Source organism: Erythrobacter longus, assembly GCF_000715015.1.
Taxonomy (GTDB): domain Bacteria; phylum Pseudomonadota; class Alphaproteobacteria; order Sphingomonadales; family Sphingomonadaceae; genus Erythrobacter; species Erythrobacter longus.
The window spans coordinates 345653-403323 of sequence record NZ_JMIW01000003.1; the positions used below are offsets into that span (position 1 = coordinate 345653).

At 56.7% G+C, this 57671-nt stretch carries 45 protein-coding genes (2 of these 45 running past the window's edge); 26 read left to right on the top strand and 19 right to left on the bottom strand.

Going from position 1 to position 57671, the window contains the following annotated elements; translation table 11 throughout:
* On the bottom strand, positions 1-238 hold the start of the coding sequence (locus EH31_RS08825) for an FkbM family methyltransferase (RefSeq protein ID WP_081853317.1). The gene continues 560 nt to the left of window position 1, outside the view; 238 of the gene's 798 nt are visible here — the first part of the coding sequence; its start codon is at positions 236-238; the stop codon falls past the left edge of the window.
* A 176-nt stretch (positions 239-414) separates the two neighbouring features.
* On the opposite strand from EH31_RS08825, the gene EH31_RS08830 reads away from it, so the two are divergent.
* The 3 genes from EH31_RS08830 to EH31_RS08840 are packed head-to-tail and all read left to right on the top strand — an operon-like array spanning position 415 to position 3173.
* Positions 415-669 carry a hypothetical protein gene (locus EH31_RS08830; RefSeq protein ID WP_034959784.1) on the top strand — a complete coding sequence of 85 codons (255 nt, stop codon included), beginning with the start codon at positions 415-417 and terminating at the stop codon, positions 667-669.
* Positions 662-2161: an Asp-tRNA(Asn)/Glu-tRNA(Gln) amidotransferase subunit GatB gene (gatB, locus tag EH31_RS08835; RefSeq protein WP_034959785.1), complete on the top strand. Its 1500-nt coding sequence runs from the start codon at positions 662-664 to the stop codon at positions 2159-2161. The genes EH31_RS08830 and gatB overlap by 8 nt, the downstream gene beginning before the upstream one ends.
* A 16-nt stretch (positions 2162-2177) precedes the next feature.
* Positions 2178-3173, top strand: a complete 996-nt coding sequence (locus tag EH31_RS08840) for an esterase-like activity of phytase family protein (RefSeq protein WP_081853318.1) — start codon at positions 2178-2180, stop codon at positions 3171-3173.
* Positions 3174-3196: 23 nt separating this feature from the next.
* Here EH31_RS08840 and EH31_RS08845 read toward each other — a convergent pair whose 3' ends face one another.
* The 4 genes from EH31_RS08845 to EH31_RS08865 form a co-directional block, all read right to left on the bottom strand.
* The gene (locus EH31_RS08845) at positions 3197-4723 is read right to left on the bottom strand and encodes a methyl-accepting chemotaxis protein (protein ID WP_081853319.1); all 1527 of its coding nucleotides are present in this window, start codon (positions 4721-4723) and stop codon (positions 3197-3199) included.
* 560 nt (positions 4724-5283) lie between these two features.
* Positions 5284-5583, bottom strand: a complete 300-nt coding sequence (locus tag EH31_RS08855; RefSeq protein WP_034959788.1) for a hypothetical protein — start codon at positions 5581-5583, stop codon at positions 5284-5286.
* A gap of 296 nt (positions 5584-5879) precedes the next feature.
* On the bottom strand, positions 5880-8747 hold the full coding sequence (locus tag EH31_RS08860) for a M16 family metallopeptidase (protein WP_034959789.1): 2868 nt from the start codon (positions 8745-8747) through the stop codon (positions 5880-5882).
* A gap of 93 nt (positions 8748-8840) precedes the next feature.
* Positions 8841-11120 (bottom strand): acylase, encoded by a 2280-nt coding sequence (locus EH31_RS08865; RefSeq protein ID WP_051699094.1) that lies wholly within the window; start codon positions 11118-11120, stop codon positions 8841-8843.
* 228 nt (positions 11121-11348) lie between these two features.
* Here EH31_RS08865 and clpB point away from each other — a divergent pair, with 228 nt between their 5' ends.
* Complete coding sequence (clpB, locus tag EH31_RS08870) at positions 11349-13928, top strand: ATP-dependent chaperone ClpB (RefSeq protein ID WP_034959791.1); 2580 nt, start codon at positions 11349-11351, stop codon at positions 13926-13928.
* A 158-nt stretch (positions 13929-14086) separates the two neighbouring features.
* Here the strand turns inward: clpB and EH31_RS08875 are convergent, their stop codons facing one another.
* The gene (locus EH31_RS08875; protein WP_034959792.1) at positions 14087-17131 is read right to left on the bottom strand and encodes a TonB-dependent receptor domain-containing protein; all 3045 of its coding nucleotides are present in this window, start codon (positions 17129-17131) and stop codon (positions 14087-14089) included.
* Positions 17132-17538: 407 nt separating this feature from the next.
* Positions 17539-20568: a TonB-dependent receptor domain-containing protein gene (locus EH31_RS08880; protein ID WP_034959793.1), complete on the bottom strand. Its 3030-nt coding sequence runs from the start codon at positions 20566-20568 to the stop codon at positions 17539-17541.
* A 577-nt stretch (positions 20569-21145) separates the two neighbouring features.
* Between EH31_RS08880 and EH31_RS08885 the strand changes: the two genes are divergently transcribed.
* The 6 genes from EH31_RS08885 to EH31_RS08910 all read left to right on the top strand — a co-directional run bounded on the left by EH31_RS08885 (position 21146) and on the right by EH31_RS08910 (position 28158).
* Positions 21146-22318, top strand: a complete 1173-nt coding sequence (locus EH31_RS08885; protein WP_034959794.1) for an acetyl-CoA C-acetyltransferase — start codon at positions 21146-21148, stop codon at positions 22316-22318.
* Positions 22319-22357: 39 nt separating this feature from the next.
* Positions 22358-23158: an SDR family NAD(P)-dependent oxidoreductase gene (locus tag EH31_RS08890; RefSeq protein WP_034959795.1), complete on the top strand. Its 801-nt coding sequence runs from the start codon at positions 22358-22360 to the stop codon at positions 23156-23158.
* A 76-nt stretch (positions 23159-23234) separates the two neighbouring features.
* Positions 23235-24104, top strand: a complete 870-nt coding sequence (locus tag EH31_RS16895; protein WP_051699095.1) for an energy transducer TonB — start codon at positions 23235-23237, stop codon at positions 24102-24104.
* A gap of 143 nt (positions 24105-24247) precedes the next feature.
* Entirely contained in the window at positions 24248-26512 is a 2265-nt protein-coding gene (locus EH31_RS08900; protein ID WP_034959797.1) for a M3 family metallopeptidase, read from the top strand.
* A 227-nt stretch (positions 26513-26739) separates the two neighbouring features.
* Positions 26740-27612, top strand: a complete 873-nt coding sequence (locus EH31_RS08905) for a crotonase/enoyl-CoA hydratase family protein (protein ID WP_034959799.1) — start codon at positions 26740-26742, stop codon at positions 27610-27612.
* 54 nt (positions 27613-27666) lie between these two features.
* Entirely contained in the window at positions 27667-28158 is a 492-nt protein-coding gene (locus EH31_RS08910) for a MarR family winged helix-turn-helix transcriptional regulator (RefSeq protein WP_034959800.1), read from the top strand.
* Between the two features lie 98 nt (positions 28159-28256).
* Here EH31_RS08910 and EH31_RS08915 read toward each other — a convergent pair whose 3' ends face one another.
* From EH31_RS08915 to EH31_RS08945, 7 genes are all read right to left on the bottom strand, one after another.
* On the bottom strand, positions 28257-29276 hold the full coding sequence (locus tag EH31_RS08915) for a type II secretion system F family protein (protein ID WP_034959801.1): 1020 nt from the start codon (positions 29274-29276) through the stop codon (positions 28257-28259).
* A gap of 18 nt (positions 29277-29294) precedes the next feature.
* Positions 29295-30266: a type II secretion system F family protein gene (locus tag EH31_RS08920; RefSeq protein WP_034959802.1), complete on the bottom strand. Its 972-nt coding sequence runs from the start codon at positions 30264-30266 to the stop codon at positions 29295-29297.
* Between the two features lie 152 nt (positions 30267-30418).
* On the bottom strand, positions 30419-31705 hold the full coding sequence (locus EH31_RS08925; RefSeq protein ID WP_034959803.1) for a pilus assembly protein CpaE: 1287 nt from the start codon (positions 31703-31705) through the stop codon (positions 30419-30421).
* Positions 31706-31708: 3 nt separating this feature from the next.
* On the bottom strand, positions 31709-32371 hold the full coding sequence (locus EH31_RS08930) for a CpaD family pilus assembly protein (RefSeq protein WP_034959804.1): 663 nt from the start codon (positions 32369-32371) through the stop codon (positions 31709-31711).
* Between the two features lie 24 nt (positions 32372-32395).
* Entirely contained in the window at positions 32396-34045 is a 1650-nt protein-coding gene (locus EH31_RS08935; RefSeq protein WP_034959805.1) for a type II and III secretion system protein family protein, read from the bottom strand.
* 97 nt (positions 34046-34142) lie between these two features.
* Positions 34143-35258, bottom strand: a complete 1116-nt coding sequence (gene cpaB, locus EH31_RS08940) for a Flp pilus assembly protein CpaB (protein ID WP_034959806.1) — start codon at positions 35256-35258, stop codon at positions 34143-34145.
* Between the two features lie 109 nt (positions 35259-35367).
* Positions 35368-35847 (bottom strand): A24 family peptidase, encoded by a 480-nt coding sequence (locus tag EH31_RS08945; RefSeq protein WP_034959807.1) that lies wholly within the window; start codon positions 35845-35847, stop codon positions 35368-35370.
* 135 nt (positions 35848-35982) lie between these two features.
* Here EH31_RS08945 and EH31_RS08950 point away from each other — a divergent pair, with 135 nt between their 5' ends.
* From EH31_RS08950 to EH31_RS17230, 3 genes are all read left to right on the top strand, one after another.
* On the top strand, positions 35983-36999 hold the full coding sequence (locus EH31_RS08950; protein ID WP_241765877.1) for an alpha/beta fold hydrolase: 1017 nt from the start codon (positions 35983-35985) through the stop codon (positions 36997-36999).
* Entirely contained in the window at positions 36996-38120 is a 1125-nt protein-coding gene (locus tag EH31_RS08955; RefSeq protein ID WP_034959809.1) for an NAD(P)/FAD-dependent oxidoreductase, read from the top strand. The genes EH31_RS08950 and EH31_RS08955 overlap by 4 nt, the downstream gene beginning before the upstream one ends.
* Before the next feature lie 65 nt (positions 38121-38185).
* A complete protein-coding gene (locus EH31_RS17230) occupies positions 38186-38362 on the top strand; it encodes a YegP family protein (protein WP_081853320.1) in 177 nt (58 codons plus the stop codon).
* 74 nt (positions 38363-38436) lie between these two features.
* On the opposite strand, the gene rnhA is transcribed toward EH31_RS17230, so the two are convergent.
* From rnhA to ispH, 3 genes are read right to left on the bottom strand one after another with little or no spacing between them, the layout of a single operon-like run.
* Positions 38437-38910, bottom strand: a complete 474-nt coding sequence (gene rnhA / locus EH31_RS08960) for a ribonuclease HI (protein ID WP_241765878.1) — start codon at positions 38908-38910, stop codon at positions 38437-38439.
* A gap of 18 nt (positions 38911-38928) precedes the next feature.
* Positions 38929-39897, bottom strand: coding sequence for a homoserine kinase (locus tag EH31_RS08965; RefSeq protein WP_034959811.1), 969 nt, complete (start codon positions 39895-39897; stop codon positions 38929-38931).
* 19 nt (positions 39898-39916) lie between these two features.
* Positions 39917-40903 carry a 4-hydroxy-3-methylbut-2-enyl diphosphate reductase gene (ispH, locus tag EH31_RS08970; RefSeq protein WP_034959812.1) on the bottom strand — a complete coding sequence of 329 codons (987 nt, stop codon included), beginning with the start codon at positions 40901-40903 and terminating at the stop codon, positions 39917-39919.
* A gap of 109 nt (positions 40904-41012) precedes the next feature.
* Between ispH and EH31_RS08975 the strand changes: the two genes are divergently transcribed.
* The 9 genes from EH31_RS08975 (at position 41013) to tatC (ending at position 48787) form a co-directional block, all read left to right on the top strand.
* Positions 41013-41663, top strand: a complete 651-nt coding sequence (locus EH31_RS08975; RefSeq protein ID WP_034960137.1) for a hypothetical protein — start codon at positions 41013-41015, stop codon at positions 41661-41663.
* A 192-nt stretch (positions 41664-41855) separates the two neighbouring features.
* The gene (gene argS, locus EH31_RS08980; RefSeq protein WP_034959813.1) at positions 41856-43607 is read left to right on the top strand and encodes an arginine--tRNA ligase; all 1752 of its coding nucleotides are present in this window, start codon (positions 41856-41858) and stop codon (positions 43605-43607) included.
* Between the two features lie 43 nt (positions 43608-43650).
* Positions 43651-44403: an SPOR domain-containing protein gene (locus tag EH31_RS08985; protein ID WP_241765879.1), complete on the top strand. Its 753-nt coding sequence runs from the start codon at positions 43651-43653 to the stop codon at positions 44401-44403.
* Positions 44404-44539: 136 nt separating this feature from the next.
* Positions 44540-45562 carry a beta-N-acetylhexosaminidase gene (gene nagZ, locus EH31_RS08990; RefSeq protein ID WP_034960139.1) on the top strand — a complete coding sequence of 341 codons (1023 nt, stop codon included), beginning with the start codon at positions 44540-44542 and terminating at the stop codon, positions 45560-45562.
* An 80-nt stretch (positions 45563-45642) separates the two neighbouring features.
* Complete coding sequence (locus tag EH31_RS08995; RefSeq protein WP_051699158.1) at positions 45643-46428, top strand: segregation and condensation protein A; 786 nt, start codon at positions 45643-45645, stop codon at positions 46426-46428.
* Entirely contained in the window at positions 46428-47090 is a 663-nt protein-coding gene (gene scpB, locus EH31_RS09000; protein ID WP_034959814.1) for an SMC-Scp complex subunit ScpB, read from the top strand. Before EH31_RS08995 ends, scpB begins: the two co-directional genes overlap by 1 nt.
* A gap of 115 nt (positions 47091-47205) precedes the next feature.
* A complete protein-coding gene (gene tatA, locus EH31_RS09005) occupies positions 47206-47442 on the top strand; it encodes a twin-arginine translocase TatA/TatE family subunit (RefSeq protein ID WP_034959815.1) in 237 nt (78 codons plus the stop codon).
* Positions 47443-47502: 60 nt separating this feature from the next.
* Positions 47503-47922 (top strand): Sec-independent protein translocase protein TatB, encoded by a 420-nt coding sequence (gene tatB / locus EH31_RS09010; RefSeq protein ID WP_034959816.1) that lies wholly within the window; start codon positions 47503-47505, stop codon positions 47920-47922.
* Between the two features lie 10 nt (positions 47923-47932).
* A complete protein-coding gene (gene tatC, locus EH31_RS09015; RefSeq protein WP_034959818.1) occupies positions 47933-48787 on the top strand; it encodes a twin-arginine translocase subunit TatC in 855 nt (284 codons plus the stop codon).
* Between the two features lie 6 nt (positions 48788-48793).
* Here tatC and EH31_RS09020 read toward each other — a convergent pair whose 3' ends face one another.
* A complete protein-coding gene (locus tag EH31_RS09020; protein WP_034959819.1) occupies positions 48794-50461 on the bottom strand; it encodes an amidohydrolase in 1668 nt (555 codons plus the stop codon).
* Between the two features lie 14 nt (positions 50462-50475).
* Positions 50476-51375 carry an NAD(P)-dependent oxidoreductase gene (locus EH31_RS09025; RefSeq protein ID WP_034959820.1) on the bottom strand — a complete coding sequence of 300 codons (900 nt, stop codon included), beginning with the start codon at positions 51373-51375 and terminating at the stop codon, positions 50476-50478.
* 116 nt (positions 51376-51491) lie between these two features.
* On the opposite strand from EH31_RS09025, the gene EH31_RS09030 reads away from it, so the two are divergent.
* The 4 genes from EH31_RS09030 to EH31_RS09045 all read left to right on the top strand — a co-directional run.
* On the top strand, positions 51492-52745 hold the full coding sequence (locus EH31_RS09030; protein WP_034959821.1) for a threonine ammonia-lyase: 1254 nt from the start codon (positions 51492-51494) through the stop codon (positions 52743-52745).
* 265 nt (positions 52746-53010) lie between these two features.
* On the top strand, positions 53011-53856 hold the full coding sequence (locus tag EH31_RS09035) for an arginyltransferase (RefSeq protein ID WP_034959823.1): 846 nt from the start codon (positions 53011-53013) through the stop codon (positions 53854-53856).
* Positions 53857-53872: 16 nt separating this feature from the next.
* Entirely contained in the window at positions 53873-56080 is a 2208-nt protein-coding gene (locus EH31_RS09040) for an autotransporter assembly complex protein TamA (RefSeq protein ID WP_241765880.1), read from the top strand.
* A protein-coding gene (locus tag EH31_RS09045) for a translocation/assembly module TamB domain-containing protein (protein ID WP_081853321.1) crosses the window boundary here: on the top strand, positions 56080-57671 show its 5' portion. 2695 nt of this gene lie beyond the right edge of the window; the window shows 1592 of its 4287 coding nt (coding positions 1-1592); it begins with the start codon at positions 56080-56082; its stop codon lies beyond the right edge, outside the window. Before EH31_RS09040 ends, EH31_RS09045 begins: the two co-directional genes overlap by 1 nt.

A 57671-nucleotide genomic window follows, 5' to 3' on the forward strand; every position in this document is an offset into this window, starting at 1 on the left:
GGCTGAAATAGCCGATATTGGTGCCGAGGTCGTAGAACTTGGTTTGTGGCGTGATCCGCGAGGCTAAGAACTCAGATAAATTGGGTTCCCAATAACCGAATGTGAAAATGTACCGACTGACCATATCGCGTGTGTTTCCGCCAATCGGAAACCCATAATGCGTTCCAAAACGCAAAGTTGGAAAGACCCTGCCCAGCGCGGAGGCCGCATAGAACCTGAAGGTACGATAAGGGGTCATGCTGGGTTGCTTCTGAGTTGTTGGCGAGTTTGTTAGTTCGGACAGTTGTGGCGTTTGCAAGTTTTGGTGTCCAGTCCTTTGTAGGCCTTGCCAGAGCGCCCTTACAATGTGTCGATGGGGCTTGAGAATTGCACTGGCGTCACCGGGCTTTGGCGTTATATCGGCGAGGCAAACACATGGCGTTATTCGGACGGCACATTATGGTTGATACACCGCTGATCTTGGCAGGCATTGGCATTATGCTGGCTGTGCCGCTCACTTTTGTGTTTGCCAACTGGGTGCGCAAAAATGTGGACCACGGCGAGGCGCGCTTTGGTCCGGATGGGAAAATGATCTCGGGTGAGACCCAAACCACCGTAGACCGGAGCCACGCGCGCCCTGCACAACGCATCGAACAAGACGAACCAGATAAGGCAAGTGGCAATGAGTGACTACCGCATCCAAGGCGCAACCGGCGAATGGGAGGTCGTGATCGGCCTTGAAGTCCACGCGCAGGTGACTTCCAAGTCCAAGCTGTTTTCGGGCGCAAACACCGAATTTGGCGCCGAGCCCAATTCCCAGGTGTCTCTGGTCGATGCGGCCATGCCCGGAATGCTGCCCGTACCCAACCGCGAATGCGTCCGTCAGGCGGTGCGTACCGGTATGGCCATCGAGGCGCAGATCAACGCCTGGAGCCGGTTTGACCGCAAGAATTACTTCTACGCCGATTTGCCGCAAGGCTATCAGATCAGCCAGCTTTATCACCCGATTGTGGGCGAGGGGCAGCTCTTGATCGAAGCGGACGAGAAACACGGCATTCCCGAAGACAAAGTGATCGGGATCGAGCGTATTCACATCGAACAGGACGCGGGCAAGCTGATGCACGATCAGCATCCGACCATGTCCTATGTCGACCTTAACCGTTCGGGCGTTGCCTTGATGGAGATCGTCTCACGCCCCGATATGCAATCGCCGGCAGAAGCGGGCGCTTATGTGCGCAAGCTGCGCTCTATCCTGCGCTATGTGGGATCATGCGATGGCAATATGGAAGAAGGCTCCATGCGCGCCGACGTCAATGTGTCGGTGCGCAAAGTCGGCGCGACCGAGCTTGGCACGCGGACCGAGACGAAGAATGTGAACTCTGTGCGCTTCGTCATGCAAGTGATTGAATATGAGGCGAACCGTCAGGTTGACGTGCTTGAAAGCGGCGGCACTGTGGATCAGGAAACGCGCCTGTTCGACGTCGCGACCGGCACCACGCGGACCATGCGTTCTAAAGAAGACGCGCATGACTACCGCTACTTCCCCGATCCCGATTTGCTTCCCCTGGTGCTAGAGGATGACTTCCTCGAAGAATGCCGCGCGTCGCTCCCGGAACTGCCCGATGCAAAGCGGGTGCGGTACGAAACCGAGCTGGGCCTGACGCCGTATAATGCGCGCGAACTCACCCATGAGGTTGAGACCTTTGCGCGGTTTGAAACGCTGCTCACCGCCGCTGCGAGCGCTCTCGGAAAGCCCGAAGCAAAAGTCGCGACACAAGTTGCCAACTGGGCGCTGTCAGTGGCGCCCGGCGTGATCAAGTCGCTGGGTGAGGAGGCCGATGCCTCCCACGCGACTGCTGAACGTCAGGCTGCGATCCTTGCGATGCAGGACAAGGGCGAAATCTCCGGCTCACAAGCCAAGGAAATCTTCGAAATCGTCCTTCGGCAGGGCCGCGAGCCCGATGAAATCGCCGATACCGAGGGGCTCAAACAAGTCTCCGACACCGGCGCGATCGAGGCGGCGATTGATGACATCCTTGCGAACAACCAAGACAAGGTCGAACAATACAAAGGCGGCAAAGACAAGCTCTTTGGCTTCTTCGTCGGCCAGACCATGAAAGCGATGCAGGGCAAGGCGAACCCGGCGGTTGTGAACCAGATCCTGAAGGACAAGCTCGCCTAGCCATGTTGATGCGGCCATGCTCTTAAGGGTCGCTCTATGGGGTCCGCTCCTCTTGGCGGGCCTGCTGGCGGGCGGGTACATCTACCTCCATGATCCCTTCGCGCGCGATGGGACTGAGCTGTTGCAGGTGCCGCTTTCTGAGGTGGACCCTTCGCTCACCCAAGTCGGCGACCTCAAATATCTCGGCGGCCTCGACATCCCGCGCATGGGGCAGAATATTGGCGGGCTCTCCGGGCTTCGCTGGGATGCGGAGAGCGGGCGCTTGCTCGCAATCACCGACGATGCGCGCTGGGTGTGGATTACGCCTGAGGAGGCCGAGGGACGGCTCACCGGGATCACCGATATCAAGAGCGGGCCGCTCCTTGGGGAAGGCGGCGAGCCTCTTTCGGGCAAGGCAAAAGGTGACAGTGAAAGCCTGACATCGGTTATCGATCAGGGCTGGGCGGTTGGGTTTGAACGGGATCATCGAATTCTGGTCTATAAAAAGCTGGATCAGGAGCCTCAGCGGCTCAATGTGGATGTGGTCGATTTGTTGGGACCGCTCGAAGAGAACATGGGACTTGAGGCATTGGCGATCAGCGTCTCGACACAGATTTCGTGCGCTGAAAGACAGACATTGCCGGGTCGTCCCAATTGCATGGCCAGCTTCGATGGCGGTGAGCTTCAGCCTCTGTATGCAAATCCGCCTGAAACCGTCCGTAAACTCGGCGCAATACCAACCGATGCCGATACGCTCAGCGATGGGACGGCTCTCATCCTTTTCCGTTCTTACGACCCTGCCAATGGCAATTCTGGAGCGATTGTGTCGTTTGGCCCCGACAATGCCCGGCGCGAACTTCTCGTGCTTGCGCCGCCGCTGACTGTCGACAATTTCGAAGGGCTTGCCGTGCGCGAGGAAGGCGTCGGGGAAGACCGACGAACCTTCCTCTACATTGTCAGCGATGACAATTTCTCCGGTTCCCAGCGCACATTGCTTATGAAGTTTGAATTACTCGCCAAACCTGCGAACTGACGCTGCCCGGTTCGCGGCCCTGCTTACGCGGCGGAACGCAAATGTTCGTGGCCATTGCTGGATTGATCAGAGACGAAGCGTGAGACGATCTCTTTGAGCGCATCAGCTTGCGAGTTGAGTTGGTGCATGGCCGCATTGCTCTCTTCAACCATCGCGGCGTTTTGCTGCATGCTTTCGTTGAGATTGCCAATCGACGCGCTCACCTTGCCAAATTGGCCGGCTGTATCTGACGTGCGCTGAGATATCTCAGAGACGTTGGTGTCAACCGCGTCAAACTCTTCGAGGATTGTGCTCAAAATCGAGCTCATATTCTCAACCAGAAGCGTTCCTTCATCCACGTCATGGACCGATTTTTCGACCAGTTCCTTGATCGAAGTTGCCGATTCTGTTGCGCGCTGAGCCAAGACGCGAACCTCATGCGCAACCACGGAGAACCCTTTACCGCTTTCGCCTGCACGGGCCGCTTCGACACCGGCATTCAGAGCGAGCAAGTTTGTCTGGAACGCAATGCCGTCGATCAGGTCGATGATATCGCGGATCTCGCTTGCTGAGTTCTTGATCCGGCTCATCGCATCTGATGCGGTGACGATCATCTCCTTGCCATCGTCCGCTTTCCCTTTGACAGCGATGGTCACTTCGTTCGTCTGCTCACATAGCGATGCGGTGCTGCCAAGGTCCTGTGCCAGTTTGTTGGAAAGGCTGGATACCTCGTCAAGCATGTCTGAATCGCGCGCGGTTCGATTGCCAAGGTCGTCGGATGCAGCCCGCATTTCACCAGCGCCTTCGACAACGCAGTCTGCCGTTTCGTTCACGTGGCCAAAAATGCTTTGCAACTGTTCGCAGGTTTCATTGACAGCAAAGCGCAAGGATTCATATTTCGACGGGAATTTTTCTTCGATCCGAGAGTGCATATCGCCCGAAGACAAGGAGGAGAGGCGCGCATTGAGGTGATGCAACACAAGTTGTTGCTCTTCACTGATCCGCTTTTTCTCTGCCTCGGCGGCCGCTTCCAGTCTCTCGCGTTCAGCGCGTTCTTCGCTTTGGCCTTTGATCATGCTTTCAAGCTGGGAGCACAGGAACATCAAAGCGACGCTTTCGCCAAGTAGCACCACCGCATGAAAGATAACGCGGGCGAAATCTGATCCGTCAGGAAAGACGTAAAGGGGCGCCACAAAGTTCAGCAAAAGGTGATGGACCGCTGTGACCGATGTGGCGGCCAGGATGGGACGCCAATCTGCCAGAACCGCGAGCATCGCCAAAAGGGCAAAGAAAGTCAGGTGCATATCGATCACCCAACCCGTGTCCCGGGCGAGCGCAACGAATATCGCAGCATAGACCGGTGTCGTAATACCAAGGATGAGGCGCGCGGTCTTATCGCTGCGTTTGAGGACGGCAAGAGTGATCGGTGTCAGCGTTAACAATCCGCCGGCGATACCGAATATGATTTGTCCCGACATCAATGACCAGCCGACAATGATACAGCCCAGCAAGCCGCACAGGACGGCCAAAGACTGCATTCCTCGCAGGCGAATGGATTGAAGTTCTTTCATGATACGATCTTCTCAACGTTAGGGTTGGGGCGACATAGATCAGGTTGTGCGGACACCGGCAGAAACCCGGCTTTGACAGCGTCAAATGCACTAATCTGGCCGTCCAATTGGACGATGGGAGATGCCCCGTTTTGGGCAAAACTGATCAGCGGCAAATCGTGCCTGGCCGACCATGCGAGCGCTCTATTGGGAGATGAGTGGTTCAAGTCGAACAACACCGCAGCGCTTCCCTCAGGTGGATAAAACGCGGCGAGTGTCAGGCTTGCTGCGGTAAGCAAGCCTTGAGCAGATAAAATAAGGGCGGTCCCAATTCGCATGGTCCGTTCAATAAGGTCACACTGTGAAGCGGTGCTCAATCGAAGGATAGGGCCGACTGCCTAGATTACGGTTCTGAATGTGATCAGGTTTGGGGTTCTGGCTCGGGGCAAAGCTCGGGGCAAAGCTCGGGGCAAAGGGCGACCGCACTGCAAAGGCGGTTGCCCAACTTTGGCAAGGCAAACAAAAAGCCCGCCCGGGCATCAAAGCTCGGGCGGGCTTTTGTCTAGCGTAAGCTTGCGGTTTTAGACGCGCGTGCCTGTGAGCGGCATTGCGCCAAATGCGCCAGCGTTGACGTTGCCAGTGATGGTGTCGCCATCAACGGTTGCTTCGCAGTCGAGTGTCATCGGCATTGGAACCGTCATGTTCATTTTCCAGCTCAGCGTGCTGCCAGCAATGTCGCCGCTTTCGATGTCCATCGAACCCATACCGCCAGCCATGCTGCCTTTGAATGTGCCATCGCCATTGTCGACGATGGTAAGCGTACCGGTTTGGTCGCCCATCGGGCTTTTCACAGTGGTGTTATAAGTACCTGCAACTGACATCTCGTATCTCCTTTAGGTACGCCCGCACCGGGGCGCTTGTGGTGTCTTGAAGCGCGATGACCGCTTTGGGTCCATTGGCTTGGCGCAAAGTTGTACACGTCGCACAGGCGCATTCAATCCCTTACGCTGCGTCAACTGGCGCGAAAAAAGAAGTGGGCCCCAAAAAAGCGGACCCAAAAAAAGCGGGCCCAAAAAGGCGGGCCCAAAAGAAACGGGCAGGGCCATGATTGACCCTGCCCGCTGTTTTTACTCTTTGTGCCTTTCAATCGCTGCCGCGCTGAAAGGCAGGAGGGCGATTAGCCGCCTTGTTGTTCAGCGCCTTCCATTTCGCGCACTTCAACTGGAAGGCCCAGCTGTTCGAGCTGCGGCGCTACTTTTTCTGCATCGCCAACGACAACCCAAAGGAAGTCATCAATGTCGAGTGCAGAACGCGCTGCTGCATCCAGGCTATCAGTGGTTTGCGCTTCATATTTGCCGACCAGCTCTTCGTAATAGCTGTCCGGACGTCCGAAGAGCGCGAGCTCCTGCATCGCGCCCAGAACCGCGCTCGATGTTTCGAACCGGCCGGGCAGAAGACCAACCGAGTTTGCAACATTGCGGGTGAGCTCTTCTTCGGTCACGCCGTTTACGCTGAGGAATTCGCCCGTCTCGCGGATCATCTCTGCGATGGAATCGCCTGTGCGGTCCGCCTGAACGCCGCCGCCAATGGCATAGACCACTGCGTTTTCGCGCGCCTGTGGCCCACCACGAACGCCGTAGCTCCAACCCTTGGTCTCCCGCAGGTTCATGTTGAGACGTGCCAGGAAGTTTCCGCCAAGCGAATTGTTGGCGTTTTCAAAGTCGACATAGGCCGGATCGCTTGCATCAAGCGGGGTGATTTGCCCGCCAAAGATAAAGCTTTGCGGTGAGTTTGGACGGTTGATCAGGACAATGCGACCGCCTTCTGCCTCGGTTGGCATGGTGGAGAAGTCTTTTTCACCCTTAGGCACAGAAGGCGCTTCCCAATCGCCGAACGCTTCGTTGAGCTGAGCCAAAACGGTGTCCAAGGGCAGGCTTGAGATCACAAAAACCTCGCCATTGTCCGGACGGATCCATGTGTCCTTGAACGCCACCAGATCATCGCGGGTGATACCTTCGACGCTTTCGATCGTTTCTACACCGCCATAGGGGCTGTCTGCACCGAAAAGCTCCACGCCGATGGCGCGGCCGGCAATGCCTTGGGGCGAGCGCATTTGCTGGCGAATGCCGGTGATGGTCTGTGCTTTTACCCGGGCAAGGTCATTTTCGTTGAACGCCGGATTACGAATGATGTCACCAAGCAGGCTAAGCGATGGTGCAAGGTTGGAGGACAAAGCCGAGAGCGTGAAGCTCGAACGGTCATCGCCGCCGCCTGTATTGATGGTGACACCCAGCTTTTCACGCTCTTCGGCGATTTGCTGGCTGCTCAATGTGGCAGTGCCTTCGTCAAACAGGCCAAGGGCAAGCCCTTCAAGGCCGCGCTTGTCTGCGGTGTCGGAAGCGGTCCCAGCGTTAAATGACATCGTCACATAGGTCGCAGGAACAGCATCACGCTTTGCATAGGTGACCTGCATCCCGTTCGCGAGGGTTGTCCGCTCAAAGTCAGGGAAATCAAGCGACGGAACCGAGGCGATTTCTGGCGCCGGGCGTTCCAGCGATACGGTGATTGCATCTTTGTCGCTGTCGCGGTCGCGCTCGGTTGCTGGCCCACCAGCGGTAACACTGGATGCTTCCTCATAGGACGCATCGCGCTCTCCGGGTTCAAGAACCAGAGTGAAGGCAGGCTTGGTCATCCATTCCTGCATCGCCGACTTGATCGTCTCTGGCGTGATAGAGGCAAGCAGTTCAAGCTGGTTCACAGCAAAGCTTGGGTCGCCTGCCAGCACTTCGCCGCGGGCAAGAGCCACGGCCTTACCGCCAAAGCCGCCGACCTGTTCAAGCCCACGAATGGTGCCGGCAAGGTTGCTGGTCGCCGCGCGCTCTACTTCTTCAGCGGTTGGGCCGGTTTCAACATACCAGTCGACAAGCTGTTTCAGGCGCGCTTCGAGAACGCGTTGGTCAACGCCGTCCTTAAGAGTGGCGCTTACGTTGATAAGGCCGACGCGTTGGAAGTCGAAGTTTCCAGCCGATACGCTCACCGCAAGCTGTTCATCGCGCACAAGGATTTGGTCCAGACGGCTTGAAAGAAGCCCGCCAAGGATTTGCGTCCCCATGTTGAGCGCGGCCAGATCTTCTGACGTGATACCTGGCGCAGGCCAATACATGCTGATCGAAGTTGCAGCGACCTGGTCACGCATGACCTTGCGCACGGGCTCTTCAAGGGTTGGGATTTCAGCGGCCGCCGGGGTGTTCACCGCGCCGCGCGGGATCGGGCCAAACCACTTTTCAACCAGCGGGCGCGCTTCTTCAGCCGAAACATCGCCAGCAAGCACAATCGTTGCGTTGTTAGGGCCGTATTTGTCGCGGAACCACTCTTTCACATCGTCAAGCGTTGCCGCCTCAATGTCAGCCATCGAACCGATGACGGAGTGTTGGTACGGGTGACCATCAGGGAAGATGGTTTCGAGGATTTCGTAGAATACAAGACCGCCAGGACGGTTGTCGCCTTGACGCTTTTCGTTCTGGACAACGCCGATCTGGTTGTCGAGTTTCCCTTGTGTGACCGCGCCAAGCAGATAGCCCATCCGGTCGCTTTCCAGCCACAAAGCGCGTTCGAGCGCAGGGCGAGGGACCGTTTGGAAGTAGTTGGTGCGGTCAAAGTTCGTGGTACCGTTGTAATCGGTCGCGCCCATTTCTTGCAAGTATTGGAAATAGTCGTTTGGCGCGTTTTCCGAACCGTTGAACATCAGGTGCTCAAACAGGTGAGCAAAGCCCGTGAGGCCCTTTGGCTCATCCTTGGAGCCCACATTGTACCATACAGCAACGCCAACGATTGGCGCTTTGCGGTCTTCGTGCACGATCACGGTCAGGCCATTTTCAAGCTCGAATTTTTCATACGGAACCTGAACCTGCGCGACCAGTTCCTGCAGGTCGTTAGCAGGCTCAGCCGCAGCTGAGGCGTGGTCATCGGCAAAAGCGGGGGTTAGCGGTGTTGCAATGGCAACGCTAAGCGCAGCGAGGCTCGCTGCGGCGTGACGAAATTTCATGTTTTTAGTCCCTTCGTATTCTCAATGCCTGGCGCAAAGCTTTGGGGGGAGTCGCCCGAACCAAGGCGAAATCAAGCCGGTCAAATCGCCGGACTATTTCGCATTGGTGACTACCTTGGTGCTTCCTGCATTAGCTCGTACGTCCTCTTCAAAGAAGTGTACAGGCTTCAATCTGTGATCGACATAGAGCTGCATTTGATCGGTGAAATGCTTCGAATCCGGCCTTGTCGTGGCCGCGCCGAACGGCTGGATCGAGCGCGAAGTCACGCGCCCCCCGTTCTCTCCGCCATCGGCTGGCCATTCGACCCATTGAATAAAGCTGTCACCATGGACAAGGCTTAGCCGTCCATCATCGTCCATACGCCAAATAGTCGAGGCCCGTAGAGTGTCCGAGCCCCCATCCAGCGGCAAGTCCACATTGCCTTGGCGAAGGCGTAAAAGCTCGCTCATCGGGGGATCAAGCCGCCCGAAATGCTCTATCAGATGGCTCCGCGCCTCTTCCAGCTTCTGCGTCACATCTGGCACAGGCGTGTTGTTGTATTCAGCGCCCATGTAGCTGAGGATCATAAGCAGGGCGATGGCATCAGCGGGGCCTTCACCATCGGCGGAATAATCCCACTTCAGCATGAGGTTGCGTGCATCATCAAGCGTGCCACCAGGCCCGCCTGCCTGTTTCATGCGGCTCGGGACTTCCATCGCTTCGAGAGCATCATAAAGGAGGTCCACATAGTCCAGCCGCTCATACGCGGTGTCATATTTGATCCGCTCCAGTGTCTTGCGGTCAAGCACAGCCGCCTCGCTCATCATCCTGTATGCGCGGTAGGAACGGTTGGTTTGCTTGAGTTCAATGCCAAGCACGGGTGAGAAATCATCCGGGCTCAGATCACTCCCCTCACCAGCGGCGGTGTAGGGTTCATTGTTTGAGTTGTAGAGCCAGCCCGAAGCAGGATTGATGAGCTTGGGGATGCGCTCATATTCGACGCTGCCGTTCCAGATAAGGTCAGAGCGCGACCCATCCAGAACACCGCGCCAATTGGCCTCGACATTTTCGGGCCGGTTCGGGATCGCCGCATTGTACACATAGGCGATGTTGCCCTTGATATCGGCATAGATGAAATTTGTGGATGGGATCGCCATACGAGCGATCTGCGCTTCCCATTCCTCAAAAGTCTTGGCCTTGTTGAGCCGGTAATAGGCGTCCAATTGATCGGCCTTGTCCATCCCGCCGTACCGGATCGCAAATGCACCTTTGTCATTCTTGATAACCGGGCCGTGGTGCGCGCTTCGATAAACGGTTTGGGTCACCGGAAGTGTAACCGGGCCCATCTTTACAGGAAGAAGGACCTCTTTTGCGTCCAACTCGTACCACTTTCCATCAAGGCGATAGCTGTCGCCTGCCTCGTTCATTTCAAGCTCGTACACATCGGTCATATCCGGGCGGTTGACCGTATTGGTCCAGCCAAGGTTTTCGTTATGCCCAAGGAATGGGAAGGGTGATCCGGGGAAATTTGCCCCCGTAAAATGCCAGCCTTCGCCGCTTTGTACACCCAGCTCATACCAGGCCACACCTCCGCGAAGGGGTTGGTGCGAATTGGAGATGAGGGTTGTGGGCCCGCCCGTCTTTTCAGGTTTCACCGCCCAAGCATTGGAGCCCATGTGATCGCCCGCCCTCCCCATCGGGAGCACAAGGTTCGGGTGCTCATCGCCGATTCCAAACCCGTGGGCTATCTCTTCACCCAATTCCTTGCGCAATTGCTGCGCGGGCGAATTGGGGCGGGGGAAGCCGGGGATGTCGGGACCAAACTCCTTGCGAAGCTCGCCCCCTTCCACCAGCGGACCGATGACATTGGCAAGACCGTAAAAGAACGGCTGGCGCAAAGTGAAGCCTGCCGCGATATCCTCCCCGTTTACCGGGAACAGATTGGCAAGCTTTACCTCCGCTGGGTTTTGCTCTGCATAATGGTTGAGGCCGGCGGCATAGGCGTTGAACAAAGCTTGCGTGTCGGCGGGCAGTTTGGGAAATTCGCGCTTCGCCGTGCCCCGTGCATCAATCAGGTGATAGACGAAATCAATCTGCGCCCCGTCAGGCCCGGCAATCGCGCCATACCGCCCTTTGGCCATGGCAGCGACATCCTGAAGCGTAAAGAAGTCGTCCTCTGCATGCGCGACAGCCACTCCGAAAGCGACATCGGCATCCGTTTCGCCGTAAATCATGGGCACGCCATATTCACTGCGAACAATTTCGGCAGAGTATTCGCGATAGTCAGGAGCCTTGCTCTGATGGGCCATAAACGGCTCCCACGTCGCCAGGAACACGAACGTCACCAGCGCAATGCCAATTAGGCCCAGAACGCCGCGCTTTACCCACTTCATTGATGAGATTCCCCAATATTCATTGCGCGAAGACAATCGCTTTGTCTGGGCAAGAGGTCAAGGTCTGGGCGAGCGGTCATGCGGTGTCGAAAAGAGGGGGGCTTGCAATGCGCATTTTTGTGACCCACCTACCCATGTAACACACCGTTCGGAGGAAAATTGCCCAGAGCTCTTGTGTTGCTGAAATACAACACTAACTAAAGGGGGCAATCACATGAGGGAACAGGCATGAATCTCGAAAAGTTCACCGACCGCGCCAAGGGTTTTTTGCAGTCCGCGCAAACGGTTGCGATCCGCATGAACCATCAACGGATCACTCCGCTGCATTTGCTCAAAGCGCTTCTCGAAGATGAAGAGGGTATGGCAGCTGGCCTGATTCAGCGCGCAGGCGGCGATGCGAAACAGGCGACTAGCGCGGTCGACATCGCTTTATCGAAAATCCCGATGGTAACCGGCTCTGGTGCGCAATCGACACCGGGCATGGACAATGACCTTGTCCGGGTGCTCGATGCGTCCGAGGGGCTTGCTGACAAAGCGGGCGACAGCTTTGTGACCGTAGAGCGGGTGCTAACCGCACTTGCCGCTCAGCCCGAGGTAACATCAAAGGCGCTCAAAGCGGCTGGCGTTACCGCGCAAGGCCTGAACACTGCGATCGAAGACCTTCGCGGCGGCAAGAAGGCCGACAGCGCGAATGTTGAAAGCACTTATGATGCGATGGAGAAGTTTGCCCGCGACCTGACCAAGGCCGCGCGCGAGGGTAAGCTGGACCCCGTCATTGGCCGCGATGAAGAAATCCGCCGCACGATCCAGATTTTGGCGAGGCGTACCAAAAACAACCCTGCGATCATCGGCGAACCTGGCACAGGTAAGACCGCGATTGCCGAAGGACTGGCCTTGCGCATTGCCAATGGCGATGTGCCCGACAGCCTCAAAGGGCGCACTTTGATGAGCCTTGATATGGGCGCGCTCATTGCAGGCGCGAAATATCGCGGTGAATTTGAAGAGCGGCTCAAGTCGATCCTTGATGAGGTGCGCCATGCCGATGGCAACATCATCCTTTTCATCGACGAGATGCACACCCTAATCGGGGCAGGGGCTTCGGAAGGGTCGATGGACGCATCCAACCTCCTCAAACCTGCTTTGTCGCGCGGCGAACTGCACTGCATCGGGGCGACCACGCTCGATGAGTATCAGAAATATGTCGAGAAGGACCCAGCGCTGCAACGCCGGTTCCAGCCTGTCTATATCGAAGAGCCGACGGTCGAAGACACGATCTCGATCCTGCGCGGTATCAAGGACAAGTATGAGCTGCACCACGGCGTGCGCATAACCGACAGCGCGATTGTGGCTTCGGCCAAACTGTCCGACCGCTATATTCAGAACCGCTTCCTGCCCGACAAGGCCATCGACCTCATGGATGAGGCCGCCTCGCGCATCCGGATGGAGGTGGAGAGCAAGCCTGAGGAAATCGAGACCCTTGATCGCCGGATTATCCAGCTCAAAATCGAAGAGTCCGCCCTTGCAAAAGAGGATGACAAGGCTTCCGCCGAGCGGCTTGAGAATTTGCTCAAAGAGCTTGCTGAGCTTGAGCAGGAATCGTCCGAACTCACCACACGGTGGCAAAATGAGCGCGACAAGATCGAGGCCGAGGGCCGGATCAAGGAAGAACTTGATGCAGCGCGCCTTGAGCTCGAACAGGCGGAGCGTTCAGGTGACCTCGCCAAGGCGGGTGAGCTTTCTTATGGCACCATCCCTGCGCTTGAAAAGAAGCTGGCAGAGGCTGAAGGCCTGACTGATAACGCGCTTCTTCGCGAAGAAGTGACCGAAGAGGACATCGCCTCTATTGTCAGCCGCTGGACCGGTATTCCTATCGACAAGATGATGGAGGGTGAGCGCGAAAAGCTGCTTGAGATGGAGGCGATCCTCGGAAAACGTGTCATCGGCCAGCAGCAGGCGATTGTGTCAGTCTCCAAAGCCGTTCGCCGCGCGCGGGCTGGTCTGCAGGATCCGGGGCGTCCCATGGGTAGCTTCTTGTTCCTCGGCCCAACCGGCGTTGGCAAAACCGAGCTGACCAAGGCGCTCGCTGAATTCCTGTTTGACGATGATCAAGCGATGGTCCGCATCGACATGTCGGAATTCATGGAGAAGCACTCTGTTGCGCGGCTCATCGGCGCGCCTCCGGGCTATGTCGGATATGACGAGGGCGGGGTGCTTACCGAAGCGGTGCGCAGGCGTCCTTATCAGGTCGTCCTGTTCGACGAGGTCGAGAAAGCGCACAGTGATGTGTTCAACGTGCTCCTCCAGGTGCTCGATGATGGGCATCTGACCGATGGGCAGGGACGCAAAGTCGATTTCTCGAACACGCTTATCATCCTGACGTCCAACCTTGGTTCACAGCATTTGGCGAACCTGCCCGATGACGGGAAAGTCGCCGATGTTGAGGAGAAGGTGATGGATGTGGTGCGCGGACACTTCCGGCCCGAATTCATCAACCGCCTGGATGAGATCATCCTGTTCCACCGCTTGGCGATGGAGCACATGGCACCGATTGTCGAAATTCAGGTCAAGCGCGTGCAAAAGCTGCTTGATGATCGCAAGATCACGCTTGATCTTTCCGACGCAGCGCTGCGGTGGCTTGGCCGGGTGGGCTATGACCCTGTATATGGCGCAAGGCCGTTGAAACGTGCGGTGCAGCGCTATTTGCAGGACCCGCTTGCTGAGATGCTGATTGAGGGCAAGGTGTCTGACGGTGTTACCCTCAAGGTTGATGAGGGCGATGGCGAGCTGAAGATGGAAATCGTCTCCTAAGTTCAACCTCCAGCAAAGGGCAGGGGCACGTTTCCCTTTCCTGGCCCTGCTTCAAGTCTCGCCTCAAGCCCCGCCTCAGGCATCTCGTATAATTCTAACGCTCAATAAAAAAGGGCCCCGGTTTCCCGGGGCCCTTTCTTTGTGTTGGTTGCGATCGATTATGGAAGATCGATGCGGAAACCAGCGTAGTAGGTGCGGCCGAAGACATCGAAGATGCCTGAGTCGCCGCCGGTGCCTGTAAGGCCGAGCGGTGGCAGTTCGTTGGTGAGGTTGTCCACACCGGTGTAGAACGTGAAGCGTTCGTCGATTTCATACTCGGCACGCACGTCATGGTAGAAGACTTCGTTGTAGAAGACCTGACCACGTGAGTTCGGGTTGGTTGGCGGGTTGCCGTTGAATTCGAACTCAGATTCGAAGGTGTTGATGAGCTGACGCCCAACAAGACGCATGTCGTAACCAAGGTTCAATGCACCGGTCTCGTAGTTAGCCGAGAAGGTCATTGCGAAGCTTGGGTCACCCAGCTCAGAGCGAATACGGTTCGGAACATCCGGGTTCGCAATATCAAGGAAGGTGACGTTACGCAGAACGTAGGTCGCAATCGCACGCAGGCTCAGACGGCTGTCGTTGTCAAACGTACGGTTGTAGCGAATGTCAAAGTCGATGCCTTCGGTTTCCAGCGCTGCGAAGTTGAACGAACCACCGATCAGAACCGGATCAGCGAAGAAACCATCCGCGTCACGTGGGTTGATTGAAGGGCAGAAGTTGTTGTTCGGGAACGAAGCTGTTGGAGCATCGAAGCAGTTGTTCAACACAGCCTGAGCACCCACACCCGCGATCACGTTAGTGATCTCGATGTTGTAGTAGTCAGCCGTAAACGCAAAGCCAGGGATGAAGTTTGGCTCGAACACGAAACCGATCGTGTAGCTGTCCGATTCCTCTTCGAGAAGAAGCGGGTTACCACCGGTCAAGAACGGAAGCGACTGCGTACGTGCAGGCGTGTTCTCGAAGTTCGCGCCCAGACCAAGCGTCGCACAGTTAGCTTGACGGTTTGCAGGGAAGTTACCCTGTGGCAGGTTCAGAACGTCACACGGGTCGGCGATGAACGCGAAGTTCTGCGACTGTGGAGAGAACAAATCCGATGGGTTCGGCACACGGATCGAACGGCTGAAGTTACCGCGGAAGCGGAGGCCATCAACCGGTGACCACACGCCACCTGCGTTCCAGGTGAAGACACCGTCAGCAGCCGTGTTGTAGTCCGAATAACGTGCTGCACCTTCAACGGTCAGTTCGTTAAAGAACGGAACGTCTGCAAGCAGCGGAATACGGACTTCACCGAAGACTGACTTTTCTGTGAATGCTGGTGGATCGAACGTTGGAATAATGTTCAAGAAGGTCGCGCCAGATTGTGTGATCGGATCGAACTCAGAGAACGATGTTTCACGGCGATATTCACCACCAACAGCAAAGCCGATTGGACCACCTGGCAGTTCGAAGAGCTGCGACAAGTCACCGCTTACGAATGCCGAAACAACGAATTGCTCAGCGTTCTCATCACGGGTGGAATCGAAGTTGACGTAATCGATAGCCGCCTGGCTTGGGCTGCCAACACCGAAGATGTTGATCGGAACACAAGCTGCGTCATCGTTGGTTGTGTCGGCATCGTTGTTGATACCGCAAACGATGTTGCCATTAGCATCGAACTGAGCATCCACCGCATTGGCGAAGTTCTCAGTAAGGATCTGGTTACGGCTGGTGAGGAACGTGTCGAGACGACCGTAGTTTACAGCGATCTCGTAGCTCCAGTCATCGTTGAAGCTACCGCGAGCACCACCAACAATGCGATATGTTTCACGCTCGTTGATTTCGGAACGGCCACCAAGGTCGACGTTGAAACGCGAGTATAAAAACCCGCCGCGACCTGGGAAGAAGTTCTCATCGATGAACGCTGCATCTTCAGGGTTCAGGAACGCATTGTCGAGGGTGACGAATTCCTGGCCAAAGCGGAACGTAGGCTGACCCTCTTGGAGAGCGTCGAGCTTGTTGTACTTACCTTCGAAGAAGAATTCGAGAGCCGGAGACACTTCGTAACGACCAAGGACGTTTACAGTGTAACGGTCAAGGCCCGGTGCAAGCTGACCGGTGTTCGTAAGGGTTGAGCCGAAGCCGCCAATCGTGTTGTTATTGCCGAAACGACGGAAATCGAAGTCAGGTTGGTTACGCGCAAGGCGTCCGTTTGGCAGGAAGCCGTAAATAGCACCTAGTTGTGTACCACCGGCAGTAACCACGGCACCATCGCGGTCCGTCGCACAGGTTGCCGCCGCCCGCGCAGGAGTGCTGGTGTTACAAGAGATCTGAAGGATCTGAGTGCCGTCGGTGATGTTACCGTTGCGAACGCCATTGAAGAAACCGAAGGTGTTCGGACCGATTGGATCGGACGACTGACGGTTGAACTGGTCACGGCCGCTGAATGCGCCGGTTTGACCGTCACGGTCGGTGTTGAACAGCGGTTCGGCGTTTGAGTACTCAGCCGAGACAGCGATGTTACCGCGACCGTCAGCAAAGTTCTGACCGGCGGTGACAGAGATGAACTGCTGACCACGGTCGCCAAAATCGGTGACAGAAGCCTGGCCACGGATCGACACGCCTTCGAAGTCACGTGCGGTGATGAAGTTAACAACACCAGCAACAGCTTCCGAACCGTAAATCGCCGAGTTACCGCCGGTGATCACGTCCACACGCTCGAGCAGCTCGAACGGGATCGTGTTCACGTCGATACGGAAGTCGCCTGGAAGGGCGCCGACCTGACGACGGCCGTTAATCAGAACCAGAGTACGGTCTGTTCCAAGGCCGCGAAGGTCAAGCAGGTTGAGGCCTGATGTACCGATGAAGCGGTTTGAGTTTGACTGGCTGAAGGTTGAACGCAGCGAAGGCAGTTCGTTCAGCGCGTCACCGAGGCTTACCGAGCTGTTTTCGAGCAATTCGTCGGCCGACACGGAGGTGATTGGAACCGTAGAATCGAGGTTCGGACGCTTGATACGCGTACCGGAAACAACGATCGAACCTTGGGGTTCAGCGACGGTGTCTTCGACCGATGCTTCTTCTTGGTCCTGCTCTGCGTCCTGCGCGAAGGCCGGGCTCGCAGCCAGCGCAACGCTGACCGCAAGCGAACCAGCGCTAAGACGAAGTTTAGATGAAGTTCTCATGTGGTGCTTACCCTCATAAAAAGTTGCACCACCAAGGGGGTGGTGCAGCACGAAAAAGAACGGGGTTCGATCACTACGAAGAGGATGATCACGCCCCGGTCACTCTGACGGGCATCCTGCTAACGAGGCAGAATCATCTCCCCCAGGCTAGCCAGTCAGTCCCTGAATGTTGGGTTAAGCTAAGATGAGGGATTTGGAAGAGCAGCACGAAGGCGGTGCGCAATAAATGCAAAGACGTGTAACTTGAATGCAACAGTGTGCCATGGGCGAATTGAAGGCGGATTGCTGCACTGCATTGGATGCCAGATTTGACGGCTTTTGAGGCGTTGCACGGCTCTCATCAACTCAAACAAAAACGGCGGACGTTTTCACGCCCGCCGTCTGCAATTTTAAGTGTCTGCTTTTCTTTACAGTTCAGCGCTGAAGCCGAAGAAGAAGAAGCGACCGGTGTCGTACACACCTGGGTAGGTGTTGCCGTTACCGTTGTTCGCCGGACCAGCCGAAACCGACACTGGGAAGTTGTCTTCGAAGACGTTGTTAACGCCTGCGCGAGCAACGATGCCGTCGAACACTTCATAACGAACCGAAAGGTCGAAGTAGTTCACCGCGTTGAGGGACAGTTCAACTGGTTGCGGTGTGGCTGAGTCATTATCAACGCCGCCGAAGTGGCGCCAGGTGATGTTTGCCGTCAGACCTTCGAGTGGGGTTTCCCAACCGAGCAGGGCACGGTGACGATACTGAGCGGTTGGTTGGCCACACTGACCGGCAAACTCACCTTCACACTCAACTGTTGGTGCACCCAAGAACGGGGTGAAGTCAGATGAGAATAGGTAGGTTGACGCATAGTTCAAGCTAATCGCACCAGCGCTGCCAAGATCGTACTCGTAGTTGACTTGGAAATCCAAGCCACTGGTTTCGAGCGAAGCCGCGTTGACGTTTGTCAGCGTAAAGCCGACGCCCGGGCCACTTGCATTAAGCGAACCAGCGGCGTCACGTTGGACTAGGTTACAGAATACATCTTCGCCTGTTTCCAAGCAGTTGTCCAGAATGGTCTGAGCACCAAGACCTGCAACGATTGCGTCATCGATAGAGATATCGAAGTAATCGACCGAGGCGTTGAACCCTGGCAGGAAGGTCGGCTGGAACACGGCACCAAAGGTAATCGTATCCGAGCTTTCAGGCGTTAGGTTCGGGTTACCGCCAAACAGACCTTGGGTCTGACCAGCCGCAACGTCAGGAATGTTGCCGAACTGAGCAGCGGTAACGCCGGTATTTGCACAGGCTGCTGCGCTGGCAACAGGAACCGCTGTCGAGCAAGGATCGAAGATGCCGTTACCGTTGGCATCGGTACCAACCTGGGCAAGGTCTGGAAGACCAGTGCTTTGACCAGTGAACAGCTCAACCACGTTTGGTGCACGAACTGCGCGCTGGAACTGACCGCGGAACGAAATGTCCGGTGTCGGTGCCCAGGAAAGCTGGAAACCATATGTGTCAGTCGAGAAGCTGTTCGACGTGCCGTTACCGTTAGCAGTGTAGTCGGAATAACGATATTGCGCGCTAAACACGAGCTCTTCGAAGAACGGACGGTTTGTGACCAGTGGAAGCTGAAGCTCGGTGAAGAATTCGGTAACTTCCAAAGTACCAGAGACCGGAAGGGTCGGACCACCAACGCCGGTGAAACCGCCGTCTGGTTGGCGACTGATTTGGTCAGGTGTCGCGTCCAGTGTGTCTTCGCGGTATTCAGCACCAACGAGGAAACCAACGCCTGCATCTTCAGCGAATGGAGACTGAATGCCAAACTCGCTGAGATCTGTTTGGATAGTACCACCCAGAACCAACTGCTCAGTTTCGCCAGTAGTGATACCGACGCCCTGAATAAAGTCGAGCGCACCTTGGCTCACAAGGCTTTCGCCACCTGGCCCACGCTGGAAGATATTATAAGGGACACAGCCATTCGACTGATCGATACAAACAGCGTTGCCGTCTGCGTCGGTCGTTACCAGAAGAGCTTGGTCAAGGTTGGCGATGATGAAGTCGTTGGTTGATGTGTCTTCATCACGGGTTGCCGAGAACTGACCGAACACTTCGTAATCGAAGAATTCAGCAAACGTACCACGAGCACCACCAACGAGACGGAACGCACGGTTTTCAAGACGTGAGTTACGCGGACCACCTTCGACGTTACGGTGAGATGCCGTGAGACCAGTGATGACTTCATCATCGGCAATCTGCTGGGCAGTACACCCTAGCACGTCAGTCGCGATCGAACCACCGCCAGGACGCGATGCATCCTGAATGAATGGGTTGCCACAGTTAATGCTGCGTTGGAAGAAGCCGAAGGATGCAGATGGCGCGACTTGCGCATCTGAAACGACATCGGTGTAACCAAAGTCAGCAAACAGTTCGTGACCGCCATCAAGCTCATAAGTCGCTTTGGTGTAGATCTGGAAACGCTCTGAAGGACGTTGGAAGAAGTTCTGTGGACCAAAGTTGAATGTTTCAGCCGGGCCGCCCACGAAATCTGTGATTGTGCCATCTTCTTGCTGGAAGAAGAAAGGTGCACCGTTAGCCGCATTCCCCGAGAACAGACGGAAGTTGGCTGAACCAATACAACCAAAGCCATTTGCCGAGAAGTTGCCGGTTGAGGCACCAATCGTACAAGCGGAAGCTGTACGGTCAGCCTGGCTGATTTCGTTACGGTTTTGATAGGCGAGGAAGCCAGTGACATTACCACGGCCATCAGCAATGTTGGCACCAAAGGTGACAGATGCGCTGATTTCTTCACCGTCAGTGACGGAACCAGTAGGGAATGGCTGGTTCGCGGCTGTTAGAACTTGCTCGAAGATTTCACGGCCGTTGCTGCTTTGAGCAAAACCGTACTGAACGTCGAATGCAACGCCTTCGAAATCGTCTTTGAGAACGAAGTTCACCACACCGGCAACAGCGTCAGAACCGTAAACAGCAGACGAGCCACCGGTCAGAACTTCAACGCGCTCAACCAGCTGGGTTGGGACGAGGTCGAGGTTGACGGCGATCGAAGCCGAGTCACCATAAGGAAGGCGGCGGCCATCAATCAGGGTCAGGGTACGCTGGGCACCAAGACCACGAAGGTCAAGCTGCGAGGTACCCGATGCACCGTTCGACTGGTCAGCGGTCTGTGCAGCAGAAATCTGCGGCAGAGCGTTGGTGAGGTCTTCGATGTCGACAACACCGCGAACCGCGATTTCTTCTGCATCAACAGCGAGAACCGGGCTAACCGAGGTGAGGTTTGGGTTAACGTTAAGACGTGAACCGGTGACGAGGATTTGATTACCCTCTTCTTCCGCCGCTCCATCCGTCGTAACATCAGCGTCCTGCGCGAACGCAGGCGTAGCAGCCAGAGCAAGACCAACAGCAAAGCTGCCGGCACTCAGGCGTAGTTGTGATGATATTTTCATTGGATAATTACCCCTAATGACGGCCTGAAAATCCGCTCGAAAACGAGTTTCATGTTCAAACCAACACTGACTGAGTGTGACCCATCCGAATTGATGGTTGAGGCATACTCAGTCTCTCTTAAGACGGATCGTATGCGTCAGCGACGGATTTCCCGTTCACAGCAAAGCTGACTAACGCACAACATGTCCATCCCTGTGCCGCGATGTGGCTGAAATGCCCGACTAAGAAAAGCATTGTCACAGCGTGGCACAAACAAAACACAGCGGTGTAACGTGATTGCAACACAGGATTTTGCGTCTGGACGATGAGCTGAGTTTCCCGAGCGTTAGGCTGCAAATTCCGCAGTTTGGTCGTTAACTTGAAGGTAATCATAAACAAGCTGCAGAACCGTTTTCGGGAAAGCTGACAACCGCGCCTGCCGGCGTCACACGCTCACTCTTTGATCTTTTTGGGCTCAGCTTGGATGCGACATAGACTACAAGGCTAATCAATGGCCGCTTGATTCCGATTAGCCTCGCTGCAATAGGCGAGTGGCAAATTGAAACGTTTACGTAAACGGGAAGGGAAAGTCTCATCATGGCCACTGCTTATATCGTCGATGCTGTTCGCACTGCTGGAGGGCGCCGTGGAGGCCGTCTTGCAGGGGTTCACCCGGTTGATCTGCTTGCAAAATCACTCGACGCAGTGGTCGAGCGCAGCGGCGTTGACCCCAGCGCTATCGATGACGTGGTGACCGGCTGCGTCAGTCAGGCGGGCGAACAGGCCGGACAAGTCGGGCGCATGGGCGTTCTTGCATCCAAGCTCTTGCCGCAATCGACCCCCGCCGTTTCCATCGACCGTCAATGCGGTTCTTCACAGCAAGCGATCCAGTTCGCAGCGCAGGCTGTGATGAGCGGTACGCAGGACATCGTCATCGCAAGCGGCGTTGAAAGCATGACCCGCGTTCCGATGGGCACCAACATGACGCTCCACATGAAAGAGGGCCTTGGAAACTACATGTCTGACGGCGTCAAAGCGAAGTATCCCGGCGTGCAGTTCAGCCAGTTCATGGGCGCTGAAATGATTGCCAAGAAGCACGGCATGACCAAGGAAGAGCTCGACGCATTTTCGTTGAACAGCCACATGAAAGCGAAAGCGGCGACCGAGGCAGGCGCGTTCGAAAATGAGATCGTGGCAGTTGAAATCGAAACGCCCGAAGGCACCGAAATGCATACGGTGGATGAGGGCATCCGCTTTGATGCGACAATCGAAGGCATTTCCGGGGTCAAGTTGATCGACCCACGCGGCATGGTAACAGCGGCCAGCGCAAGCCAGATTTGCGATGGTTCCTCAGCGGTTTTGGTCGTTTCGGAAGAAGCTCTCAAAACCCACAACCTCACGCCAATGGCGCGTATTCACAATCTGACAGTGACCGCAGGCGACCCTGTGATCATGCTCGAAGAGCCGCTGTTCGCGACCGATAAAGCGCTGGCACGTGCCGGCCTCAAAATCGGGGACATCGACCTTTACGAGGTGAACGAAGCGTTTGCCCCTGTGCCGATGGCATGGCTCAAGCACACGGGCGCCGATCCTGAGAAACTGAACGTACACGGCGGCGCGATTGCGCTTGGCCACCCGCTGGGTGCATCGGGTACCAAGCTTATGGCAACGCTCGTCCACGCACTCAAGCGTCACGGCAAGAAATATGGTCTTCAAACGATGTGTGAAGGCGGCGGCGTCGCCAACGTCACCATCATTGAAAGCCTTTAAGCAAATCACAATGAATCAAAGCCCTAGAGAGGAAAGCTAATGGAAGTTTCAGCCAACACCCCAGCCGTCGTCACCGGCGGTGCATCAGGCCTTGGTGCCGCAACCGTTCGCGCGCTTGCTGCCAAAGGCGCGAAGGTCGCGATCTTCGACATGAACGAAGAAAAAGGCGAAGCAATCGCTGCGGAAGTCGGCGGCATTTTCTGCAAGGTCAATGTGACCAGCGAAGAGGACGTTGATGCAGGTTTCGCCAAGGCGCGCGAAGCCCACGGCCAGGAACGCATTCTTGTGAACTGCGCCGGTATCGGCAACGCCATGAAAACGGCCAGCCGCGTGCGTGATGAAAACGGCGGGCTTACCGGCGAAACGAAGCACTTCCTGCTGTCAGCGTTCGACTTTGTCATTCAGGTGAACCTCGTTGGCACGTTCCGCTGCATCGCCAAATCTGCTGCTGGAATGCTGAAGCTTGACCCGCTTTCCGAAGACGGTGACCGCGGCGCAATCGTGAACACCGCGTCGGTTGCCGCAGAAGATGGCCAGATGGGCCAGGCGGCTTACTCTGCATCCAAAGGCGGCGTTGTTGGCATGACCTTGCCAATCGCGCGCGACCTGATGAGCGAAGGCATCCGTGTGAACACGATCCTTCCCGGAATCTTCGAAACCCCGCTGATGAACGCAGCACCGCAAAAGGTGAAAGATGCTCTGGCCGCATCCGTGCCATTCCCCAAGCGTCTGGGCATGCCTGAAGAATACGCCAAACTTGCCATGACCATGATCGAGTGCGGTTACTTCAACGGCGAAGACGTGCGCCTCGACGGTGCAATCCGCATGGCCCCGCGTTAATACAAGCTAGCTTGTTGCAATATCGAAAGCCCGGTGACACCATGTCGCCGGGCTTTTTTTGTTTTGGGAACGTAGTATGCGTTTTGCAGCTTTGGGTGTCGTTGGAGCCACAGCATTTTTGGCAACCGGTACAGGGCTTGCGGCCAAAAACGATCCAGTCGTGGTTACGCCAAGCTCGCCATGGAACGTCCACTACGGCGAAACCAAATGCCGCTTGGCGCGCACGTTTGGCGAAGGTTCAGACATGCACGTCCTTATTCTTGACCAACATTTTCCCTCTGCCAGCGCAGGGGTGACTGTCGCGGGCCTTTCTTTTCGCCGGTTTGAAGGCCGCGAAGAGACCAACGTTCGCTTTTCAGAGACGATAGCGCCCTTTACCAGCGAGCCTTTCAAAGGCGACATCGGGCAGCATAAGTACGCGCTTGTTTTTTCCAGCGTCCATTTCGGTGAAATTTCGGAGCAGGGCGCAGCCGGTATCCCGCAACTCGACAATAAACTCGCAGCAGACATCAACTTTCTGTCGTTTTCGCAAGGCCGCCGAAACGTGCGGTTCGAAACCGGCCCGCTCGGGCCAGCCTTCGAGGCGCTTAACACTTGCACACAGGACATGGTGCGCGAATGGGGGTTTGACGTTGAGAAGCAGATGACTGTTGCGAAGCGGCCCATGTTGAAGAATATCGACCGGGTCGTGAAGCGCATTCAGCGAACCTATCCAAGCGCAGCGCTCAGCAGGGGGGAAAGCGCGATTATCCGTGTGCGTGTGACGGTCGACGAAATGGGCGAGGTCGAGAACTGTGTTTTGAACGACCTGACCGTTACAAAAGCGCTCGAATCGCCCGCATGCCGCGAGATGCGTTTCGCTGAATTCGATCCAGCGATTGATGTGAACGGCAAACCGATCCGGTCATTTTACACAACGTCGATAACCTATCAGATCGGGAGCTAATGACGCTCGTCGAGCCGACAAGTCGTCCATCCTCCATTCAAGTTGCGTCCTGCAATGCAACATTCTAACAGTCCCACATCCAAAAAGTGCGCGGGCCTTTGGCCGCGTGCCCACTGTCAATTTCCAAAAGAGGTCGTCCATCCATGACGCGCAAACTCGCTTCTTTCGCTCTTTCTGCATCCACCCTTGCTCTTGCCGCCTGCGCGACCACAGGAGATGAGGGAGGGTATACCGCCACGATCGCTGATGCGCGGCCTATTCCGCATTCTGCGCCCACTGCGTCGATCCCCGAAGGCACCGGCTATTTCGCTTCTGACAGCACTCTGCCGTTCATGGCGCCAGACTTCACCAAGATCAGCGAAGACGATTACGTGCCGTCATTCGAACAGGGCATGGCGATCCAGGCTGCCGAAGTGCAGGCGATCATCGACAATCCGGCAGAGCCTACCTTTGAGAACACCATCGTCGCGCTTGAGAAATCGGGCCGTATGCTTGGCCGCGTGGCACGCGTGTTTTTCCAGCTCACCGGCACCAACACCAATGACCGCCTCGATGCGATCAACACCGAGATCAGCCCCAAGCTGACCGCACACGGTGACAGCATCACTTTGAACCCGGAACTGTTTGCCCGCGTCAAAGCGGTTTACGACAAGCGCACGTCTCTTGGCCTCGACCGCGAAGACACAAAGCTGCTTGAAGGCACCTATGATGGCATGGTTCAGGCAGGCGCGCTTCTTACCGAAGCGCAGGTCGAGCAGGTCAAGGAAATCAACTCGCAGCTTTCCAAGCTGACCACCGAATTCGGGCAAGCAGCGCGCGGCGCGATGGCGGATCAACCGGTGATCTTTGATAGCGCCGATGAACTTGCCGGCCTTTCCGAAGGCGACATCCGTTCAGCAGCCGATTTTGCCGCCAGCATTGGCCAGGAAGGCAAATATGCAATCGCCCTTCAAAACACGACGCAGCAGCCGCTTATCCCAGCGCTTGATAATCGCGAGGCTCGCCAAAAACTGTTTGAGGCAAGCTATCACCGCGCCGATGGCAAGACCGATATCGATACGCGCCTGCTGATCGCGCGCATCGCAGAACTGCGTGCAGAAAAAGCGGCGATCTTTGGTAAGCCCGATTGGGCAACCTACACCATGTGGGACCGCATGGCCGAAAAGCCTGAAACCGCGCTTTCCTTTATGGAACAGATGGTCCCCGCACTTGCCGCGACACAGCGCCGCGAGGCAGCCATGCTGAACAAAGCGATCGCGGCTGATGGCGGCGATTATGAAGTGAAGCCGTGGGATTGGTATCGTTATGCCAACCAGATCAAGGCGGAACAATTCGACCTCGATGAAGACGCGGTCATGGAATATTTCGTCCTTGATAAAGTGCTCGAAGACGGCGTCTTCTACATGGCCGAAAAGCTGTACGGCCTGACCTTCGAACGCCGCACGGACCTGCCGGTCTATCACGAGGACGTGTGGGTCTACACCGTGTTTGACCGCGATGGTTCAGAGCTTGGCCTGTTCTATTTCGACCCGTTCCAACGCCCGTCCAAACGCGGCGGCGCGTGGATGAGTAACTTCGTCGACCAAAGCTATATGTGGGACACAAAGCCGGTCATTTACAACGTGCTCAACATTCCCAAAGCGCCAGAGGGCGAGCCTCAATTGGTCAGCTTTGACTGGGTCAACACCACCTTCCACGAATTTGGTCACGCGCTGCACGGTTTCTTCGCCGATCAGAAGTATGAAACACTTTCCGGCACCGCCACCGCGCGCGATTTTGTAGAGTATCCAAGCCAGGTTCACGAAATGTGGATGACATGGCCCGAAGTGCTGCAAAACTACGCCAAGCATTATGAAACCGGTGAAACGATCCCGACCGAGATGGTCGAGAAGATCGAGGCGGCTTCCAAATTCAACCAGGGGTATGATTTTGGCGAAGTGGTGACGTCCGCGCTTCTCGATATGAAGTGGGCCGCGCTTTCCAAGGAAGAGGCAGCAGCCCTTGATACGCCAGAAAAAGTGACCGCGTTTGAGCGTTCATCACTGGAAGAGCTGGGTCTTGAGATTGATCTGGTGCCGCCGCGTTATCGCAGCACCTATTTCAACCACATCTTCTCGTCCCCTGCGGGGTATTCGGCTGGCTATTACAGCTATCTTTGGACGCAAATGCTCGACCACGACAGCCGCAATTGGTTCCGCGAAAATGGTGGGCTCTCGCTTGAGGCTGGCCAGCATTACCGCGACACCGTGCTGAGCCGCGGCGGCACGATGGACTACTTTGAAATGTACGAGAATTTCGCAGGCCGTAAGCCTGACGTGAAATACATGCTCGAAGCGCTCGGCCTGACAGGCGGCGGTGACGCCACTGCCAAAGCGCCAAGCGGCGAAGGCGCGGTGGGCGGCTCCTGAGCCTCTTACCCAGCCGACTAAAAAACCCCGCACCGTGGATGCCACAGTGCGGGGTTTTTTGTGCCCATCCTACTTGGGGTGTCCTACAGGGGGTTGGGCAATGTATGAGGGCAGCGATGCTGATGCCTTTTACCTTACCTTTTTTACCAGTTTTGCGCTTCCACCCGGCCTCAAATCTTTTCTCCCCCTGAACAGTGTGCCAAGTGTGCCAAACAGGAGAGATTTTGATGACGGATTACACGCAAATTCTGGTCGACAAGACCGATGGCATCGCCACCATCACATTGAACCGCCCGGAGAAAATGAACGCCTACACCCGCACCATGGGTGAAGAAATCATGGCAGCGATGGATGACATTGATGCCGATGATGATGTGCGCGCGGTGATCTTTACAGGCGCCGGCGAAAAGGCGTTTTGTGCTGGCGCTGACCTGACACCGGAAGGGGGAGGGCACGTCTTCTCTGATCCCACACAGGTCGATGATCTGTCCGATGAACGTGTGCGCGATGGTGGGGGCCTTCTGACGCTTCGCCTGTTTGAGAGTAAAAAGCCCTTGATTGCAGCGTGTAATGGGGTTGCCGTGGGCGTGGGTTCAACCATGCAATTGGCGATGGATATCCGGCTTGCGGCATCCCATGCGCGTTATGGATTTGTGTTCGCACGCCGCGGGATTGTTCCAGAGGCGGCCTCAAGCTGGTTCCTACCGCGCCTTGTCGGTATCAGCCAGGCTCTGGAGTGGTGCTATTCCGGCCGCGTCTTTGGCGCGGAAGAAGCGAAGGATGGCGGACTTATCCGGTCCATCCATGCGCCCGACGATCTCCTTTTGGATGCAAGAGCCATTGCGCGCGAGATTGCCGACAACACCTCGGCGGTTTCGGTGTCGATGACCCGGGCGATGATGTGGCGTTTGATGAACGCCGATCACCCCATGGAAGCGCACAAGATCGACAGCCGGGCAATCTATCGCTTGTCACGCGGGAAAGATGCAAAAGAGGGCATCGCAAGCTTCCTTGAAAAGCGCGAGCCGCAATATCCCGGCAAGGTCAGCGAGGATTTGCCAGACTTCTACCCGTGGTGGGAGGAACGTCCTTACAAATAGTCGGAATGGCGCGTGGTCTTGAAGAGACACTGGTTTCATGAGAAACTGGTTCCCATGACCAAATCACAAGCTTCTCTGGCAACAGACTTTCAGCTCGCCAACTTTCTGCCGTATCAGCTATCCATCGCGTCCAATGCGGTGAGCGGGCTCATCTCTGAGCGATACCGTGCGCGCTTTGGCCTTAAGGTGACGGAATGGCGGGTCATGGCTGTTCTGGGTGATGCGGGCAGCCACGGCGGGCAGGTGACACAGCGCGAGCTCACTGAGGCGACCTTGATGGACAAGGTTGCGGTGAACCGGGCCTGCAAAGTGCTCGAGGAACGCGGCCTTATCGCAAGGGTTGCAAATGAAAGCGATGGCCGCTCGCACCTTTTGGCTCTGACGGGCGAGGGCGAGGCGATCCATAGTGAGGTCATGCCCACCGCAAGGGCGACGGAGCGGGAACTGTGCGAGGGCTTGGATGAGGCCGAAGAGGCAGCGCTGCGTTCCATGCTCGCCAAGATCCGCGCGCGCGCCGGGATACTTACCCAGCAGACCGGAACCTAAATCTGGAACCTAGATTTGGCTCCAAAGCTGGGGGCCTGAAAGCAAAAGAGCCGGCGCGTCCGTCAACGCACCGGCTCCTTTTTCTGGTTTGAAGGCGCTTAACCTAACGCACCGCCTTCTGGGTTAACCAGAGCATCGCTGATCGAGCAGGCCGCAGGGCCAAGGATCACGATGAACAGCACCGGCAGAATGAACATGATCAATGGAATGGTCATGATCGCAGGCAGTCGGGCTGCCTTCTCTTCAGCCCGCATCATCCGCTCGTTCCGGAATTCAGCAGACAGAACACGCAAGGCCGAGGCAAGCGGGGTACCATAACGTTCGGTTTGAACCATGGTGGTCACAACACCCTTAACCGCTTCGAGATTGACCCGGTAGGCAAGGTTGTTGAACGCCATCTTACGCTCGTTCAGGAAAGACAGCTCAATCGCGGTAAGAGCAAATTCATCGCCCAGTTCCGGATAGGCACGGCCCAATTCCTTTGCGACGCGGTTGAATGCAGCGTCCACGGTAAGACCGGCTTCTGCGCAAATGACGAGCAGATCGAGCGCGTCCGGAAGACCCTTTTGGATTTCAAGCGTACGTTTCTTGGCAAGGTTCGAGAGATAAATCTCGGGCCCTTTGTAGCCAAGGAACACAAGTGCACCAAAAGCCATCACCTTCTTCATGGAGCCATCGCCCCAAGCGAAATAATCGATCCAGTAGAAGAGGAAGAAACCGATGAGGCCAAAAATGATCGGCAAGATTGCGCGAAGGCCGATGACGATCACCGCAAGCTCTTTGTTGCGAATGCCTGCGTGAGCAAGCTTTTGCTGCACAGCCTCGATCTGGCTCTGCTCGAGCACGTTCAATTTGCCCAGGCTGTCCTTCACCTTGTCGGTGGTGTCAGTCCGGCGAACAAGGCTGGCGCGCTTGCGCGAACCGCCGGTTACAATGCCAGCTTTGAGTTCGTCGCGGCGTTCTTCGAGCGCTTTCACGCGTTTAGCCATCGGGTCTTTGATTGTGACGGCGGCATAGATTGCCAATATCACGGCAAAGGCGGCTAATCCTGCGAGAATGCTTCCCACGAGGATGACGTCAAAGCCAAGAAGCGTTGGTCCGGCTGGTTGATCAAGCATAGTCAAGTCCCTCCCGGATCAAATCTCGAAGCTGACCATTTTGGCCATGATAAAGGCACCGATGCTCATCCAGATGAGCCCTCCGAGGCCGGCGATAATAAGGCGATCATCGACGAAGAATTGGCCCAGATAATCAGGGTTGATCCAATAGATCATGCCAAAGACGATGAAGGGCAAAGAACCCACGATGTAGGCGGAAGCTTTTGATTCGGAGCTCATCGCCCTGATCTTCAGCTTCATTTGTGAACGCTTGCGCAGCACGTCGGCAAGGTTCGACAAAGTTTCAGCAAGGTTACCACCGGTCTCGCGCTGGATCGCAAGCGTGATGGTGAAGAAGTTGAACTCAGGAATGCCCAGCTTGTCGCCAGTTTCCTGAAGCGAATCTTCCATCGTCTTACCGATTTTGATGCGCTCTACGACGCTTTTGAATTCGAGGCCGACAGGGCCGGGGACTTCTTCGGCGACAACCTGGAGCGTTTCAGCCACTGGAAGACCTGAGCGCAGACCGCGCACTAGCAATTCGATGCCGTCGGGGAATTTTGAAACAAAGTCGTTGGTCCGTTTCTTGATGAAGAATCCCACAACAAGGTGCGGCAGCCCGCAGCCGATCACAGCCCCGACGCCGAGCGCCAAGAGGGGGGCGCCGCTTTGCAGGAACACGATGACCGCAACACCAATGGTAAGGCCAAGCGATGCATAGATGTACTGAGACAAAGTCCAGCCTTTGCCAGTACGATCAAGCCGCATTTCCAAGGCTTCGGTGCGTGATCCAGAACCGGCAACTTTGTGTGTTTTAGGCTTGCGCGCCGCAATCGCTTTCTTGAGCTGCGATTCCACTTTGGAATCGGTGCTATCGGAATGCCGAAAGCGCAGCGCATCGATGCGGCGCTTTTGCGATTTGCCAACGTTCGGGCCGGTCAACAGCAGGTAGCCGCCAACGATCACCAGAAAGATCACCACTGTGATCAGCAGGGTTTGCAGTATGTCCATCTTGGTTTTTTCCTGCTCGTTCTCGTTGCTTTGCTCGCGCCCACCGTTCGAAAAGAACTACCCGCAAACGGGTCGCGCGATGTGCTAACCTTCTCTCCCGGTAGGCCAGAGCGAGGAGTTTCCCTTCGCCGCTGGCACCGCCGGGAATTCGTTTATTCAGCTGGCTCTGCGTCTGCCTTGCTCTTGTCTTTCTTTGCCAAGAGCGATTTCAGATCGAACCCGCCAAGAAGCGATTTTTTCTCTTCGGTAATCGAGGCCAAATCATCTTCGCTTGCGCCCATAATGCGCTCAGCGATCTGTTTGATGGTCGCGGTTGCCTTCGAGTTCTTGTTCGCTTCGGTGAATACCTGACCCAGTTTGGCAGCGTTTGACGCGGCCTTGATGTCGTACGGAATTGCAAAGTCGATCTTGCGCTCGATTGAAGCTTCAAAATCTGCCTTGCTGATTTCGGCGACACCGGACTGGTGCTTGTTCACGACGACCATCGGATGGGCGTGCGCTGCATTGGTTTTCAGCCACGACAAAATCCGAATGGTGTCGCGGGCCGAGGCGAGGGTGAGCTCGCACGTCAGCAGGACCAGGTTCACATCAGCCAGCAAATGCGGGAAGTTGATCAGCATATTGCGAGGCAGATCAATCACCGTCATTTCAAACGCTTGTCGGAACTCTTCCTCGAGCTGCACAAAGGCAGCGCCATCGGTCATCAACGGTTGGCTGATGGGAGCCTCGGCTGAAAGGATCGACAAATTGTCATTGGCACGGATCATGGCGCGTTCAATGAACAGGCCGTCAATCCGGCTTGGATTGTCGATCGCGTCGGTCAGCCCGCGGCCAGGTTCAAGATCAAGCGCAAGCGCGCCCGTACCAAAGTGTACATCGAGATCCAGCAGAGCGGTCGGTGCGCTGTGTTGGTCGCTGAAGAGCCACGCAAGCGAGGTCGCAATCGTCGAAGCGCCAACGCCCCCACGAGTGCCCACAACCGCGGTTGAGATGTGGCGTTTGATCCCTTCTGCATCTCCACCCTTAGGCGAGGTGAAGACCGCAAGCGCGCCATTGAGCGCATCATGCACGGCCTGCGCATTGAGTGGCTTAAGAAGATAGTCGTGGATCCCGCTTGAAAGCAGGTCGCGGTAAAGGCGCACGTCATTGACTTGGCCAATCGCGATCACAACCGTGCCCGGCTCACACACTTCAGCCAATGCGTTGATGTCATTCAACGGGTCACCGCTTTCCGACAGATCGACCACCAAAATGGCAGGACTTGCACTGACAGACAAAGATTGGACTGCATTGCGCAGGCCACCTTTGTTGCACTTCTCAGGCGGCCAGCCCATTTCAATCACGACGGGGCGCAGCACGTCGAGCGCTGCATCGTCGCAAATGTAAGCGGCAAAAGGATCACGATTGCCGGGGATGCCGGATTTCCATGGAGCGTTCATTGATCAGTTACCTCCGCCTTGGGCTTGATTTGCTTGTTGGAGACCGCCTGCACCGGTTGGTGCAGCTTCGCGGAATGTCTCGATCGCTTTGGTACCGGTTGCAATCACAGTCTCACCTGTTCCTGATTGACCTTCGAGAAGGTCTTCAGGGTTAGCGACCATCGCCGCCAGATTGCTGTTCACCGCGCAGCCGTAATTCTTGCTGGTCTCGTTCCTGTAATTGCCGTCGTAACGGCCTTCCCAGTTCGGACATCCTGGGACTGTGGCGGAAGAGCGCGTGATAACCACGCGCGCCTGTCCAGCGCCCAAGAGGCCCGAAGTTGTCGGGGCAACGCCTTCGACAATTAGACCGTAGCGACCTGCCAACTGGTTCACTGCATCAGCAACCGCTGGATTTGACGAAGGATCTTCGATGGTGACGCGGTCACCATAACGCAGGTCCATCGTTTCAAACCAACCATTGACGCGTTGTTGTTCGCTGATCGAAAGGCCAGAGCGGTCTGTGTCGACATCAAGGGTGAAGTTGGTGCGCTCGACCACCGGTTGATTAACCGAGTAAAGCGAGGTGTTGGTTTCTGTAAGCGGGCCACTGCTGCATCCAGCAAGACCGACGCCTAAAGCCAGGGCGATCGCGCCCATCAGCTTGTTATTGTGTGCATTCTTCATCACGGTAACCTTTTTGCTGAGGGCTTAGAGGCTGAAGCCGGGCGCAGGAGCGTCCGCTCCGTCACGCTTGCGGTCTCGGCTGCTATCGGCGCGGCGGTCCTGCTTGCCATTGCGCGAAGGCACGATGGCAGCTGGATCTACAGCGCTCACTTCAGGGTTAGGGGCGTCAGGCTCCGAAGCGGTCGGGCCAGGACGGCGCTCACCGCTTACACTGCCGCTTTCACGGTAGAGAAGCATCTGCTCCAATTCGCTCGCAGCGCGGAAGCCATCGGTTGGATAGACGATCTCACGTTCGTTGACTGGCTTGACCAGATATGGCGTCACAACGATCACAAGCTCGGTTTCGCCGCGACGGAAAGAGCGCGAGCGGAACAGATTGCCAAGGATCGGAACGTCGCCAAGGCCAGGTGCCTTATCCAGCGAGTTTTGCGCATTGTTGCTGAGCAGGCCAGCAATCATGAAGCTTTCGCCAGAACCCAGCTCAACCGTCGTTTCAGTGCGGCGGATTGTAAGGGCAGGGACCTGGAAGCCGTTCAATGTCACCGCGCCTTGCGATGAAAGTTCGGAAACTTCCGGGCGGACGCGGATCGAAATCCGGCCATTGGAAAGAACGGTTGGCGTATAGGAAAGGCTAACACCAAAGTCGCGATATTCAATTGCGACGTTGCCCAGGCCTTGGGAAATCGGAATTGGGAACTCACCGCCTGCAAGGAAGGTTGCAGTCTCACCCGAAAGCGCAGTCAAATTCGGCTGCGAAATCGTGGTGATGAGGCCCATGCGCTCTGACAGGTCCATCGCGCCAAGCACATCAAGACCGAACAGTTGAGCCAGACCACCAATGGTCGTGCCGGAACCTGCGTTGGTGCCGATCGCGCTCCCTGCGATTTCGTCAATCAGAGGAACACCGTCATCATCGGTTACGATATTGCCTGCAATGTCGCGTACAAAACGCTGTCCGGTCACTGCGCCGGCACCTGGGCCAACGCTCAGTGGACCGCCGGTGTTAAACCCAGATTCACCAACAAGGTTGCGACCTGTACCAAAACCGCCACGGAAACCGCCTTGCGCGCCGTCAATCGTGGTGACGTTACCGCCGATCTCGCGAACGAGACTGCGGCTGACTTCGGCAAACTTGACTTGCAGATTGACCTGCAGCGGGGTCGCCGTTTTCAGGCGAGTGATGACATTGGTGCCATCGCCGAGGAAAGCAGCTACGAGACGTTCGGCTTCTGCCGCGTCTTCAGGGGCTTTCACCGTGCCTGTCAAAAGCACTGTATTGGTGCCCATCGTCGCAACATTCACATTGGCTTCTGGCATCGCAAGGGCGAGCATCTGGTCGATGCTACCGATGTTGTTGCCGACCCGGATGTTGGCTGAGAAGATCACATCGCCGCGAGCATTGCTGGCGTAGATTGTGGTCTCACCGCCTGCTTTGCCGAAGACATAAAGCTGGCGCTGCGATTTGATCTGTACGTCAGCAACATTATCGTTGGCCACAAAGACATCGGTCATTGCACCTGGCACAGCGATCAATTCACCGCGGCCGATGGAAAGCACGATTTCTGAATTCGGGCTAACGACTTGCTGCGCTGTTGCTGATCCGGTTGGCATCGCTACCATCGGCAGCATTGCAATCCCGGCGAGCAGAGCTCTGCTAAGAAATTTGGCTTTCATCTTTGGGGCCCCTCTGGATTCCCGTTTGGCTGGAGTTGCCAAGTGGATGTTCGGTTTGGTGTAGGCTCGCATGGCTATTTGTCCTCTTTCGAGCCCGTTACCGGATTGTGCTAAGCGCGGACGGAACGGTTTGCCCCGCTTGGCCAACGCCTTGACTAACGCTGTTGTTAAAGTTGCCGGTTGCCGCGGTGATTGAACCGCTCACTGGCACCTCTGTGGTTGCTTTACCCCGTGTCACGCGGACCGACGGGCCTTGGTAGACAGGCGCGCCATTGACCTTTGCAGAAACGCCAGGTGCAGCAGGCGTGCGTGCAGCAACACTGCTACGCCCACCATCGTCTTGCGGTGGCACTGACTTACGCTGGAAGCGTGAAACGTCGCCGCCGGTCTGGAAAGTTGACTTGCCTTCGACAGGGCGACCCATTGCAGTGCGCAAGAAACGCTCTTCTTCTTCAGGTGTCGCATCGGCTGGGATTTCAATCTCACCCGAAGCAATCGCACGCTCCAGTTCAGCCTGATTGTCTGAAATCGAACGCAGAACCAAAGTGAGTTCGCCAATCGTTTGCGCAACGGCAACCTTCTCAGCAATCTTCGGAGTGACTTCGAGTGTTACGGTACGGAACGCACGAACGAGGGTCTTACCTTCTTGGTCAGTCACTTGTTCGGTTGTTTGGTCGGTCGCAAGGACGCGCAGGTTACGAAGCACGGTTTCTGCTGCCTGAAGCGCGCGGCCTTCGCCTTTAACGCTTTGGGTCAATACCATGTCAACGCGGTCGCCAGGGAATACAAAGCCAGCGACGCCGGTCTTGGCAGACACCGGAACAGTCACGGCGCGCATGCCTGGGCCAAGCGCTGCAGCAAGGAACCCACGGTCGCCTGGGCGAACGAGCGAGCCATGCGTAACCGGCTCACCTGCCGTAACAGGGAAGCGCACAACAGTACCCAAAAGTTGGCTCATGTCGGAATTGCCTTCAATAAAGTAGGCATCCTGGACCAGTTCTTCGGGCCATTGCTGATAGCCCATGGCATCAGCGGTGATGATCGTGCCTGCAGGCAGTGCGCGGTTTGCAACAAGAACCTTGGGTCCTGTTGGCTCAGCTTGTGCCTCTGCAGCCGGAGCTGCGTCGCCTGCAAACATACTGCGTGCAAGGAAGGCGCTGCCAATCGCGACAACGAGTGCACCAAGCAGCAGAACCAGTTTCTTCCTATCCATGGCTAATAAGCCCCCTTCGTGGGCCCGTGACATTACGGGCAGGTATGCTTGAAGTTGTTACGTCCAAAGTAGTTAAGATCGGGTTTCCACCCCGCTCAATTGAGCAAAATCAGGCGATTGCGGGGATTTCGCTGAGGCGGGGAATCAGGATCCAGAACGCCCCGATGGCGATTGCGACCCCATAAGGAATGGCGAGCTTCTCTTTTTGCTGGCGCATGGCATGGACGATCGCCATCACAATGGTCAGCGCGCCGCCTGCCAGAGCCATAACCAAGAGAAGTTGCAAAAAGGCGGTAGGTTCAATCCAAAGCGCAAGAGCGGTAAGCAGCTTCACATCACCGCCGCCCATCATGCCAAAGGCGAACATGCCAGCAAACACCGCGAAGGCTGCAACCGCTACGCCCAGTTGGATCGCAACATCCGGCCACAGCGAAAGGCCGCTTGCCCACCAGAATACAGGCGCAACCGCTGCAATGCTCAGGTTCAACCAATTGGAGATCGTGCGCGAACGGATGTCCGTAAATGCGGCATATAGGAGCGCAATTGCCAAGGCAATCAGCAGCCCGTATTGAACAGTGGTCGTTAACATAAGTGCCCCTCGACAAGGTGATCGCTCGTAGCCTGACAAATCCGGCTCGAACGTGTGTCTTGTGAAAGGGTGCTACAGGTGAGTGCTTACTAAATAGTAACCACGATTAAAGGCTTGGACCCTCGCGTTTTATTCATGAGTAAACAAATGACACAGGTTGCTGCGCGCGGGCGCCATGCAGGTGCCCCCATAAATCGGCGGGCAATTCCTCCTGCGGCGACCGAGAGCAAATGGGCTCTTGAAGACGGACATGAGGTTCGCAGGATCGATTGGCCGGGGATCGGGATCGAAGGGAAAGCATCGCCGCGCGGTTCAATTCTGTTTTTGCCCGGACGCGGCGATTGTTATGAAAAATACCTCGAGACGCTGGAGGAATGGCACCGCGATGGATGGCGGGTGACCGCCTCGGATTGGCGCGGGCAAGCAGGGTCAGGGCGTTTGGGAAAAGACGCCTACACTGGCCATATCGACGACTTTTCGATCTGGACTGATGACCTTGCCTTTCTGTGGCGCACCTGGGTGAAGGAAGTTCCCGGACCCCACGTTATTGCAGGCCATTCCATGGGCGGGCATCTGATTATGCGCGCTCTGGTTGATGGCAAGCTCGACCAGGAAGTGGACGCAAAAGCCGTTTTTCTCAGTGCCCCAATGCTCGGTATGCAAGGACCGCCAGTGCCGTTTTTTCTTCAGCACTTTGCGGCAAAACTGATGACTTGGATCGGTGCGCCCACTCGCCAGGCATGGAAATGGAGCGAGAAACCGGGGGAACTTCCCAAGGATCGCATTAATCTTTTGACCCATGACCCGGATCGATATGCCGATGAACAATTCTGGCGCGATACAAGGCCCGAATTGGTGATGGGGCCTGCAAGCTGGCGCTGGGTAGAGCGCGCCTATGCGTCGTGCCGAGCGTTGGATGCTCCGGGTGCAATGGAGCGTGTTGAGGTACCGGTCCTGATCGCGTCCACTGCCAACGACAAGCTGGTCAGCCATGACGCCAATGTGCGCGCGGTGGAGCGACTTCCCAATGGGCGAATGTTCGAACTGGGTGCCAATGCCCACCACGAGGTTCTGCGCGAAACGGATAGCGTGCGCGCAAGCGTGATGGACGCGGTTGCGAGCTTTCTTGACGAGGTTGCGCCGCCTCAATGACCGCACCGTTATACGATTTTGCGGTGATCGGCGCAGGGATGGCAGGGGCCAGCCTTGCCGCTGAACTGAGCCCCTATGCAAAGGTGCTCGTCCTGGAGGCTGAAGAAGCGCCGGGCTACCATTCCACCGGGCGTTCAGCTGCGTTCTGGGAAGAATGCTATGGCGGGCCGGGCGTGGTCCCGCTTACGCTTGCCTCGGGGCGTTACCTGCGGGACAACGGATTTCTGCGCCAGCGCGGCGCGCTTTACATCGGCCGCAGCGAAGACCGCTCAAAGCTTGACGAGTTTGAGCAAAGCTTCGCTGGCAGCGGTGTCACGATTGAGCGGATCAGCGGGGCGAGCGTGCGCAAGCGTGCCCCTTTCCTTCGGGAGGATTGGAGCGATGCAATCTATGAAGAGGCATGCGCTGACATTGATGTTGGAGCTTTGCACCAACACTATTTGAAGGCCCTGAGATCAGCGGGAACCCGTTTAGAGTGCCGTGCCATTGTCGCTCAATTGAGCAGCGAAGACGGCGGCTGGCGGATCAGCACCAGGGATGGTGAGACGTACCGCGCGGCCAAAGTCATCAATGCAAGCGGTGCCTGGGCCGATACCGTGGCGCAATTGGCGGGCGCGCGTCCGATTGGCATTACCCCGTACCGCCGCACGGTCGCACAATTGCGGGTCGAACCCGGCGCGCCCGACGATATGCCGCTTGTCCTCGACATATCGGGGCAGTTTTATTTCAAATCGGACAATGGCCGTCTGTGGCTAAGCCCGCATGACGAAACGCCAAGCGTACCTTGCGATGCGGCACCTGAAGAGATCGATGTTGCCCGTGCAATCGACGCCTTCGAGCGCGCCACCCAGTGGCGTATCAAAGCGGTAGAGCGGCGCTGGGCCGGCCTCCGAAGCTTTGCCCCGGATCGCTTGCCAATCTATGGCCCTGATCCTGACTGCGCGAACTTTCTATGGTTCGCAGGTCAAGGCGGCTTTGGCATTCAGACGGCTCCTGCGGCTGCGAAATTGGGAGCGCAAATCATGCTCGGGCTTGAACGCGATGATCTCACCCGAATGATCGATGCACAAGTTTACAATCCTTCGCGTTTTTGCCGCGAGAAAGCGGCCTGTGCGCTCTAGCCAGACCGTTTCTGATCTGTATGGTGCGGTCCGGCCCAAATCTATTTGAGAGGGAAACCAAGAAGATGGCTCACAAGTTTGAAATTTACAAAGACAAAGCAGGCGAGTTCCGCGTACGCTTTAGCTATAACAGCGAAGTGATGTTCTCGACCCAAGGGTATTCGAGCAAGTCTTCGGCGCAAAATGCGATCGACTCGATCAAGAAAAACGGTCCGGATGCTCCGACCGAAGACAACACCTAAAGGTTCGTCTTTAGCGAGTTCGTAAGCGGGCGTGCCGATGTCGGTGCGCCCGTTTGCTTTCTAGGGTCAGGATCTTAGAGGTTCTCGGCCGCCGCGATCCGGTCCGCTGCATCGCTTGCAAGCTGGTCCACGCGATCATTTTCCGGGTGGCCGGAATGACCTTTTACCCAGTGCCACGACACCTCGTGACGGGCACTTGCATCAATGATGTCATGCCAAAGGTCAGCGTTGCGAACGGGCTTTTTGCTGGCATTGATCCAGCCGCGTTTTTTCCAGCCGTGGACCCATTTCGTAATCCCGTCGATCACATATTTGCTGTCTGAATGCAGGGCGACATCGCACGGCTCGATGAGCGCATTGAGCCCCTTGATGACCGCCATCATCTCCATCCGGTTGTTGGTGGTGTCCAGTTCACCGCCTGACAGCTCTTTTTCGTGCGGACCCATGCGCAGCAACGCTCCCCAGCCACCCGGACCCGGATTGCCTTTGCAAGCCCCATCGGTGAAAATTTCAACGTGTTTGCGCGGTTTTACCATGATTAGGGCCATGTGCCTTAGCCAGCAGCTTTAAGCAAATATATCAGCGCCATGTTCGTTGTAGAAGTGCCAGCGTGAGACAAACTGCATCGGGTCCTTGCGTGTGACCAGCGCATCATCGGGCGTGTCGAGCCAGTCTTCGGCCCGGCTCGCGATGAACCGGATGGTGGCCCCCTTAGCGATTTGTGGCAAAGCGTTTTTCTCTTGGCGGTCAAGCTGGCGAACACTCTGATAACCGGCCAGCAAAGCTTCCCCCAAGCCATGCAAATAGGCGCCGTCTTGGTCGAAACACCACGCTGCGTGAGTGACCGCCAGATCCAGCGCCATTGGCCCTGAACATGCAAAGTAGAAGTCGATGAGCCCTGTAACTTTGTCGCCCAGCATGAGCACATTGTCCGGGAAAAGATCAGCATGGATTTGCGCCTGGGGCAGGGCGGACAGGTCCAATTCAGCAGCTGCGCGCGCTGGGGCCAGGATTTGCGGCAAATCAGGGTCAATTGATGCCAGCGCGTTGGAACCACACCCCTCAAGACACGCCAGATTCTGGCCAAAACCCATCGTGTTTTCGCGCGATAGACCAAAATCCTGGCTCGCCGCGTGAACTTTCGCGAGCGTTTCGCCCACAGCATATGCTTGCCCAGCTTCTGGCTGTGACGGGGAAACACCGGGCAAAAACTCAATCAGAGCAACCGCTTTGCCATCCAGCATCCGAAATGCTGCGCCTTGCCTGTCGTGAATGGTGCGCGGGACCGGGCAATTCCTCGCTGACAGATGATCCAGAAGCCCAAGGAAATAGGGCAGGTCCTCAAGCTCGATCCGGCGTTCGTACATTGTAAGGATAAAGCGCGCGCCTTGGGAGTCTTCTCCCGCGGTTTCAATCAGCCAGTTGGAATTGGAAACACCTTCAGCAATTCCCTTTGCCGATACAAGCGGCCCAACCGGGTAATGCGCGATAAGTTCAGCGAGCTCTTCTGCGCCAAGGTGAGTGTAAACCGCCATTGGAAGGCTTTTCCAGCGTCTACTCGGTCAATTGGCGAGGCAGTTTGAAGACCATTTTCTCTTCGGTGTGCTTGATTTCGCGCTCATTGATGGGGCGTATTCTTGCAAGCGCTTCTACAACCTCGCGCACAAGGATTTCAGGCGCGGATGCGCCAGCGGTCAGACCTATCGTTTCGATGCCATCAAGCCATGCAGGGTCAATCTCATCAGCGCGCTGAATGAGTTTGCCCGGTGTGCCCAGCCGTTCTGCGACCTCGACAAGGCGCAGCGAATTGGACGAGTTGGGCGCACCAACGACCAGCACCAGATCGCAGTCATGGGCGAGCTCTTTGACCGCAGCCTGACGATTTGACGTCGCATAGCAGATATCTTCGGCCTTTGGCCCTCTGATGTTGGGATAACGCCATATCAGCGCATCAATCACTTCGCGCGTGTCGTCCACCGAAAGTGTGGTTTGCGTGAGGTATGCAAGCGGCTCATCGCTCTCAAAGGGAAGCTTATCAACGTCTTCGATATTCTCGACCAGCGTCATTTGACCCGGCGCAACCTGACCCATTGTGCCAATGACTTCTGGGTGACCTTCATGGCCAACAAAGATGATGTGCCGCCCTTTTTCAAGCTGGCGCTCGGCCTGACGGTGAACTTTTGACACCAGCGGGCAGGTTGCATCGACATAGATCATGTTGCGACGCTCTGCCTCGGCAGGTACCGATTTGGGTACACCGTGCGCGCTGAATACAACAGGGGCATCGGTTGGCACTTCGTTCAATTCTTTGACGAAAATCGCGCCTTTGGACTTCAACCCTTCGACGACATATTTGTTGTGGACGATTTCATGCCGCACATAAACGGGCGCGCCGTACCGTTCGAGTGCCTTTTCAACGATTTCAATCGCGCGGTCGACGCCTGCGCAAAAGCCGCGCGGTGCAGCGATCAAGAGGTTGAGCGGTTCAGCCGACAATGGTGCTGCATCGGCTCCGGTGTCACGGGTTATAGGCGCGTTCATATAAGTCCCTCTAGCGCTTTGCTGCACGGCTCGCTAGGGGCTAAAGAGGCTTTGGACAATTTGCGCATCGCCCGCGCAATTTATGAATTTCGAGGGATCACTGGTTACCATGTTGCATCGCAAATCCGCTATTACCGCTCTTGTTGGAGCCGCTGCGCTTGCTGGCTGTGCTGGCGAGGGTGATCTTGTGATCGATCAGGGCGTTGGCATCACCGCTGTGCTGTCGTCGTGTCCATCTGTTGGCATTCCTGATTTCACAGGCGATGTGACCACGTTTCGAGCAAGCGGTGATCAAACCGCGAGCAACCTGGATGTGAGCGCAGCGATGACCAATCTGCGGTCAACCTGCAACGACACCGGCGACAAAGTCTATTCCGAGGCAACATTTGACGTGCTTGCGCGGCGGACGGATACACGCGGCGCACGCACAGTGACGCTGCCATATTTTGTGACTGTCCTTCAAGGAAGCAGCGCGGTTGTGACCAAACGCGTGGGCGAAGTCACTGTGACATTTGCCGACGGCCAGGACCGGGCGCAGGTAAGCGGTAAGGCGGGTTCTTTCATCGACCGTTCTGCCGCCACTCTTCCAGAAGACATTCGTGAGCGTATCACGCGCAAGCGACGAGCAGGCGATGTCGATGCAGCGCTTGATCCGCTGTCTGACCCCGAAGTGAAAGCGGCCATTCAGCGTACCCGGTTTGAGATGCTGGTAGGCTTCCAACTGACCGAATCGCAACTGGCGTACAACGCAACGCGTTAAGGTTTGTGTTCGCCCATCCGGGCGAACTCCTCGGTGCTATCCCTTTCCCCTGAAACAAGTTCAGGGTGCGGGGGCACCTGTGGGCGGCCGGTCGGCCTTGCGACGCATGGTGCGTCGTTTTGGCGCTCTGGTCTTAGGCCGGTGCCCTTTCCCTTTTCCCTTTCTCCCCTTTGCGCTAACGGCGCATGCGAGATGACAGATATGCAAACTCTTTACACAGCCTTTGGCGGCACAATTGAAACTGCGCTTAAGGCGCTTGTGACGGACGGCGTTCTGCCCGAAGACGCCTCGTTCAAGAATGTGACGCTAGAACCCCCGCGCGACCCTTCGCACGGCGATCTGGCGACCAACGCAGCGATGGTTCTGGCAAAGCCTGCCAAGACCAATCCGCGCGCGCTGGCTGAGGCTCTTGTGACCAAGCTAGAGGCAGCTCCAGGCATTGCCAGCGCCGCAATCGCGGGGCCCGGCTTTATCAACCTCACGCTCGACCCGCAGGTCTGGCTCGATGAACTGGCAGCGATTACTGCTCTTGCCGATGACTATGGCCGTTCCACCATGGGCAAGGGCACGCGCGTCAATGTCGAATACGTAAGCGCCAATCCGACCGGTCCCATGCACATGGGCCATTGCCGCGGAGCAGTTGTCGGTGATGCGTTATCGAGCTTGCTTGAGCTTGCCGGACACAAGGTCACGCGCGAATATTACATCAACGATGCGGGCGGTCAGGTCGACACGCTCGCCCGGTCTGCGCACCTTCGTTACCGCGAGGCATTGGGCGAAGACATCGGCGAAATTCCCGAAGGATATTACCCCGGCGATTACCTGAAGCCGATTGGCGAATATCTGGCGCAGGAATTGGGCGACAAGCACAAGGACACCCCCGAAGCCGAGTGGCTGCCTTACTTCCGCGCCGAAGCGGTTGAGAAGATGATGGATCTGATCAAGGCCGACCTCGCCCTGCTTGGCATCCATCACGATGTCTTTGCATCCGAAGCCGCATTGCACGCCGCCGGAAAACCCGATGAGGCGGAAAAATGGCTGCGTGAACAAGACCTTGTCTATGATGGCGTGCTCGAAGCGCCGAAGGGCAAGGCACCGCCAGAAGATTGGGAGCCGGTCGAGCTGCCCCTCTTTCGCTCGACCAAATTTGGCGATGACCAGGACCGCCCGATCAAGAAATCGGACGGGAAATGGACCTATTTTGGCGCAGACCTCGCCTATCACATGCAGAAGGCGGAAAGCGCCGATGAGCTGATCGATATCTGGGGCGCGGACCATGCGGGCACCGTCAAACGGATCAAAGCCGCTGTCGCTGCTCTTTCCGAAGGGAAGGGCAAACCAACACCGTTCGACGTGAAGCTGGTCCAGATGGTTCAGTTGATGCGCGGCGGTGAACCTGTCAAAATGTCCAAGCGTTCCGGTAACTTCATCACGATTGCTGACATGATCGAAGAGGTCGGCCGCGATGTTGTGCGCTTCACCATGCTGACCCGCAAACCCGAAGCGCAGATGGAATTCGACTTTGCCAAAGTGGTAGAGGCGTCAAAGGACAACCCTGTCTGGTACGTCCAATATGCCCACGCACGGATTCAATCGACTCTGCGCAAGGCATTGGAAGATGAGGGCTTTTCGCCTTCCTCTGACGCCATTGCCGATCTGGGTGATGAGGAACACGCGCTCATCAAACGCGCCGCGCAATTCCCGCGCGAGGTGGAAGCCGCCGCCAAAGCGCGTGAACCGCACCGCATTGCCTTTTACCTCTACGACTTGGCAACCGACCTTAATGCCTTCTATTCTTTGGGTAACACTGACACGCAAAAACGCTTCATTGTGAAACAGGATGCGCGTTTGTCACAATCGCGGCTTTTCCTGGCCGCAGCAATCGGGCAAGTTCTGCGCAATGGCCTGCGCGTTCTTGGCGTGGAGGCAGTTGACAGAATGTAGTGGGTCAGGCGGTTACACGTCTGAATTCCAGGGGAACAAAGCCGTGATTATCGACGCTGAATTTGAAGAAGTCGAAGGCAATGATGGGGAACTCGACCTTTCACAGGACGACAGCCTTCCTTGGCTTGAGGCTGATGAGGACGACGATGGCGCAGGCGGCGTCGACAACACGCAGATCATCATCCTTGCGCTTATCTTGCTGGGCATTCTGGCTTTGGCAGTGGGCACGGTTTGGATTTTCGGCAGCAAAGTCACCGATGGCGCAGCTGTCGCTGATGGCAGCGTGATTGAAGCGCCCGAGGGGCCCTATAAAGAGCGTCCGGATGATCCCGGTGGTAAGGAATTTGCGGGCACTGGCAATGTCGCTCCGGTGGTCGGCGAAGGCGGCACACCCGAAGGCGTTATGGACACCGATGGCAATGGCTCAGCCGTTTCAGGTGCTGATTCAGGTGCAGGAACAGGGGCAAACAATGGCGAAGCAGGCTCTGCGACCGCAAACGCAGCAGGGGCAGGTGCTTCAGGTCAGTCGGGCGCGCAATCGGGTGCCACTACATCGCGCAGCGGTGTTGGCGTCCAACTTGCCGCGTATTCCTCAAGGGCTCGTGCCGAACAAGGTTGGAATGAGCTCAGCCGCCGGACCGATGCCTTGTCTGGGCTGCGTTATCGCATTGAAGAGGGCGTGGTCGATATTGGCACTGTCTATCGCCTCCAGGCAGTGACCAGCGACCGTGCGACTGCTGATCAGCTTTGTGCAAAGCTCAAATCCGCGGGCATTGATTGTCAGGTTAAGGGATAATCTGGGCTGATTTTTGGGGGTGAGCGGGGGGTTTTCCGCGTCTTTTCACGCCTTTCCACGTCTTTCCCCGCAAAAACCCCACAATGGATGGTTACTGCGCTTGCCTGATCAGGCGGCGCCTGCAAATCTGCGTTTCATGGTCCCGGCAATATTTGGATGTTCTGGCACAAAGCTGACCGCAGAAGAGCGCGCGTTCTTCCGCGAGGCTAATCCTGCGGGCTACATCCTGTTTGGCCGCAATTGTGAAACGCCTGAGCAACTGCGCGCATTGACCGATGAACTGCGTGAACTGCACGGGCGCGATCATCTCCTCATTTCGATAGATCAGGAAGGGGGCCGCGTTGCGCGCCTTCGCCCGCCGCATTGGGCTTCCTATCCAAGCGGAGAAGCTTTCGATCAGCTTTATCAAATCGCCCCGGCAAGCGCGATCGAAGCGGCTCGTGCGGGCGCGACGGCCATGGGGCTAGAGCTGTCGGCGATGGGTATAACGGTTGATTATCACCCGCCTTTGGACCTTCGCCAGAAGGGGGCTCACGACGTTATTGGTGACCGGTCTCTAGGCCATGATCCGATGCAAATTGCCGCGATTGGCCGCGCGATCCTCGATGGATTGGCAGCAGGCGGCGTCACCGGCTGTATCAAGCATATGCCGGGTCACGGCCGGTCCAGCGTCGACAGTCACAAGGAAATGCCCACCGTTCACGCGAGCGTCGAGGAATTGGAGAGCGACCTTGCCCCGTTCCGCAAACTCAATTCCGCTCTGATCGGGATGACGGGCCACCTCAAATTTCCGGTCTGGGATGCCGAAGCGCCTGCGACTCTCTCCAAGACTATAATTGAGGACATCATTCGCGGCGAAATCGGCTTTGACGGGCTGCTCCTTACCGATGACATCGATATGGAAGCGCTTGATGGGACAGTCCCCGAACGCGCAGAACGGGCCATTGCGGCAGGATGCGATATCGTGCTGAATTGCTGGGCAAAGATGGATCATATGCAAGGCATTTGCGAGCGTTTGCCAAGCATCTGCGAAGCTGCGGCAGAGCGGCTTGATCGTGCGCTTGTGGGCACGCGGGTCGCTGACACTGTCGCTGAGGAGGCAAGCGATCTTCTGGCCAAGCGCGATGAGCTTCTCGCCCTTGTGGGGAAGGCCGCGTGAGCCCGCCGATGACGACCGAGGCAGAAGACGGCTTTATGCTCACCGGCGGCGGCATGAATGCCTCTGAACCGGGCGCGATCATGCCTGATGGCTGGGACGATGATCCGGCTAAACAGGGCGCAAAGCCCGGCGAAGAAGCGCTCTATCTTGAGCTTGACGGATGGGAGGGCCCACTTGATCTGCTCCTCGACCTTGCGCGGCGGCAAAAGGTTGATCTGAAACAGATTTCGATCCTTTCCCTTGTGGATCAATATCTCACTTATATTGAGCGGGCACAGGACCTTCGGCTGGAGCTTGCTGCCGATTATCTGGTGATGGCAGCGTGGCTTGCCTTCCTCAAATCGTCACTCCTTTTGCCCAAGGATGAACAGGAAGACCCGAGCCCCGAGGAGCTCGCTATTCGGCTGCAATTGCGCCTGCAACGCCTAGGAGCAATGCGCGAGGCGGCGGCGCGGCTTTTGGGGCGTGACAGGATTGGCCGCGATATCTTCCTGCGCGGCGCGCCCGAAGGATTGCGCACTGATCGAAAGACCTTGTGGAAGTCGGACACCTTCTCGCTAATCCAAGCCTATGGTCAGGTAAAAGCGCGCACCGCGCCTCGCATCTACCACGTATCTGACCGCCCGGTTATGACGCTGGATAGCGCGCTTGATCGCGTGTCGGCGATGTTGGGCGTGACGCTCGACTGGATGGAAATTCGTGATTTCCTTCCCAAACACGCCGGGCCTGCCTTGCGCAAATCTGCGCTTGCCTCCAGCTTTGTCGCTGCATTGGAGCTTGCCCGCCTTGGCCGGGCAGAGCTTGAGCAAGAAGGCGCGTTTGCACCCTTGCGTATCCGCCGCCTTAAAGAGCGAGTGGAAGGCTGATGTCGGAGGTAGATGGCGAAATCGGCGGCGAACCGGATGAGCTTGAACGCGGCCTTGAGGCGACCCTGTTCGCCGCCGAAGAACCGCTTACCGTCGATCAAATCGCTGCGCATCTGGGGGATTGCGACAAGGCAATTGTGCGCGACGGGTTAAGCGCGCTGGCGCATCATTATAAAAATCGCGGCGTGCATCTGGTTGAACGGGGTAAGCGCTGGCACTTTGAAACAGCACCCGACATGGCGCACCTCTTGCGGCGCGAAAAAGAGCAGGTTCGCCGCCTGAGCCGCGCCGCGACCGAGGTGCTCGCAATTGTCGCTTATCACGAACCCGTCAGCCGGGCAGAGATTGAATCGATCCGGGGGGTGCAGACAAGCTCTGGCACATTGGATGTGTTGATGGAGGCCGGTTGGATCAAGCTGGCTGGCCGGCGCGAAGTGCCCGGACGCCCGGTAATCTACGCAACAACGCCTGATTTCCTCGACCATTTCGGGCTTTCGTCTCGGCGCGATTTGCCCGGCATTGACGAACTGCGCGCCTCTGGCCTGCTCGACCCTGTAGATGACGCGTTTGAAGACGCGATGTCGGCAGGTGACGACGATGGCGAGGCCGAAGAGACGTGCGAGGCGGCTGACGAAGGCTCCGAGGATCATGAGCTAGACTGATTTTCTGCTCGCGTTTTCATAAGAATTGAGGCTCTCACTGGCGTGAACGCATCAGTGCGCCTATATTGGGTTGCGCAACCCCCGTCCTGCAAAGGGCAATAAAGAAAGAACTCCTATGTTTGGCCAAGTCGGTATCTGGCAAATCCTCATCCTTGCGGTGGTCATTTTGGTCCTATTTGGTCGCGGCCGCATTTCTGAAATGATGGGCGATTTTGGCAAGGGTATTTCCAGCTTTAAGAAGGGCATGAGCGAGGACGACACGTCCAAGGATTCAGCGAAAGCCCAGATCGAATCGCCCGCCAAAGACGCGAGCGAAACCAAGACAAGCGACAAGAGCGAAGCCTCTAATTGACGCACTTAATGGGCGCGCATGACCCGCGCGCCCTACGCCTTTTGAAAGTCCTTTCAGGCAATGTTTGACATCGGCGCAGCAGAGCTTTTGGTGATTATTATCGTCGCGGTCCTCGTGATCGGACCGAAGGATATGCCTTTGGCTATGCGCCACGCGGGCCGCTGGATCGGCAAGGTTCGCCGCGTCTCCTCCCACTTTCGCACCGGTATCGACGCCATGGTGCGCGAGGCCGAACTTGAGGACATGGAGAAGAAGTGGAAAGCGCAAAATGAGGAGATCATGAAGCGGTCTGCGGCCCAAATGGAGGCGGAGAAAGGGGAGCCGGTGATGACTGGGCCGCCGCCAGTTGCTGCTCCTGCTGCTGATGCACAAAGCGCGGTTACCGAAACTGCGACCAGCGTCGAGCCTGTGCCAGCCCCTACCAAACCAAAAACTGCCGAACCAACGCCGCCGGAAACACCGGCCAAGCCCAAGGAATAGGTGCGCGGCAATGGCGTTTGAAATCAAAGATATCGACGAAACCAGAGCACCATTGCTCGATCACCTGATAGAGCTGCGAAGCCGTTTGATGCGCGCGATCTTCGCGCTGCTTATCGGATTTGGCATTTGTTTCTATTTCGCCGACCCTATCCTTGGATTTCTGGTCCAGCCTTTGAAAGATGCGTTCCCTGAAGGAGAAGGGCAGCTGATCTTCACCAAGCTTCCCGAAATCTTCTTCGTAGAGCTTAAGATCGGCCTTTTCGCAGGCTTTATGGTGAGCTTCCCAATCATCGCAAACCAGCTTTGGGCGTTTGTGGCCCCTGGTCTTTATGCGCAGGAAAAGAAGGCGTTTTTGCCATTTTTGATCGCGACACCTGTGCTCTTCATAGGCGGCGCGGCGCTGGCCTATTATGTGGTGATGCCGCTTGCGTTCCTGTTCTTCCTTGGATTTAGCGGTGAAGCAGGCGGGCTTCAGGTTCAGGCGCTGCCATCAGCGGGCGACTACCTTGGCCTAGTGATGCAGTTCATCCTCGCCTTTGGCCTCACTTTCCTGCTCCCGGTCCTGCTTATGCTGCTCCACCGCGCAGGGATTGTGACCCGCGAACAATTGGTTGCGGCACGGCGTTATGTGATCGTCGGGATTGTTGCGCTCGCTGCCGTTGTGACACCGCCTGATCCGGGCACACAGGTGATCCTCGCAGTGCCGCTGCTGCTGCTTTTCGAAGGCTCGCTCTTGCTGATGCGCTTGCAAGATCGCTCGAAGCTAAAGAAGCAGGCCAAGGATGATGCCAAAAACGAAGCCGAGCCCGAGCCCGAGCCCGATACTGGGGCCAATTCAGGCGCAAGCGACCAACCAGCCGAATAACTCGGTTTAGCGAGCAAACACGCGCTTTCCTGCAAGATACACTTCGCGCACTTCAGTCTCGCGAATATCGCTGGGTGAGGCGAGCATTGGGTCGCGGTCCACGAAGATAAAGTCTGCGCGTTCACCCGGCACTAACCGCCCGAATTTCCCTTCCGCAAATCCGGCATAGGCTGCGTCAGAGGTGAAGGCGGCCAAGGCTTGTTCCCGGCTCACCGCTTCATGTGCGCGCCAGCCGCCGAATGGCTTGCCGTTTTTGTCAGTGCGGCTGATGGCAACGGCTATGCCTGCAAAGACATCGGCAGGCTCAACCGGCGCATCAGAACCAAAGGCAATGCGGCCGCCTACGTTGATAATGCTTTTCCAGGCGTAGGCACCGCCCAAGCGATCTTCGCCAAGGCGCGCTTCGGCCATAAACATGTCGCTGGTCTGGTGGAGCGGTTGCATGGAGGCAATCGTGCCATGTTCGCCAAATCGGGGAAGGTCGGCCGGATCGACAATCTGAGCGTGCTCAATCCGCCAACGCCGGTCGCCTTTGTAGGTTTCTGAAAGTTCAGCGATTGCGCTTAAAACATCGGCGTTGGCTGCATCTCCGATCGCGTGGATGGCGGTTTGGAAATCATCCATCGCAGCGCGGCTCATCCGGTTGCGCAATTGCGCAGGCGATGTGATCGCAATGCCTCTGGTGGTGGGTTCATCATGATAGGGCTCTTTCAAAGTTGCCCCGCGCGATCCCAGCGCGCCATCGACGTAAAGCTTGATCCCGTTAAGTCGCAGCTTGTCATCGTAAAGCCAAGGCGTTGGGCCTGGACCTCCGATAAGCTCCATCACCTCTGGGCTATCGGCATAGGACATGATGCGGATGCGAAGGTCACCCCGGTCGGCAGACCTGCGGAACGTCATCCAATCGACCACCGGCGTTCCCATATCGGCGACCGCCGTGATACCGTTTGCGAGCAATCTTTGCTGCGCCATGGCAAAGGCCGCATCGCGGTCTTCGGGGCGGGGGGCGGGCACGCTGTCGCCCACGAGGGGGATTGCGTTGTCGATGAAAATGCCGGTTGGATTGCCATTCTCATCGCGAATGATACGGCCGCCATCGGGGCTCTGCGTGTCCGCTGTGATCCCGGCGCGCTCCATCGCGATGCTGTTCGCCCAATTGGCGTGATTGTCGGCGCGCTCCAGCCATACGGGGCGATCAGAGACCACCGCGTCCAATTCAGCAGCAGTGGGAAAACGGCCAAGGCCCCATTTTTCCTGGTTCCAACCGCGCCCGATGATCCACGGCCGCCCCTGATTGGCCTCGGCAAACTCAGCCACCTTGGCAAGCGCTTCTTCGAGGTTGTTCGTGTCTGACAGATCGAGGGTCAGCGCAGCAAAACCGATGTCCATAACGTGCACATGCGCATCGATCAGGCCCGGCATCATCACCTGCCCTTCGCCGTCCATCGCAAACTCGATGCCCTCAGGCCGATCTTCCCCGCGTTCCAGAACATGGGTGATGAAGCCGTCGTCATCGAACACCAGCTGGGTAAAGCGCTTAACTTCGCCTGCCTCGTCAATGGTTACCCCATCGACATTATAGACGAGCGTATCAGCAAAAGCGGGGCTCGCGACAAAGGCGACGCTTGCGGCGACGCTTGCGGCGACGCTCGCGGCAAGGAGTGAACGGATCATGGAAATTCTCTGCATTAGATGTTCGCTTTTGGAAGGCGTGAAATAAGCGCGCTTGTGTCGTGGCGGTTGCCGCCTGAGGCTTGCACCTCTGCATAAAATTGATCGACTAGCGCGGTGATCGGGGAAGACAGACCAAGGCGCTTTGCTTCGTCAAGGGCATAGCCCAGATCCTTGCGCATCCAATCAATGGCAAAGCCAAAGTCGAATTCGTCCTTCGTCATGGTGGCCCAGCGATTGTCCATCTGCCAGCTTTGCGCAGCACCGCCGGAAATCGCTTCATAGGTCTTGCCAAGATCAAGCCCTGCGCCTTGGGCCAGCCGGATTGCCTCGGAAAGTCCGCCAAGAACGCCCGCGATACACATTTGATTGGCCATTTTCGCGGTTTGTCCAGCGCCGGTGGGACCCACATGGACAATGGATTTGGCATACGGCTGCATCACGGGATTGGCGCGTGCCATCGCCTCGTCCGAGCCGCCGCACATGATCGCAAGCTGGCCATTTTCAGCGCCGGCCTGACCGCCACTGACCGGGGCATCGACGAAGGCAATGCCTTTTGCCGCACAAGCCTCGCCCAATTGGCGTGCCATATCGGCAGAGGTGGTGGTGTGGTCGATCAGAAGCGAGCCTTCTGGCATGGTCTCCAGAACGCCGCCGGTTGCTATAGTGACGCTTGCCAAATCCTCGTCATTGCCAACGCAGGTGCAAACGACATCTGCCCCCTTGGCAGCATCCGCAGGCGTTTCGGCGAATGCGACGTTAAGCCCATCATTCTGCCAGCTTTTGCGCCAGTTTTCGGCACGCTCAGGTGAACGGTTATAGGCTGTGACATTGAACCCGGCACGGGCCAGATGTCCCGTCATCGGCCCGCCCATGACGCCAAGCCCGATAAAGGCGATCTTTATGCTCTTATCCATATGCGTGGCACCTAATAGCTTTGCGACACATTTGCCAAGTCAATCGCGCCCACTCAATCACCCCTACTCAATCATGGTTGCTCTCGTGATTGCGAGGGCTTAGGGCGTTGCGCGTTATGAATGCACCAAACGCAAGCCTCACCGCAGGGCCAACGCCTGCCGACTTGACCCTCGACGATGTCCGCGCAGCCGCTGCCCGGATCGAAGGCTCGGTTGTCAAAACACCGATGATGCATTCGAAAACCCTGTCAGAGATTACGGGCGCGGAAATCTGGCTGAAGTTTGAAAACCAGCAATTTACCGCTGCCTATAAAGAGCGCGGCGCGTTGAACGCGTTGCTGCATTTGACCGAAGAGCAAAAGAAACGCGGCGTTATCGCAGCTTCGGCTGGCAATCACAGCCAGGGCCTTTCCTATCACGGCACCCGTTTGGGAGTGCCTGTTACCATCGTGATGCCAAAGACGACGCCGACGGTGAAGGTGATGCAGACCGAGAGTGTCGGTGGCAATGTGGTGCTGGAGGGGGAGACCTTCGACGATGCCTACGCCTATGCGTGCGAGCTCAAGGAAGAGCGCGGCCTGACTTTTGTTCACCCCTTTGATGATCCCCACGTAGCCGCAGGCCAAGGGACCGTCGCGCTTGAAATGCTGGAGGTGAAGCCTGACCTTGACTGCCTTGTAACCCCGATCGGTGGAGGCGGGTTGATTTCCGGCATGGCCACTGTTGCTCGCGAACTAGCGCCAAATGTCGAAATCGTTGGTGTGCAGGCGGGACTTTACCCAAGCATGTTTGCCAAGCTTAAAGGCGAGGAAATGGCCTGCGGCGGCGACACCTTGGCAGAAGGCATTGCGGTTAAACAACCGGGCCACTTCACCTCGCAAGTGATCGCTGAAAAGGTCGATGACATTTTGCTGGTTGATGAGCCAGAGCTGGAAAAAGCAGTCTCGCTGCTGCTCCAGATTGAGAAGACTGTGGTCGAAGGGGCAGGGGCTGCGGGTCTTGCCGCAGTGCTTGATAATCCAGAACGGTTTGCGGGCAAGAAAGTGGGCTTGGTTTTGTGCGGCGGCAATATCGACACGCGTTTGCTCGCCAATGTGCTGCTGCGTGATCTCGCACGGCAAGGGCGTCTGGCGCGTTTGCGGGTGACTTTGCAGGACAGGCCCGGCGCATTGTTCAAAGTGATGCGGCTGTTTGACGAGCATAATGTCAACATCATCGAAATCTATCACCAGCGCATCTTCACAACGCTTCCCGCAAAAGGGCTCATCACCGATATCGAGTGTGAGGCGCGCGATGCTCAGCAAGTAGAACAGTTGGTGCAGGCTTTACGCGAGGCGCGTTACCACGTGGATGTCGTTGAATTAAACTGATTCGATGGCCGCTGCGCCACGTAAAATCCCTTAGCCGACAACCATCCGGGCATAATTGTCCCACAAAGCGACGGGCACGGGCAAAGGAATGAAGCATTGCTCCATTCCGGTGGTTTTTTGCGTCCAGTCATGTGCAAAGTAAGACAAAATTCACCGTGATTTTTGGTTAAAGCCCTTTTACCTCTGGGCGCAAATAGGCATAAGAATGTCTTAACGCAGCTACTGCTGATTCCACTTTTCTCCCAGAGGACGCAAAGCCAAACCCGTGACGGCCCCCATTCGCTTCCCTCGTTTTTTTGTGACTAGCCCCGCGCCGTGTCCCTATCTTCCGGGACGCAGTGAGCGTAAGGTTTTCACTGAGCTCAAAGGCGCTCACTCGGATCAGCTTAACGAAGCTCTTGGCAGGATTGGTTTTCGCCGCAGTCAAACCGTCGCATATCGCCCAAGCTGTCTGGACTGTCAGGCCTGTGTGTCGGTGCGGGTTATGGCGAATGAATTCAAACCGTCGAGCACTCAGAAACGCGACATCAAACGCAATCGCGATCTTATCGTGACAGAGTGCCGCCCATGGGCGACCGATGAACAATTCGAGCTTCTGACCAAATATTTAAGCGTGCGTCATCCCGATGGCGGCATGTCGACCATGGACGAAATGGATTATGCCGACATGGTCGAGCATACGCCTGTAACCAGCTCTCTGGTCGAATATCGTGAGCCTACGGAAACAGGCGAACCCGGTAAATTGATTGGTGCCTGCCTGACGGATCGCCAAGGCGATGGCTTGTCGATGATCTATTCCTTTTATGATCCCGAACATGAAGGGCGCGCTGGCCTTGGCAATTTCATCATTCTCGACCACATCCAGCGCGCTGCGCAAAGTTGCCTTCCGTATGTTTATCTCGGCTATTGGGTCGATGGGTCACCGCGCATGCAGTACAAAGTGCGCTATCGCCCTCTGGAACAACTCACCCGTGATGGTTGGCGCCGGATGGACGAAGAAGAGCAAAGCCGCCTGATCGCCGCAGCGACGGCTCCACGCAGCGAAAAAGATAGCGCAATTGCGGGCGCAAGGGGTAAAGACGGGCAACCTGTCAAATTCTCTGCGAGTTGACCTTTAATTGTTGGTATTGGGATTAAGACTGACCCTTGCGGTCGGACTGCTTGCTTCTGGCACTTTGGCTGCCGGGCAGGAAAACTTGCCCAATGAAGCGGCGCAGCCCGCTGCTGGTGATTTACGGGGGCAAACGCTCGACGATCTTATACCAGAAAGCGCGGTAGAGAACGCGGAAGATTGGGCCTCGCGCGAGGAGGAGGCTCCCTCACAGCCCGTTGTCGTAGATCCTGCGCCAGTTTCTGATCCACTTGATCCGTTGCAAGACACGCCTTCATCGTTCGACCTTGATGAAGCCCTTGACCGACTGGACATCGCAGAGCCCGAAAAGCTCGCGCCTGATGCCGACCGTCCTTCTTTTGCGGATATCGATGCGCCAACTCTGGTGGATTTGCCCGATTTGGTTGAGGTCGAGATCAGCGATCAGCTTATCCTCGCCTTCCCGGCAGAGGTCGCAAGGTTCCCCGAAGAAGAACGTTTCATTGCCCGCTTCCGCGCTTTGTCCGCGATTGAAGCGCTTGGTACAGGTGAAGATACCGTGCCCCAGCTTGCGGCAAGGGCGCGTTCTGACGAAGACCTGTTGGCTGCGATGCTACGCAATTACGGCTATTACAGTGGCGAGATCATCCGGCAACTTTCAGGGGGCAGGCGCGGTTTCGCTGATGAGGCTGAGCGCGGCGATGAACCAGCCGCTGACCGCGATCCCAAGGTACGCTTTGATGTGCTTCCCGGGGCGCAATACACTTTTGGACGCGTTGATCTGGGCGCACTTGACCGGCTCAATCAGGAGAAGCGGTCGCCTCTGGTTGATGCCTTTGGGATAGCTGTTGGTGACCCGGTCTATGCCGACACAATCGTCGCTGGCGAAAGCCGCCTTCGTCTGGCTTTGGGCGAAAATGGCTATCCCTTTGGCCAGCTTGGTGAACCCGATTTGCTGATCGATCATTCGCGCGAAGAAGGTGATCTGACATTACCCGTTGATCCGGGCGGGCAATTTGTTTTTGGGCAAGTGGTAAGCGATGACCCCGACTTCCTTTCGGGCCGTCACTTGGGGCGCATTGCGCGCTTTGACCCGGGCGATTTGTATAAAACTAGCCTGCAAGCCGACCTTCGCCGTGCGATTTTGGCGACTGGGCTTGTCTCATCGGTCGCGATTACGCCGCGTGCGGTCACGACGCCTTCTGGTGATAATGAGCCGGGTGAGGTCGCCTTGGATGTAGCGATTGAGCGCGCTCCTTTGCGCACCATTTCGGGCGCTGTGGGGTACGGCACGGAAGATGGTTTCAAGCTTGAGGCGGGGTGGGAACATCGCAACCTGTTCCCCCCTGAAGGCGCGCTGCGTTTGCGCGGTATCGTTGGTACGCGCGAACAATTGGCGAGTGTGACCTTCCGTCGCAGCAATTTTCGCGGGCGCGATCAGATTCTCTCGGTCGATGCATTTGCAAGCGACATCGAAACCGAAGCGGTCGATGCGCGCACAGTTGCCTTGCGAGGGTCGTTTGAACGGGTTTCCAACCTGCTCTTTCAAAAGCCGCTCAGCTGGCAGCTGGGTGCTGAGCTTGTCTATTCAGACGAACGCAACCGGGTCACCGATGGTATAACGCGTCCGCGTCAGGAATATCTGATTGCCGGTGTCTTTGGCCGGGCGACCATTGATGGAAGCGACGATCTGCTCGATCCGCGGCAAGGATACCGCATATCCTTTTTCGCAGAGCCGGAATTTTCCCGCAGCTTGAGCGAAAACTCGCCCTATCTTCGGGCCCGGGTTGATGCGAGCTATTACCAGCCGGTGGGCGGCACCGTGATCGCCGCGCGCGTGGCAGCAGCAACGGTCGTAGGCGCGGACTTGCTGGATGTTGCACCATCGCGCAGGCTATATTCCGGCGGTGGCGGTTCTGTTCGCGGATATGGTTTTCAAGCCATCGGCCCGCGCAACGCGTTCGACGAACCTGAAGGCGGGCGCTCCCTTCTCGAAGCAGCCGTTGAAGCGCGTATCCCAACCGGTTTCCTCGACGGCGCAATTGAAGTCGTGCCGTTTTTCGATCTGGGCTCAATCTCAAGCGCAGCTCGTCCCAATTTCGACGTCGTACGTGCAGGCGCCGGGATAGGCATTCGGTACAAGACAAGCTTCGGGCCGATCCGTGTGGATGTTGGCGTGCCCCTCAATCCTGCTCCGACAGATGCGCCTGTGGTTGTCTATGTCAGCCTTGGGCAGGCGTTCTGATGGCCGAGGTGGAGGGCACACCAGCCGGCGAAACGCTAGCGGGCGAAACGCCAACTGGTGACACACGCCAGGCGACCCGCAAAAGGGTATGGGCCAAGCGGCTTGGTTGGGTGCTTTTCATCGTGCTCGCCCCCCTCGTGCTTGCAGCCATGTTTCTGGCCTCTCCGATCGGGAAGCGGTTTGTCGCTGACCAGATCGCCAATGCCGCACCTGCTTCGGGTTTGCGGTTTGAAGTGGGCCGTATCGAGGGCGACATCTATCAAGAGGCGATTCTGCATGATGTCATACTCAAAGACCCCAAGGGCGCGTTTCTGAGAATTCCCGTTGTAGAACTGGATTGGCGCCCGCTTGCATGGCTTTGGAGCGGCATCGATGTTCGTGAACTCACGGCGCGGCGCGGGCGGTTGGAGCGTTTGCCCGAACTCCTCCCCGGTGATCCAGATGCGCCGTTCCTGCCCGACTTCGACATCCGGATCGATGCGTTTGAAATAGACAATCTCACACTTGCACCGGGGCTTGCCGGCGAAGAAGCGCAGCGGGTCGATTTTGGGGCGAAAGTCGATATCCGAAAAGGACGCGCACTTGTCGATGCAAAAGGGCGCTTGGGACCGGAAGACCGCATTGAATTTCTGCTGGATGCAGAACCGGACGGTGACCGATTTGATCTGGGCCTTGACTATTCCGCCGCCGAAGATGGACCCATCGCAATGCTCTCGGGTCTTGGTGCAGCTTACACAGCGCGCGTACAGGGTGAGGGAACTTGGTCAAAATGGCTCGGACACGCTGTGGTCAAGCGCCAAGCCGCACCTTCTGGCCCTCTGCAAGAAACAGCACCAAGCGAGCGGGTCGCCGCCTTTGAACTGACCAATGATGGCGGGCAATTTGGCCTTTTGGGTAAGGTTACTCCCACTCTTGCGCCAAATTCCACCTTGGGAAGGACGCTCGCGGGGGGCGTTGCTTTGGCGATGACTGGCACCCTTGAAGATAGCGTCTTCGATGGCCGAGTGGCCGCAGTCAGCAATACACTGGATTTGCGCGGCAAAGGCGCAATTGATTTGGCTGGCAATCGAGCGGACGATTTTAACGTCGGCATGGATATACGCGACCCCAACTGGTTCGCGCCCACTATTCAACTTCAGGGGGGAAGGCTTACCGCGCTGGTCGATGGTCCTTTCAGAGATCTGGAGGTGGAACACAAGCTCAACATTGAGGCGCTGATAATTGGCGAAACGGTCACGATTTCCCGCCTTGCGCAGGCAGGTACGGCGACCTTCGATGGGGAAACACTGCGCTTCCCGCTTTCCGCCACTACCCAAAGTGTCTTGACCGGCAATTCGGTTATCGATGAGCGGCTTGTTGGCGGTGAGCTACAAGGAATGCTGACCGTGATCGGCAGTGATCTTGCGGCTGACAATACCAAGATCGTCTTTCCCGATTTAGAGGGCGAGCTTACCTTTCGCGGCGATCTGGCAAACGGTGCCTTTGCAATCGCTGGACCGATCAAAGCGCGCGCCCTTGCACTTGAGAATGTTGGGCTTGTCACAGCCGATGCCAAAGTGCTCGCCAAGTTTGGGAGCGGTTTTCCGTGGAG

Excerpts from the sequence above, each read along its gene's own strand:
- EH31_RS08830 (WP_034959784.1), top strand. The coding sequence starts at position 415 with ATGGCGTTATTCGGACGGCACATTATGGTTGATACACCGCTGATCTTG.
- gatB (WP_034959785.1), top strand. The coding sequence starts at position 662 with ATGAGTGACTACCGCATCCAAGGCGCAACCGGCGAATGGGAGGTCGTG.
- EH31_RS08840 (WP_081853318.1), top strand. The coding sequence starts at position 2,178 with ATGCTCTTAAGGGTCGCTCTATGGGGTCCGCTCCTCTTGGCGGGCCTG.
- EH31_RS08845 (WP_081853319.1), bottom strand. The coding sequence starts at position 4,723 with ATGAAAGAACTTCAATCCATTCGCCTGCGAGGAATGCAGTCTTTGGCC.
- EH31_RS08855 (WP_034959788.1), bottom strand. The coding sequence starts at position 5,583 with ATGTCAGTTGCAGGTACTTATAACACCACTGTGAAAAGCCCGATGGGC.
- EH31_RS08860 (WP_034959789.1), bottom strand. The coding sequence starts at position 8,747 with ATGAAATTTCGTCACGCCGCAGCGAGCCTCGCTGCGCTTAGCGTTGCC.
- EH31_RS08865 (WP_051699094.1), bottom strand. The coding sequence starts at position 11,120 with ATGAAGTGGGTAAAGCGCGGCGTTCTGGGCCTAATTGGCATTGCGCTG.
- clpB (WP_034959791.1), top strand. The coding sequence starts at position 11,349 with ATGAATCTCGAAAAGTTCACCGACCGCGCCAAGGGTTTTTTGCAGTCC.
- EH31_RS08875 (WP_034959792.1), bottom strand. The coding sequence starts at position 17,131 with ATGAGAACTTCATCTAAACTTCGTCTTAGCGCTGGTTCGCTTGCGGTC.
- EH31_RS08880 (WP_034959793.1), bottom strand. The coding sequence starts at position 20,568 with ATGAAAATATCATCACAACTACGCCTGAGTGCCGGCAGCTTTGCTGTT.
- EH31_RS08885 (WP_034959794.1), top strand. The coding sequence starts at position 21,146 with ATGGCCACTGCTTATATCGTCGATGCTGTTCGCACTGCTGGAGGGCGC.
- EH31_RS08890 (WP_034959795.1), top strand. The coding sequence starts at position 22,358 with ATGGAAGTTTCAGCCAACACCCCAGCCGTCGTCACCGGCGGTGCATCA.
- EH31_RS16895 (WP_051699095.1), top strand. The coding sequence starts at position 23,235 with ATGCGTTTTGCAGCTTTGGGTGTCGTTGGAGCCACAGCATTTTTGGCA.
- EH31_RS08900 (WP_034959797.1), top strand. The coding sequence starts at position 24,248 with ATGACGCGCAAACTCGCTTCTTTCGCTCTTTCTGCATCCACCCTTGCT.
- EH31_RS08905 (WP_034959799.1), top strand. The coding sequence starts at position 26,740 with ATGACGGATTACACGCAAATTCTGGTCGACAAGACCGATGGCATCGCC.
- EH31_RS08910 (WP_034959800.1), top strand. The coding sequence starts at position 27,667 with ATGACCAAATCACAAGCTTCTCTGGCAACAGACTTTCAGCTCGCCAAC.
- EH31_RS08915 (WP_034959801.1), bottom strand. The coding sequence starts at position 29,276 with ATGCTTGATCAACCAGCCGGACCAACGCTTCTTGGCTTTGACGTCATC.
- EH31_RS08920 (WP_034959802.1), bottom strand. The coding sequence starts at position 30,266 with ATGGACATACTGCAAACCCTGCTGATCACAGTGGTGATCTTTCTGGTG.
- EH31_RS08925 (WP_034959803.1), bottom strand. The coding sequence starts at position 31,705 with ATGAACGCTCCATGGAAATCCGGCATCCCCGGCAATCGTGATCCTTTT.
- EH31_RS08930 (WP_034959804.1), bottom strand. The coding sequence starts at position 32,371 with ATGAAGAATGCACACAATAACAAGCTGATGGGCGCGATCGCCCTGGCT.
- EH31_RS08935 (WP_034959805.1), bottom strand. The coding sequence starts at position 34,045 with ATGAAAGCCAAATTTCTTAGCAGAGCTCTGCTCGCCGGGATTGCAATG.
- cpaB (WP_034959806.1), bottom strand. The coding sequence starts at position 35,258 with ATGGATAGGAAGAAACTGGTTCTGCTGCTTGGTGCACTCGTTGTCGCG.
- EH31_RS08945 (WP_034959807.1), bottom strand. The coding sequence starts at position 35,847 with ATGTTAACGACCACTGTTCAATACGGGCTGCTGATTGCCTTGGCAATT.
- EH31_RS08950 (WP_241765877.1), top strand. The coding sequence starts at position 35,983 with ATGAGTAAACAAATGACACAGGTTGCTGCGCGCGGGCGCCATGCAGGT.
- EH31_RS08955 (WP_034959809.1), top strand. The coding sequence starts at position 36,996 with ATGACCGCACCGTTATACGATTTTGCGGTGATCGGCGCAGGGATGGCA.
- EH31_RS17230 (WP_081853320.1), top strand. The coding sequence starts at position 38,186 with ATGGCTCACAAGTTTGAAATTTACAAAGACAAAGCAGGCGAGTTCCGC.
- rnhA (WP_241765878.1), bottom strand. The coding sequence starts at position 38,910 with ATGGCCCTAATCATGGTAAAACCGCGCAAACACGTTGAAATTTTCACC.
- EH31_RS08965 (WP_034959811.1), bottom strand. The coding sequence starts at position 39,897 with ATGGCGGTTTACACTCACCTTGGCGCAGAAGAGCTCGCTGAACTTATC.
- ispH (WP_034959812.1), bottom strand. The coding sequence starts at position 40,903 with ATGAACGCGCCTATAACCCGTGACACCGGAGCCGATGCAGCACCATTG.
- EH31_RS08975 (WP_034960137.1), top strand. The coding sequence starts at position 41,013 with ATGTTGCATCGCAAATCCGCTATTACCGCTCTTGTTGGAGCCGCTGCG.
- argS (WP_034959813.1), top strand. The coding sequence starts at position 41,856 with ATGACAGATATGCAAACTCTTTACACAGCCTTTGGCGGCACAATTGAA.
- nagZ (WP_034960139.1), top strand. The coding sequence starts at position 44,540 with ATGGTCCCGGCAATATTTGGATGTTCTGGCACAAAGCTGACCGCAGAA.
- EH31_RS08995 (WP_051699158.1), top strand. The coding sequence starts at position 45,643 with ATGCCTGATGGCTGGGACGATGATCCGGCTAAACAGGGCGCAAAGCCC.
- scpB (WP_034959814.1), top strand. The coding sequence starts at position 46,428 with ATGTCGGAGGTAGATGGCGAAATCGGCGGCGAACCGGATGAGCTTGAA.
- tatA (WP_034959815.1), top strand. The coding sequence starts at position 47,206 with ATGTTTGGCCAAGTCGGTATCTGGCAAATCCTCATCCTTGCGGTGGTC.
- tatB (WP_034959816.1), top strand. The coding sequence starts at position 47,503 with ATGTTTGACATCGGCGCAGCAGAGCTTTTGGTGATTATTATCGTCGCG.
- tatC (WP_034959818.1), top strand. The coding sequence starts at position 47,933 with ATGGCGTTTGAAATCAAAGATATCGACGAAACCAGAGCACCATTGCTC.
- EH31_RS09020 (WP_034959819.1), bottom strand. The coding sequence starts at position 50,461 with ATGATCCGTTCACTCCTTGCCGCGAGCGTCGCCGCAAGCGTCGCCGCA.
- EH31_RS09025 (WP_034959820.1), bottom strand. The coding sequence starts at position 51,375 with ATGGATAAGAGCATAAAGATCGCCTTTATCGGGCTTGGCGTCATGGGC.
- EH31_RS09030 (WP_034959821.1), top strand. The coding sequence starts at position 51,492 with ATGAATGCACCAAACGCAAGCCTCACCGCAGGGCCAACGCCTGCCGAC.